This is a genomic window from Streptomyces sp. PL-29 (assembly GCF_058344425.1).
In genome coordinates this window covers 4123321-4178416 of the sequence record NZ_CP136996.1, presented here as the reverse complement: position 1 = coordinate 4178416, position 55096 = coordinate 4123321, and the positions used below count along the sequence as shown (strand labels likewise).

Below are 55096 nucleotides of genomic sequence, written 5' to 3'. Positions count from 1 at the left end.
TGTGCGCGAGAGAACCCTTGGGGCCCTTCACGTTGACCGTCTGGCCATCGATGGTGACGTCCACACCGGCGGGAACCTGGATGGGGAGCTTGCCGATTCGCGACATTGCTTTTCCTCCGTTCCCGACTACCAGACGTAGGCGAGGACTTCCCCACCTACGCCCTTCTTGCCTGCCTGCTGGCCGGTCAGGAGACCGTGGGACGTGGAGATGATCGCCACGCCCAGGCCGCCGAGGACCTTCGGCAGGTTGGTGGACTTCGCGTACACGCGCAGACCGGGCTTCGAGATCCGCTTGATGCCCGCGATGGAGCGCTCACGGTTCGGCCCGAACTTCAGCTCGAGGACGAGGTTCTTGCCGACCTCGGCATCCTCGACCTTCCAGCCGGTGATGAAACCCTCCTGCTTGAGGATCTCCGCGATGTGCGACTTGATCTTGCTGTGCGGCATCACGACGGTGTCGTGGTACGCCGAGTTAGCGTTACGCAGACGCGTGAGCATGTCTGCGATGGGGTCAGTCATGGTCATGAAGTGGCCTTCGGCCTCTCTCGCCGGGGTTTCCTGTATGCGCCATCCCTCTCCCCACTCGGTGGCGGGACGGGTGCGGCACGGGGACCTACGGCGTAGTAAGTCGGTAGGGCGGCGGACGCCCAACCACACAAGCCTAAGGCATGCGCGGCTGGGCACCCACCGTCCAGATGCTTACCGAGAGTGCCTGGTAGTGCCCAAGTCCTTGCGGACGAGGGTGATTACCAGGAGCTCTTGGTCACGCCCGGCAGCTCGCCACGGTGAGCCATCTCACGGAGGCACACGCGGCAGAGGCCGAACTTGCGGTACACGGAGTGGGGGCGACCGCAGCGCTGGCAGCGGGTGTACGCACGCACACCGAACTTGGGCTTACGGGCAGCCTTCGCGATGAGAGCCTTCTTCGCCATCTCGCTTACGCCTCCTTGAAGGGGAAGCCGAGGTGACGAAGGAGCGCGCGGCCCTCAGCGTCGTTGGTCGCCGTGGTGACCACGGTGATGTCCATACCCCGGGTACGGTCGATCTTGTCCTGGTCGATCTCGTGGAACATGACCTGCTCCGTGAGACCGAAGGTGTAGTTGCCACGGCCGTCGAACTGCTTCGGCGACAGACCACGGAAGTCACGGATACGCGGCAGCGCGAGCGACAGCGTACGGTCCAGGAACTCCCACATACGGTCACCACGGAGGGTGACGTGGCAGCCGATCGGCTGACCCTCGCGCAGCTTGAACTGCGCGATGGACTTGCGGGCCTTCGTGACGGCCGGCTTCTGACCGGTGATCGTCGTCAGGTCGCGGATGGCACCGTCGATCAGCTTCGAGTCACGAGCGGCGTCGCCGACACCCATGTTCACGACGATCTTGACGAGGCCGGGGATCTGCATGACGTTCTCGTACGAGAACTCCTCACGCAGCTTGCCCGCGATCTCCTCGCGGTACTTCGTCTTCAGACGCGGAGTGGTAGCCATCAGATGTCCTCACCCGTGCGCTTGGCAACGCGGATCTTGTTGCCCTCGTCGTCGAAGCGGTAACCGACGCGGGTGACGACCTTCTTGCCGTCCTTCTCCACGACCAGCTGGACGTTGGACACGTGGACCGGGGCCTCGGTGATCACGATGCCACCGGCCTGGTTCTGGCCAGCCTTGGTGTGCTTCTTGACCCGGTTGACACCCTCGACCAGGACGCGGTTCTCGGCGGGGAAGGCGACGATGACCTTGCCCTGCTTGCCCTTGTCCTTACCGGTGATGACCTGTACCAGGTCGCCCTTCTTGATCTTCATGCTTACAGCACCTCCGGCGCGAGCGAGATGATCTTCATGAACTTCTTCTCGCGCAGCTCACGGCCGACGGGGCCGAAGATACGGGTGCCGCGAGGGTCGCCGTCGTTCTTCAGAATGACGGCGGCGTTCTCGTCGAAGCGGATGTACGAGCCGTCCTGGCGGCGGCGCTCCTTGACGGTGCGAACGATGACCGCCTTGACGACGTCACCCTTCTTCACGTTGCCACCGGGGATCGCGTCCTTGACGGTGGCGACGATGACGTCACCGATGCCCGCGTAGCGGCGACCGGAGCCACCGAGAACACGGATGCAAAGGATCTCCTTGGCACCAGTGTTGTCGGCGACACGCAGTCGCGACTCCTGCTGGATCACGTCTATCTCCTGTTTGTCTGCCGGTTCCCGGCGGGGGCCTCGCTACGCGAGCGGAGCCCCCGCCGAGCCTGGCGGAACGAACCTAAGGGAAACCCCTCAGGTGCTTACTTGGCCTTCTCGAGGATCTCGACGATGCGCCAGCGCTTGCTCGCCGACAGCGGACGCGTCTCCATGATGAGGACGCGGTCGCCGACGCCGGCAGCGTTCTGCTCGTCGTGCGCCTTGAGCTTGTTCGTACGGCGGATGACCTTGCCGTACAGGGCGTGCTTCACGCGGTCCTCGACGGCGACGACGACGGTCTTGTCCATCTTGTCGCTGACGACCAGGCCCTCACGGGTCTTGCGGAAGCCGCGCTCGGTCTTCTCAGTCACGTTGTTCTCGCTCATCAGGCGTTCTCCACCGTCTCGATACCGAGCTCACGCTCGTGCATCAGGGTGTAGATGCGAGCGATGTCCTTACGGACGGACTTGAGCCGGCCGTTGTTCTCCAGCTGGCCGGTGGCCGCCTGGAAACGGAGCTTGAACAGCTCCTCCTTGGCCTCGCGCAGCTTGGCAACGAGCTCCTCGTTGCCGAGCTCGCGGAGCTCGGACGCCTTGGTTCCCGTCGCCATCACGACTCACCTGCCTCGCGCTTGACGATCCGGCACTTCATCGGCAGCTTGTGGGCCGCACGAGTGAGGGCCTCACGCGCAATCTTTTCGTTCGGGTAGGACAGCTCGAACATGACCCGGCCCGGGTGCACGTTCGCGATCCACCACTCCGGGGAACCCTTACCGGAACCCATGCGGGTCTCGGCAGGCTTCTTCGTCAGCGGGCGGTCCGGGTAGATGTTGATCCAGACCTTGCCGCCACGCTTGATGTGGCGGGTCATCGCGATACGAGCCGCCTCGATCTGGCGGTTCGTCACGTAGGCGGGGGTGAGCGCCTGGATGCCGTACTCGCCGAACGAGACCTCAGTACCGCCCTTGGCCATACCGCGGCGCTTCGGGTGGTGCTGCTTGCGGTGCTTGACCCTACGAGGGATCAGCATGTCGGTCAGGCCTCCGTTCCGGTGCTCTCAGCCGGAGCGGCGGCGGGAGCGTCGGCCTTGGGGGCCTCGGCACCAGCAGCCTGCTGCGGCTTGCGGCCACCACGGCCGCCGCGCTCGCCACCACGGCCACCACGGCCGGCGGGACGGTCGCCAGCGCCGGCACCACGGGCCGGGCGGTTACCCGCACGGGCCGCAGCGTTCTCGGCGCGAACCTCGGCGATGTTCTTGACGTCGCCCTTGTAGATCCAGACCTTCACACCGATACGGCCGAAGGTGGTCTTGGCCTCGAAGAAGCCGTAGTCCACGTTCGCGCGCAGCGTGTGCAGCGGCACACGACCCTCGCGGTAGAACTCGGAGCGGGACATCTCGGCGCCGCCGAGACGGCCGCCACACTGGATCTTGATGCCCTTGGCGCCGGCCTTCATCGTGCCCTGCATGCTCTTGCGCATGGCACGACGGAAGGAGACGCGGGAGGAGAGCTGCTCGGCAACGGCCTGGGCAACCAGCTGAGCGTCGAGCTCGGGGTTCTTGACCTCGAGGATGTTCAGCTGGACCTGCTTGCCCGTGAGCTTCTCGAGGTCGCCGCGGATGCGGTCGGCCTCGGCGCCACGGCGGCCGATGACGATGCCAGGACGGGCGGTGTGGATGTCCACACGCACGCGGTCACGGGTGCGCTCGATCTCAACCTTCGAGATGCCGGCGCGCTCCATGCCGGACGTCATCATCCGACGGATGGCGACGTCTTCCTTGACGTAGTCCTTGTACAGCTTGTCGGCGTACCAGCGGGACTTGAAGTCCGTGGTGATGCCGAGTCGGAACCCGTGCGGGTTTACCTTCTGGCCCATTACCGGGAACCTTCCTTGCTGCTGACGACCACGGTGATGTGGCTGGTCCGCTTGCGGATCCGGTAGGCACGGCCCTGGGCACGCGGACGGAACCGCTTCAGGGTCGGGCCCTCGTCCACGTACGCCTCGCTGATGACCAGCGTGGAGGCGTCCGGGTGGTTGTAGTTGTGCGCGGCGTTGGCGATGGCGCTGTCCAGCACCTTGCCGACCGGCACGCTCGCGGCCTGCGGGGCGAAACGCAGGACCGCCTGAGCCTCCGTGGCATCCATGCCACGGATAAGGTCCACCACGCGGCGGGCCTTCATGGGCGTGACGCGGATGTACCGCGCCTGGGCCCTGGCTTCCATGGTTGTCCCTTCGGTGTAAGTCATAGTCGTAACCACCCCGCCTTTAGCGGCGCTTCGACTTCCGGTCGTCCTTGACGTGGCCGCGGAAGGTGCGAGTCGGCGAGAACTCGCCGAGCTTGTGGCCGACCATCGACTCGGTGACGAACACCGGGACGTGGGTCTTGCCGTTGTGCACCGCGATGGTGTGACCCAGCATGCTGGGGATGATCATCGAGCGACGGGACCAGGTCTTGATGACGTTCTTGGTGCCGGCTTCGTTCTGGGCGTCCACCTTCTTTACGAGGTGGTCGTCGACGAAGGGCCCCTTCTTGAGACTGCGCGGCATCTAAACCCGCTCCTAGCGCTTCTTGTTCGTCTTGCGGCGGCGGACGATGTACTTGTTCGAAGCCTTCTTCGGCGAACGAGTACGACCCTCCTTCTGACCCCACGGGGAGACCGGGTGGCGACCACCACTGGTCTTGCCCTCACCACCACCGTGCGGGTGGTCAACCGGGTTCATCGCGACACCGCGGACGGACGGGCGAACGCCCTTCCAGCGCATACGGCCGGCCTTGCCCCAGTTGATGTTCGACTGCTCGGCGTTGCCGACCTCGCCGACCGTGGCGCGGCAGCGCGCGTCGACGAGACGGATCTCACCGGACGGCATACGAAGGTGGGCCATCACGCCCTCCTTCGCCAGCAGCTGCACGGAGGCACCGGCGGAACGCGCGAACTTGGCGCCGCCACCGGGACGGAGCTCGATCGCGTGGATCGTGGTACCGACCGGGATGTTGCGGAGCGCGAGGTTGTTGCCCGGCTTGATGTCGGCCGTGGGGCCGTTCTCGATCCGGTCACCCTGCTGCAGACCGCGCGGCGCGATGATGTAGCGCTTCTCGCCGTCGGCGTAGTGCAGCAGCGCGATGCGCGCGGTGCGGTTGGGGTCGTACTCGATGTGCGCGACCTTGGCCGGCACGCCGTCCTTGTCGTGACGACGGAAGTCGATCACGCGGTAGGCGCGCTTGTGGCCACCACCCTGGTGGCGAACGGTCACACGACCGGTGTTGTTACGGCCGCCCTTGCTGTGCAGGGGGCGGACCAGCGACTTCTCCGGCGTGGACCGCGTGATCTCGACAAAGTCGGCGACGCTGGAGCCACGACGGCCCGGGGTCGTCGGCTTGTACTTGCGGATACCCATTTCTCAGTCCTCGTCCGATTCCGGACGACTAGACCTCCGTTAGGAGGCCTGGCCGCCGAAGATGTCGATACGGTTGCCCTCGGCAAGGGTCACGATGGCGCGCTTGGTGTTGGCGCGCTTGCCGAAACCGGTCTTGGTGCGCTTGCGCTTACCCTGACGGTTGATCGTGTTGACCCCGGTGACCTTGACCGAGAAGACCGCCTCGACGGCCTGCTTGATCTGGGTCTTGTTGGCGCCGGGCGCGACGATGAACGTGTACTTGTTCTCGTCCAGCAGCGCGTAGCTCTTCTCCGAGACGACCGGCTTGATCAGCAGGTCGCGCGGGTCGGTGAAGGTCTTGCTGGTAACGGTCGCCTCAGACATCAGGCGTCGCTCCCTTCGGTCTCATCGGCCTTGGGGCCAGACACGAAGGACTCGAGCGCGGCCTGGGTGAAGACCACGTCGTCAGAGACGATCACGTCGTACGTGTTCAGCTGGCCCGGCTCCAGGATGTGAACCTGGGGCAGGTTGCGGGCGGACAGCCACGCCAGCTCGTCAGAACGCTCGGCGACCAGGAGCAGGTTCTTGCGCTCCGAGATCTTGCCGAACAGCGTCTTGGCGGCCTTGGTGGAGGCGGCACCCTCGACCACGCCGGTGACGACGTGGATGCGGGAGTGACGCGCGCGGTCCGAGAGGGCACCGCGGAGGGCGGCAGCCTTCATCTTCTTCGGGGTCCGCTGCGAGTAGTCACGCGGCACGGGGCCGTGGACGACGCCACCGCCGGCGAACTGCGGAGCGCGGGTCGAACCCTGACGGGCGCGGCCGGTGCCCTTCTGGCGGTAAGGCTTCTTGCCACCACCACGGACTTCACCGCGGGTCTTGGTCTTGTGCGTGCCCTGACGGGCAGCGGCCAGCTGCGCGACGACGACCTGGTGGATCAGCGGAACGCTGGTCTTCGCGTCGAAGATCTCCGCGGGGAGCTCGACGGTACCGGCCTTGTCGCCTGCCGGCGAAAGGATGTCAATGGTGCTCATTAACCTCAAGCCCCCTTGGCCGCGGTACGGACCAGGACGAGGCCGCCGTTCGGACCGGGGACTGCACCCTTGATGAGGAGCAGGCCCTTCTCCGCGTCTACCGCGTGGATGGTCAGGTTCTGGGTGGTGACGCGCTCGTTACCCATGCGACCGGCCATGCGCATGCCCTTGAAGACACGCCCAGGGGTGGCGCAGCCACCGATCGAACCGGGGGAGCGGTGCTTGCGCTGCACACCGTGACCGGCGCCGAGGCCCCGGAAGTTGTGCCGCTTCATGACACCGGCGAAGCCCTTGCCCTTGCTGTTGCCCGTGACGTCAACCTTGACGCCGGACTCGAACACCTCAGCAGTGATCTCCTGGCCGAGCGTGTACTCGCTGGCGTCGGAGGTGCGGAGCTCCACCAGGTGGCGGCGGGGGGTCACGTCGGCCTTGGCGAAGTGGCCCTTGAGGGGCTTGTTCACCTTGCGCGGGTCGATCTCGCCGAAGGCGATCTGGACCGACTCGTAGCCGTCGATGTCGTTCGTACGGACCTGGGTGACGACGCAGGGTCCGGCCTTGACAACGGTCACCGGGACGACACGGTTGTTCTCGTCCCAGACCTGGGTCATGCCGAGCTTCTCGCCCAGGACGCCCTTGATCTGCTTAGCCATCTTCTCCGCGCCTCTCAGAGCTTGATCTCGATGTCAACGCCGGCCGGAAGGTCCAGGCGCATCAGCGAGTCAACGGTCTTGGGCGTCGGGTCGAGGATGTCGATCAGGCGCTTGTGCGTGCGCATCTCGAAGTGCTCGCGCGAGTCCTTGTACTTGTGCGGCGACTTGATGACGCAGTACACGTTCTTCTCAGTGGGCAGCGGCACCGGGCCCGCGACCGACGCACCAGTGCGGGTCACCGTCTCGACGATCTTCTTCGCCGAGGAGTCGATGACCTCGTGGTCGTAGGCCTTGAGCCGGATGCGGATCTTCTGTCCCGCCATGGCTACTCCGTAGTCCTGTCTCTATGTGGAAACGCTCTGGCTCCCGGTCGGCTGCGGGACGGGATCCCGCCGCCTCTCCTCCGACCCACGCGGTCGGGCGTGTCGCACTCCCTCCACAGAAAATTCCCATACGGAAATTCCCTCGTCCAAGGGGGTGCGGTCCCATGACCGCGCTTCGGGGGAGAAACACCCACCGAGTGCCTGGTGGGCACCGTGCTGACACTTCCCAGAAGATTCCCGTACGTCCGCCCCCATTGCTGCCCCGAGGGGCAGATTAAGGACGACGAGTACTGTGGGACTCGCTTCCGGTCCTCCCGGCGGGAGGCGCGCAGCATCGGCACTCAGCCGAGCAACTTGAGTAGTCTGCCATACGAGACACGTACCTGGCCAATCGGGCCGAAGAGAATACCCCGCCACGCTGAGTGGTCAAACTGCGCCGCGCCCTTCGCGCGGCGGGGCCTCTGTGCCGGCCGTGTCAGGTCCGCGAGGCCGTCCCACAGCCCCCCGGACGCCCCGCGTCGATGCCCTTGCTGCGGTCGTACGGGTCTTGCGGCGGCCCGGAGGGCGTGGCCCCGGTCTCCGGGGTCGCGTCGAAGGCCGGGTGCAGGTAGCCGTCGTACACCTCGCAGGCACTGTTGGCGAGGTCGACGCGGGAGTCGGCGAGGGTGAGCCGACCGGGGGTGGTCCGCCACCTGCGCGGGTCGGCGACCGTGAAGGTGATCTCCCGGCGGACGATGGTCCGCTCGACCCGGTCCGCGCCCGCCGCGGCCTCCACCAACGGGTAGACGAACGAGTAGTCCAGCCGGACGTCGGCCTGGCCCGCCTCCTTGCCGGCCTCCACCCACATCCGGCCGCGCACCTTGACCACGTCGCCCGCGAGCCTCGCCTCCGCCGGGTCGTAGCGGGTGAACAGGTTCACCGGGTCCTGGTCCCTGCCCGGCTCCGCCAGGGACTTCTCCAGGTGCTCCGACGTCTCGGCGGCCTTGGGGTCCAGCAGTGCCAGGGCCGCCTCGGGGCGCGCCCCCTTCAACACCGCCGGGTCGAGGTTGGCCGCTACCAGGAACGCCTTGGCGTGGACGAAGGCCTCCGCGATCCTCTCCCCGGGCACCCCGCCGACGGCGGTGGCCTCCGGGATCTCGATGCCGGCGGCGCCGTCCGCCCACTGCAGGGCCGGGGAGCCGCGGAAGGGGTCCTGCAGGGTCGGGCGGTCCGGGTTCGTCGAGGGCGGCGGAGCGCTCGGGCGGGCGGTCTCCGGGGCGAGCGGGCCCGCCTTCGCCGCGTCCTCGCGGGCCTGCTCCTTGCCGGTGATCCGGTCGATCACCAGCTCGGGCCGCACGGCGATCAGCGCGAGCCCCGCGATGGCGGCGACGGCGAAGGCGGCCCCCAGCCTGCCCGGGCGGCGGCGCTCCCGGGGCGTGGGGCCGGTGCGCCAGCCGGGCGGCTCCTGCCCCTGGGTCGAGCGCAGCCGCTCGGTCACCATGCGCGCCCGCGCCGAAGGCTCCCGCGGTGCGTCCCCCGCCCCCTGGGCGGCCTGCTCCATGAAACGGGCCCACTCCTCGTCGGAGACGCCCGGTCTGTTGTCGTCGTGGCCCATGCCTGGTCCTCCCCCTGCCCGCCCGACACGCGTGAGGGGCTCCGCTACCTTCCGGTGCGGAGCCCCTCACCTGCGCCGAGGCGTGCGCGTGCTAGCTGAAGTACCCCGTGATGTCCGCGATGAGGTCCACGGAACCGGAGTTGTTGTAGAAGCTGACCTTGCCGTCCACCACGGGCACGACCACCAGGTTGGGGATGGTCAGGCCGGGGGTGAAGTTCAGGTTCGAGGCGCTCGTGCGGGTCGTGCCGCTCGGGAACACCGACACGAAGCTGGCCTCGGTCGGGTTGGTCGCGGTCACGTTCAGCACGACGGCCTTCACACCGCTGGCCGGAACGCCGCCGACGCCCGCCACGGGCAGCGTGACCACGCTGCCGCCGGTGACCGGGCCCTTGCGGACGCCGGTGCCGGTGCGGGTGTCCATCAGGCGCTTCGGGCCGAAGTTCGCGTGCGTGGCGCCGGTGGGGCTGTCCGAGAAGTAGCCGGTGATGTCGGCGATCAGGTCGACGGTGCCCTGGTTGTTGTAGAAGCTCACCTTGCCGTCCACGACCGGCACGACCACCAGGTTGGGGATCGTCTGGCCCGGGGTGAAGTTCAGGTTCGAGGCGCTGGAGCGGGCCGTGCCGCTCGGGTACACCGACACGAAGCTCGGCTGCGTCGGGTTCGTCGCCGTCACGTTCAGCACGACGGCCTTCACACCGCTGGCCGGGATGCCGTCGACGCCCGCCACGGGCAGGGTGACCACGCCGCCGCTGCCGACCGGAGCGGCCGGGACGCCGGTGCCGGTACGGGTGTCCATCAGGCGCTTCGGACCGAAGTTGGTCTGCGTGGCGCCGTCGGCGGTCGAGGTGAAGTAACCGGTGATGTCGGCGATCAGGTCGACGGTGCCCTGGTTGTTGTAGAAGCTCACCTTGCCGTCCACGACCGGCACGACCACCAGGTTGGGGATCGTCTGGCCCGGGGTGAAGTTCAGGTTCGAGGCGCTGGAGCGGGCCGTGCCGCTCGGGTACACCGACACGAAGCTCGGCTGCGTCGGGTTCGTCGCCGTCACGTTCAGCACCACCGCGGTGGGCGTGCCGCCGGTGGCGGCGGCCACCGGCAGGGTGACCACTTCGCCGCTGCCGACCGGGCCCTTGCGGACACCGAGGCCCTCGCGGGTGTCCATCAGGCGCTTCGGGCTCAGGGGGACGAACTTGGCGCCCTTGACGTCCGCCTCGACGGTGACCGCGAGGCTCGTGGAGACCTTGCCGTTCGCGGCGGTCGCCCGGACCCGGACCTCGTGCTTGCCGTCGGTGACGACGGTGGTCGCCTTGCGGGCCGCGGCGTCGGTCACCGCGGTGGCCTCGCCGTCCACGAGCAGCTCGAACTTGGCCAGTCGGCCGGTGGCCGTGCTGGTGGTCCAGTCGACCGTCAGGGCGGCGCCGCTCGGGAGGGTGGCACCCGGCGAGGCCGTCGCGCCGTTCACCGAGGCGATCTTCAGCTGGGCCGCGGGGCCCGTCTGGCGGAGCGCTTCGAGCTGCGGGTAGAGCGAGTTGCCCGGGCACTGGGTGTTGAAGCCGTCCCGGTGGCCGGAGAGCGACTTGAACTCGTACTGCTGTCCGGCGGTGTAGCTCTTGCCGAAGTAGTTCGCCTGCGTGGCGCCCGCGGTCAGCACCGCGGTGCCGTTCATGTCGCCGTCGTACTGGCCCAGCTTGTAGGCGGCGACCTTGGAGATGGCGCCCAGCGCGGCGGCGGAGGCCCCGGCGCTGGTGTAGTCACCGAGGACGGAGACGCTCGTCGACTCGGAGTTCCAGCCGTAGGTGTGGGCGCCCTGGACGGGCTGGTCCACACCGCCCTGCCGGCCCTCGAAGATCGTCCCGCACTTGTCGACGAGGAAGTTGTAGCCGAGGTCGCGCCAGCCGTTGCCCTGTACGTGGTAGACGTGCAGGCTGCGGACGATGGCCGCGGACTCGGTGCATTCGTAGGGCGTGGTGGCCGCGGTGTGGTGGACGAAGACGGCCTTGATCTTCCCGCCGGGCAGGTAGATCGGGCCCTCGTCGTTCAGGGACTCGTCGGCGCCCCACTGGACGCGGGAGACCACGTCCGGGCGCGGGGCGGTCGACTCCGGTCCCGGCGTCGTCGGCGCGGGGTCCGCGGCGGGGAGGGCGAAGGCGGCCGGGCCGAGACCCAGGTTGTTGTTCTTCTTGGCCTTCGCGGCGCCGGCACCCGGGTCGACCAGGTTCAGCTCCATGCCCGCGGGCAGGGCGCCGCCCCCGGTCACCCGCACCTCGGCGCCGTCGGACGGGCCGACCCAGACGGGCTCGGTGGCGCCGCGCAGTCCCGGGCGCTTGCCGTCGAGTTCGGCCTCGGCCTGCTCCAGCACGACCCACTTCGACCACTTGCCGCTGTCGGCGTCACGGGTGCGGGCCTCGATCTTGCCCTTCACCTCGGCCTCGGGGTCGTTCCAGGAGACGCCGAGGAGCCCGAACGGCTCGGTGTCCTGCTGGGCGAGGACGGCCTCGCCCCTTCCCTTGGGCTTGAGAGCGATCTTGTGCAGTTCCCCCTCGACCGGGCCCTTCTCACGGGCGCGGGCGCTGTAGGGCGATACGTCGCCCTCGCCGGAACTGCCCGTGCCGTTGGCGAAGCCCTGGATGCCCAGGACCGCCACGACGCCCAGCGCGGCGGCCAGAGCCGTCCCGCGCGCACGACCTATCTTCAAGTTGTCCCCAACCCCTATGCCAATCCCGCCACATGACACTACCGACCGACCGGATCCTACTGTCCGGGGTCACGGCCCATCGGGGCGGGAGGGGGGTTGCACACGTGACGCACGTCGCAGCCGGTTCGTACGGGGGTGCTATTCCACCGACTTGTCCTTGAACGGCGCCTTGCGGCCGCAGATCGCGGGCCAGTCCTTCGCCACGATGTTGGCGCACCAGATCTCGCCGCGGTCCTCGTGCTGCTTCCACAGCTTGACCTGAAGGTCCTCGCAGTTGTTCTTGTCCGGCGCGAAGCGCGGGCACGTGCCGTTCGGCAGCTTGATGGTGTGCGCGCGCCAGGCGTCGAGGCCCATGAGGTCGGTGTCCTCGTGCGTCGGCATGTAGCGGTTGGCCGACCAGGAGGCGCCCATGGTGGCGAACAGCGCGACCGCACACACCATGCCGGCCGAGAGCTGACGGATCGTCCGCCGCGGGATGACCCGGGCCGACGGGGAGGCGGCGGCCGGCCGCAGGGTCCGCTCGGTCCAGCCCGAGCCGCGCTGGACCGCCGTCATCACACCGAGGACGGCCAGGATCATCAGCGAGTACATGATGATCCAGGTGGTCCGCGGGAAGAGCTGGACCGCCTTGTCGTGGGCCATGTGCGAGGCGAACCAGAAGCGGGCGAGCCAGGCACCGGCGAGGACCGCCGCGGCGGTACGGACCATGACACTGCGCAGGCCGAGGCCGACCCCGAGGCCCACACCGAGGATCAGCAGCAGCGCGAACCCGGTCTGGCCCGCCATCTCCCCGGAGACGGGCCACTGGTCGTAGGTGATGTAGCCGGTCCGGTCGGAGATCCAGCCCAGGACGTAGCCGGGGTCGGCGTACACGCCGAGGTAGGCGTACCGGTCCGGGGTCTGCGCGCCCAGCCGTGCCATCTGGTAGAGCAGCGGGGCGCCGATGACCCCGGCCGTGATCAGTACCGACCCGACGAACAGCGCCGCCCGCTTCACCGCGGGGGCGCCGGCCCGCCACGGGAAGAGGAAGAGGAAGAGGACGGCGGCGCCGGGCGCGGCCCAGACGTACCAGCCCGAGTACCAGAGGAAGAGCGCGCCGAAGACCGCGCCGAGGGCCGTGCCCCGCAGGACCAGGGACTTCGGGGTGCGGCCGGCCGACCGGCGCAGCTCGCGGAAGCAGTACCCGAGGAGCGGCAGCAGCACGATCATGACGACGTGGCTGTACGGGCGGATCGGGTCGAGGAAGAGCACGGCCGCCGGGACGGCGATCAGCAGCGCCCAGAAGGGGCGGAGCAGCAGGCGCCAGGACAGGTACGCCATCGGGCCGACCAGGGCGCTGCAGATGATCTGCAGGTCGTGCAGGGCGAAGCCGGCGGTGCCGAGGCCGTCGTAGCGGACCTTGGCCCACAGGGCGATGAGCGCCGGGAACGCGGGCGGGTAGATGCCCGACACGCCCTCGCCCGACAGGAACGAGTTGGCCATCTCCACCAGGACGCTCGGGTCGCCCTCCTGCCCGCCGAGCGGGTACGGGGTGCCGCGCAGCGCCACGACGACACCGCCGGCCACGACGCCGGTGGCCAGCCCGGCCACGGCGCCGCAGACGAGTCGCTTGACGAACTCGTGGCGCAGGACCGGGCCCCGGTAGGCCGTGTACAGCAGCACGCCGAGCAGCGGGAGTCCGAGGACGGCCGCGTACAGCTGGAGCTTGGCCAGACCGCTGACCTGCCCGAGCCGGTTCATCGGGTTGACGCTGATGTGCCGGCTGAGCAGCGTGTACCCGAGGGCCGCGACCACGCTGACGACGACCTCGGCCAGGATCCGCACCCACCGCCGCGACAGCCACTCCCGGCCCCGCGACGCCGGGGGGCGGCTGTCGCCCTGCGCCGGTGCGCCAGGACGCCGGTCCGCGGCGCCGGCTTCGCCGACCGTCTCGGGGGCCAGGTGTGTCATCTCGTTCCGTTTCGTGGTGGGCGGAGTCTGAATCAGTTCTGGCCCGAGGTGAAGGCGTGCTTCGCCAGCGTGCGGGCACCCTCCTTGTTGCCGCTGCGCAGGGCTCCGGGGAGCATGGTCAGCGCGTGCAGCCGGGAGGCGCTGTGGAAGCGCGCCGCGCGGGCCGCCTTCGGCCAGCCGCGGGCGTCCATACGGGCGGCCACCGCGGTGAAGTAGCGCTCGGCCTCGGCGAAGCGGGTGCCGGAGAAGGCCTGGACCGACGACTCGCTGACGGCGTGCCGGCGGTACTGGAAGACGGTCGTGGAGTTGTCGATGACCATCTGCTCCCCGGCTTCGAGCAGGTCGACCACGAGCGCGAGGTCCTGGATGACCGAGTAGTCGTCCCGGAAGTTCACCTTGCGCAGCACCTCGCCGCGCCAGGCGATCGAGGGGAAGTAGAGCCAGTTGCCGCGCAGCACGCTGGCGGCCAGTTCCTCGCCGGCCATCAGGCGGCGGCCCTTCACCTGGGGTGCGTACAGCCGCTTCTTGGTGGTGTCGGCGAGGCCGCCCTGGACCACCCGGCCGGTGCCGTCGATGACCTCGACGCCGGGCTGGACCATGCCGATACCCGGCCGCTCCTCGATGATCGCGCGGACGGTCTCCAGGTAGTGCGGGTGCAGCACGTCGTCGCAGCCCATGATGACCACGTGGTCGGCCTCGGACAGCCGTACGCACTTCTGGAAGTTCTTGGTGATGCCGAGGTTCTGCTCGTTGCGCGTGTAGTGCACGCGGTCGTCGCCGAGCGCGGCGAACCAGCCCGGTACGTCGGGTTCCTTGCCGTCGTCGATCACGACGAGGCGGAAGTCCCGGTCCGTCTGCGCCAGGACGCTGCGGACGGCGTCCTGCATCAGTTGCACGTCCCCGTAGTAGGGGAGCATGAAGTCGAAGGTCACCATGGGCGTTCAGGCCTTCACGGAGTCGGCGTCGGCCGTGGTGTCGCCGGCGGCACCGGGCTCGGGGGCCAGGCGCTCGTCGTTGTGGCGCATGCCCTCGTTGATGGCCACCGTCCGGGCGAGGTCGGTGATCTTCTTCTCCAGCGAGCGGAACCGCAGGAAGGTGTTGAGCGTGAGGAAGCCCATCGCCAGGACCATCACGTAGAGCACGAGGTCGGTGCCGCGGCCGACGCCGAGCTTCTGGGCGAGCCAGGTGACGTCCGTCGGACGGAGCACGGCGTACACGTTGACGATGACGAACAGGGAGAAGGCGATGCGCTTCCAGGCCCGGTTCTTCGCCTGGCTCCACGTCCGGATGAACACCAGGGCCATCGACACGGAGCCGACGATCAGGACGAGCTGGATCCAGAAGTACTTCATCGACGCCCACGCTCCCGCAGCGAAATGTCAAAGATGATGTTCACGCCGTTGATGAGGGACTGGCCCTTGGAGCGCGAGTATTCGGTGTAGAGGATGTCCACCGGAACCTCGGTGACCCGCAGGTCGGAACCCGCCAGGAAACCGACCAGCTCCGAGGCGTGCGCCATGCCGTTCATGGTGATGTTCAGCTGCTCGGCGGCCTTCCGGCTCAGGACGCGCAGACCGTTGTGCGCGTCGGTGAGCTTGAGCTTGCGGGCGGTGGGACTGACCGCGGCGGCCGTGCGCAGGACGACCTGCTTGATCCACGGCACCTGGCCGTTCTGCTCGATGAAGCGCGAGCCGAGCACCACGTCGGCCTCGTCCCGCCGCAGCACGCCGACCATCGTCTCGACGTCCTTGGTCTGGTGCTGACCGTCGGCGTCGAAGGTCGCGAAGTAGCGGGAACCGGGCTGGGCGAGCGCGTACTTCAGACCGGTCTGGAGGGCCGCGCCCTGACCCAGGTTCACCGGGTGGCGGACCAGGTGGGCACCCGTGGTCGCTATGTGCTCGGCCGAGTCGTCCGTGCTGCCGTCGTCGACGACGACGATGTTGGGGAACGTCTTGCGGGCCCCCTCGACCACATCGGCGATCACCTGGCCCTCGTTATAGGCCGGTATGACCAGCCAGACATCGTCGTATTGGGACACGGTAGCTCCAGCGGAATGTGGCACGTACGAGTGCTCGGTGATCGGTGTGACGTCGTGGGCCGGCATGGTCATCTCCCGACCGCGCCCACACCCGCGGCGCCGGTATCGGTGTCGGCCGACTGCCGGGGGGCTTCACCGGCTGCGGCCGCGGCTCCGGGGAAGCTCAGCCTGAGGGCTGCCAGCATAGCGAGCACGGTGGCGGTCGAGCCCACGGCGTAGGCGACGATCACGCGCACGGCCACCTCGCCGGGGATCAGGGTGATGCCCACCAGGACCGCGGTACCGAGGGCCCAGCAGAGCAACTGGAGGTTGTGGCGCTTGAATACCATGAGCGCCTGTCCCAGCACCATCGCGAACATGTACGCCGCGGTGCCCGCGGACAGCAGGAAGAAGTCGAAGCTTCCCAGTACCGGGTCCTGGATGCCGAAGAGCACCTCGATGAGCCAGGGGCCGAGGGCGGTGGCGGGCAGGCCGCCGAGCAGGCCGAGCGCCCCGACCACCATCGCGATCCGGCGCAGCATCGCCCAGAAGGCCACGCGGTCGCCGGCGGTGAAGGCCGCGGTCAGGCCGCTGAGCAGCGAGGCCTGGAGCGAGCCGAAGACGAAGAGCGGAACACGTGCGAGGACCGTCGCGCTCATCAGCGCCGCGATCAGCGCGCTGTCGGACGGCGCCAGCAGCTTGGTGCTCATCACGGCCGCGTTCACGACCAGTTGGGACAGCAGCGTCGCGCAGACCAGCAGGCCGAGGCCGCCGCACAGTTCCCGCCAGGCGATCTGCTCGCCCGGACCGACCGCGCGCAGCAGCGGGGGCAGCGTCACCAGCGTCGCCACCACCGGCGCGACGGCCAGGATGAGACTGAAGGCCAGTGCCGAGTGCAGTCCGAGGAGGGCGCACCCGAAGGCGAGCACGATCCGCAGCCCGCCGTCGACGGCGAGCTGGGTGCCGTAGGCGCCGAAGCGGCCGAGGCCCGCCAGCACGCCGCGGGTGAGGTAGCAGACGGCCATGCCGGTGAAGGCGGCGCCGAGCGCGGCGACCAGGGCGCGGTCCCCGTGGAACAGCAGGTCGGCCAGGGGGCCGGCGCCGAGGCCGAGAACCAGCAGGGTCGCGCCGAGGATTCCGGCGGTGAGCTGTCCGGCACGGCGGAGCACCGGGGCGGCGCCCTGGCCGAGGACCACCCGGGCGGAGACGATCCGGGTGAGCTCCTGCTCCAGGGGGAAGAAGATGCCGATGCCGAGGGACATCACGATCGTCCACAGCACCGAGACGTTGGCATAGCCCGCATCGGACAGGCTGTGACCGGCCACGCCCAGGTGGGCGTACGAGGCGCCGCCGAGCACGACGGTGCCGCCGGCCACCGCGACGGTGCCCGGCGGCAGGGCCGCACTCAGCTTGTTCAGCAGGGTCTTCATCCCGCGCGGCCGTCCCGGGCCGCCTCGGCGAGTGCGGCGAAGCCGGGGGTGGCCAGCGCCAGGGCCAGCTGTTCGCGCCAGTCGGCAAGCGGCTCCAGTCCGGCCTTCTGCTGCCACGCGTCGTGTGCGAGCACGCTGAAGGCGGGGCGGGCGGCGGGGCGGACGAACGCCTCGGAGGTCGTCGGCCGGATCCGCTCGGGATCCAGACCGCTCAGGCGGTAGGCCTCGCGGGCCAGTCCCCTCCAGGTGGTCCGGCCGCTCGCGGTGCCGTGGTAGATCCCGCCGGCGGCCCGGCCCCGGAGGGCGGCCAGTCCGAGGTCGACCAGCCGGCCGGCGAGCGCGTAGGACCAGGTGGGTTGGCCGTGCTGATCGTCGACCACGTCGAGCGAGTCGCGCTGGGCGGCCAGCTTCAGCATGGTGGCGACGAAGTTCGGCCCGTGCTCGCCGTACAGCCAGGCGGTCCGTACGACGTAGCCGTCCTGCGGCAGCAGTTCGGTGACGGCCTGCTCGCCGACCAGCTTGGAGCGTCCGTAGGCGTTGACCGGGCCGGTCACGGCGTCCTCGCGGTACGGCTCCGAGGCATCGCCGGGCAGCACGTAGTCGGTGGAGACGTGGATCAGCCGCACGCCGGCGGCGGCGCACGCCTCGGCGAGGACGCGCACGGCGGTGCCGTTGACGGCCGTCGCGGCCTCCTCGGCGCTCTCGGCACCGTCGACGTCCGTCCAGGCAGCGCAGTTCACGACCACGGCAGCGCCCTCGACCGCGGCCCGGACCGCGGCCGGGTCGGTGATGTCGAGATCGGCGCGGTTGCGGCCCACGGCCTCGATCCCGGCGCGCTTCAGGACGGTCAGGACGTCCCGGCCGAGCATCCCGCCGGCGCCGGTGACGAGCCAGTGCCCGGACGACGAGTTGGCGCTCACTTCTGCAGGGCCGCCTTCGCCTTCAGCGGCTCCCACCAGGCGCGGTTCTCGCGGTACCACGCGATGGTGGCCTTGATGCCGTCCTCGAAGGTGACCTGGGGGGCGTAACCCAGCTCGGCGCCGATCTTGCTGATGTCGATGGAGTAGCGCAGGTCGTGGCCCTTGCGGTCCTCGACGTGCTCGACCATGTCCCAGCCCAGGCCCGCGGCCTCCAGCAGGACGCCGGTGAGCTCCTTGTTGGTGAGCTCGGTGCCGCCACCGATGTTGTAGACCTCGCCGGCCCGGCCCTTACGCATGGCCAGGTCGATGCCCCGGCAGTGGTCGGAGACGTGCAGCCAGTCGCGGACGTTTCCGCCGTTGCCGTACAGCGGGACCTTCTTGCCGTCCATCAGGTTCGAGACGAACAGCGGGATGACCTTCTCCGGGAACTGGTAGTGCCCGTAGTTGTTGGAGCAGCGGGTGACCACCACGTCCATGCCGTGGGTGCGCGCGTACGCCAGCGCCAACAGGTCGGAGGATGCCTTGGAGGCGGAGTAGGGGGAGTTCGGCACCAGCGGCCACTCCTCCGTCCAGGAGCCCTCGCTGATCGATCCGTAGACCTCGTCGGTGGAGATGTGGACGAAGCGGCCGACCCCGTGCTTGCGGGCGGCGTCCAGCAGCACCTGGGTGCCGACGACGTTCGTCATGACGAAGGGGCCCGCACCGGCGATCGACCGGTCCACGTGGGACTCGGCGGCGAAGTGCACGACCACGTCGTGGCCGGCCATCACCTGGTCGACGGCCTCGGCGTCGCAGATGTCGCCCTGGACGAAGCGGTATCCGCTGTGGCCCGCGACCGGAGCGAGGTTCGCCTCGACGCCCGAGTAGGTCAGCTTGTCGAAGACGGTGACCTGCGCCGTGGCGTCTGCACCGAGCTGCTGGCGGACGAATTCTGAACCGATGAAGCCGGCGCCGCCGGTCACGAGGATGCGCATAATACGAAGAGTCTAGCCGCCTGCCGAACGTCACACGCCGGACGGTCGGACCGCCGCGGCCCTCTCGCATAGGGTTCACCCATGCGTGGAATCCTTTTGGCCGGTGGCACCGGATCGCGACTCTGGCCGCTGACTCGGGCCGTCTCGAAGCAGCTGCTGCCCGTCTTCGACAAGCCGATGATCTACTACCCGCTCTCCACCCTGGTCATGGCGGGAATCAGCGAGATCCTGATCATCACCACCCCTGAAGACCGTGACCAGTTCGAGCGGCTGCTCGGCGACGGTTCGCAGTTCGGACTGCGGTTGGAGTACGCCGTCCAGGAGCGCCCGGAGGGCATCGCCCAGGCGTTCGTCCTCGGCGCCGACTTCATCGGCGACGAGTCCGTCGCATTGATCCTCGGCGACAACATCTTCCACGGCAGCGGCCTCGGCACCCGCCTCGCCCAGCACACCGACGCCAAGGGCGGCCGGGTGTTCGCGTACCCGGTGGCGGACCCGACCGCCTACGGCGTCGTGGAGTTCGACGAGAAGGGCCAGGCCATCTCCATCGAGGAGAAGCCGGTCAAGCCCAAGTCCCGCTACGCGGTGCCGGGTCTGTACTTCTACGACAACCAGGTCGTGGAGATAGCCAGGGGGCTCAAGCCCAGCGCCCGCGGCGAGCTGGAGATCACCGCCGTCAACGACGCCTACCTCCAGGCCGGCGAACTGAACGTCACCATCCTGGACCGCGGCACCGCCTGGCTCGACACCGGCACCTTCGTCTCGATGGTCCAGGCCTCCGAGTTCGTCCGCGTGATCGAGGAACGCCAGGGCTTCAAGATCGGCTGCATCGAAGAGGCGGCCTGGCGGGCCGGCCTGATCGACTCCGCCCAACTGCGTTCGCTCGCCGAGCCGTTGACCAAGAGCGGCTACGGCACCTACCTCCTGGCCCTGCTGGACGAGGAGGAGGGCAAGTGAAGTTCCGCGAACTCTCCATCGCCGGCGCCTTCGAGGTGACCCCGCAGCTGCACGGCGACCCGCGCGGCCTGTTCACCGAGTGGTACCGCTTCGACCGCCTGGCGGAGGTCGTCGGCCACCCGCTGAACCTGGCGCAGGCGAACCTCTCCGTCTCCGCCGCGGGCGTGGTTCGCGGCATCCACTTCGCCGACGTGCCGCGCGGCCAGGCCAAGTACGTGACCTGCGTGCGCGGCGCCGTGCTCGACGTCATCGTGGACCTGCGGGTGGGCTCGCCCACCTTCGGCCGCTGGGAGGGCGTCCGCCTCGACGACGCCGACCGCCGCGCCGTCTACATCCCCGAGGGGCTCGGCCACGGCTTCTGCGCCCTGACCGACGACGCGACCCTGTCGTACCTCTGCTCGGAGACGTACAACCCCACCGGCGAGCACTCGGTGCACCCGCTCGACCCGGACCTGGGCATCGAGTGGCCCGCCGAGTTCCCGCAGCTGTCCGCGCGCGACGAGGCCGCCCCGTCGCTGGCCGAAGCCATCTCGACCGGACTGCTGCCCGACCACGCCGCCTGTGTCGAGTTCACCGAGTCGCTGCGCGTGAACTGACGCGCCGCCCGCGTACGCAGAAGGGCCGCACCCCGCAGGACGGGGTGCGGCCCTTCTGGTGTGTCCGGGCCGGTCCGGCCGCGACCGCCGGCCGCAACGCCGAAGGGCCCCGCCCCACCGCCGAGGCGGTGGGCCGGGGCCCTCCAGTGGAACGTGGCGCCCGGTCAACGGGCTACCAGGTCAGAACCCGAATTACTTCGTGATCTTGGTGACCTGGCCGGCGCCCACGGTACGACCACCCTCACGGATGGCGAACTTCAGGCCCTCCTCCATGGCGACCGGCTGGATCAGCGCGACCGACATCTCGGTGTTGTCGCCCGGCATGACCATCTCCGTGCCGGCCGGCAGGGTGACGACACCCGTGACGTCCGTGGTACGGAAGTAGAACTGCGGACGGTAGTTGTTGAAGAACGGGGTGTGACGGCCACCCTCGTCCTTCGACAGGATGTAGGCCTGGGCCTCGAACTCGGTGTGCGGGGTGACCGAACCCGGCTTGATGATGACCTGGCCGCGCTCGACGTCCTCGCGCTTGATGCCACGGAGGAGCAGACCGACGTTCTCACCGGCCTGGCCCTCGTCGAGCAGCTTGCGGAACATCTCGATACCGGTGACCGTGGTGGTGGTCTTCTCTTCCTTGATACCGATGATGTCGACGGTCTCGTTGACCTTCAGGACACCACGCTCGATACGGCCGGTGACGACCGTACCGCGACCGGTGATCGTGAAGACGTCCTCGACGGGCATGAGGAACGGCTTGTCGGTGTCACGCGGCGGGGTCGGGATCGACTCGTCGACGGCGGTCATGAGGCCGAGAAGCTTCTCGCCCCACTCCTTGTCGCCCTCGAGCGCCTTCAGCGCGGAGACGCGGACGACCGGCAGGTCGTCGCCCGGGAACTCGTACTCGGAGAGCAGCTCACGGACCTCGAGCTCGACGAGCTCCAGGATCTCCTCGTCGTCCACCATGTCGGCCTTGTTCAGGGCGACGACGATGTACGGAACGCCGACCTGGCGGGCCAGGAGCACGTGCTCCTTGGTCTGCGGCATCGGGCCGTCGGTGGCGGCGACCACGAGGATGGCGCCGTCCATCTGCGCGGCACCGGTGATCATGTTCTTGATGTAGTCCGCGTGACCCGGGCAGTCGACGTGGGCGTAGTGACGCGCCTCGGTCTGGTACTCGACGTGCGCGATGGAGATGGTGATACCGCGCTGGCGCTCCTCAGGAGCCTTGTCGATCTGGTCGAAGGCCGAGGCCTCGTTCAGGTCCGGGTACGCGTCGTGCAGCACCTTGGTAATGGCGGCCGTGAGGGTCGTCTTACCGTGGTCAATGTGACCGATGGTGCCGATGTTGACGTGCGGCTTAGTCCGCTCGAACTTCGCCTTCGCCACGGGGGTCCTCCTGGAGAGTGGTTCTGTACGCCTTACAGATCGGCGCCAGGTGATCTTTGCTGGAAAGCCGGCCGGTCCCCGGGGCAACGGGAGTGGCTCCTGTTGCCCCAGAGGCTGCCGGTGACAAGCCTAAAGCGTGTACTCCGAAGAGTTACTCGCCCTTGGCCTTCGCGATGATCTCCTCGGCGACGTTCCGGGGAACCTCGGCGTAGGAGTCGAACTGCATCGAGTAGCTGGCGCGACCCGAGGTCTTGCTGCGGAGGTCGCCGACGTAGCCGAACATCTCCGACAGGGGCACGAGGCCCTTGACGATCTTGGCTCCGTGACGGTCCTCCATGGCCTGAATCTGGCCACGGCGGGAGTTGATGTCACCGATGACATCGCCCATGGACTCCTCGGGCGTGGTGACCTCAACGGCCATCATCGGCTCGAGCAGAACGGGCGAAGCCTTGCGCGCGGCCTCCTTGAAGGCCTGCGAACCGGCGATCTTGAAGGCGAGCTCGGAGGAGTCGACCTCGTGGTAGCCGCCGTCGAGAAGCGTGACGCGAACGCCCGTCATCTCGTAGCCGGCCAGGATGCCGAACTGCATGGCCTCCTGCGCACCCGCGTCCACCGAAGGGATGTACTCCTTCGGCACACGACCGCCGGTGACCTTGTTCACGAACTCGTACGCCGGGCCGTCGGCCTCGGTGATGGGCTCGATCGCGATCTGCACCTTGGCGAACTGACCGGTACCACCGGTCTGCTTCTTGTGGGTGTAGTCGTGACGCTCGACGGCCTTGCGGATCGTCTCGCGGTAGGCGACCTGCGGCTTGCCGACGTTGGCCTCGACCTTGAACTCGCGCTTCATGCGGTCGACCAGCACCTCAAGGTGCAGCTCGCCCATTCCGCCGAGGATGGTCTGGCCCGTCTCCTCGTCCGAGTGAACGTGGAAGGAGGGGTCCTCCTCCGCGAGACGCTGGATGGCGACACCCAGCTTCTCCTGGTCACCCTTGGACTTGGGCTCGATGGCGACCTGGATGACCGGAGCCGGGAAGTCCATGGACTCCAGGATCACGGGCTGCTTGTCGTCGCACAGCGTCTCACCGGTGGTGGTCTGCTTCAGGCCCATCACGGCGACGATGTCGCCGGCGCCCACCGAGTCGATCTCCTCACGCTTGTTCGCGTGCATGCGGTAGATCTTGCCGATGCGCTCCTTCTTGCCCTTGACGGAGTTCAGCACCGCGGTGCCGGCCTCCAGGCGGCCCGAGTAAACCCGGACGAAGGTGAGCTTACCGAGGTGCGGGTCGCTCATGATCTTGAACGCGAGCGCGGCGAGGGGCTCCTCGTCGGACGGCTTGCGCTTCACGACCGTCTCGGCGTCGCGGACGTCGTGGCCCTCGATGGCCTCGATGTCCAGCGGCGACGGCAGGTAACGGACGACAGCGTCGAGCAGGGGCTGGACACCCTTGTTCTTGAACGCCGTGCCACAGAACACCGCGGTGATCGTGGGCTCGCCCTTGCCCTTGCCGGAGCCGAGGATGATACGACGGACGGCGGCGTGCAGCTGGTCCTCGGTGGGCTCGATGCCCTCGAGGAAGAGCTCCATCATCTCTTCGTCGTTCTCGGCGACGGTCTCGACCAGCTTGCCGCGCCACTCCTCAGCGGCCTCGGTGTGGCTGGCCGGGATGTCGACGATGTCGTACATCTCGCCCTTGGTCGCCTCGGCGGACCAGACGAGCGCCTTCATGCGGACGAGGTCGACGACACCCTGGAAGTCGGCCTCGGCACCGATGGGGAGCTGCATGACGATCGGAACCGCACCGAGGCGGTCCGTGATCATGTCGACGCAGCGGTGGAACTCGGCGCCGGTGCGGTCGAGCTTGTTGACGAAGCAGATACGCGGAACGCCGTAGCGGTCCGCCTGACGCCAGACGGTCTCGGACTGCGGCTCGACGCCGGCCACACCGTCGAAGACGGTGACGGCGCCGTCGAGGACGCGGAGCGAACGCTCCACCTCGACGGTGAAGTCGACGTGACCCGGGGTGTCGATGATGTTGATGGTGTGGTCAACATCTTCGAGCGGCCAGTGGCAGGTGGTGGCGGCAGACGTGATGGTGATACCACGCTCCTGCTCCTGCTCCATCCAGTCCATCGTGGCGGCGCCGTCGTGGACCTCACCGATCTTGTACGACACACCGGTGTAGAACAGGATGCGCTCGGTGGTGGTCGTCTTGCCCGCGTCGATGTGGGCCATGATCCCGATGTTGCGGACCTTGGCCAGGTCAAGCGAAGTGGTAGCCATAAGGCTTCGGTCTTCTCTCGGTCTCGATGTGGGGTGGGACTACCAGCGGTAGTGCGCGAAGGCCTTGTTGGACTCGGCCATCTTGTGCGTGTCCTCGCGCTTCTTGACGGCAGCGCCAAGACCGTTGGAGGCGTCGAGCAGCTCGTTCATGAGGCGCTCGGTCATGGTCTTCTCACGACGGGCGCGGGAGTAACCCACGAGCCAGCGCAGCGCCAGGGTCGACTGGCGACCCGGCTTGACCTCGACGGGAACCTGGTAGGTCGCGCCACCGACACGGCGGGACTTGACCTCGAGGGACGGCTTGACGTTCTCCAGCGCGCGCTTCAGCGTGATGACCGGGTCGTTGCCGGTCTTCTCGCGGAGGCCTTCCATGGCGCCGTAAACGATGCGCTCGGCGGTGGAGCGCTTGCCGTTCAGGAGGATCTTGTTGATGAGCGAGGTCACCAGAGGAGATGCGTAGACCGGGTCGATGATGACCGGGCGCTTCGGGGCGGGGCCCTTACGAGGCATTCTTACTTCTCCTTCTTGGCGCCGTAGCGGCTGCGGGCCTGCTTGCGGTTCTTGACAGCCTGGGTGTCAAGCGCACCGCGGATGATCTTGTAACGAACACCCGGCAGGTCCTTCACACGGCCACCACGCACGAGCACGATCGAGTGCTCCTGCAGGTTGTGTCCCTCACCCGGAATGTAAGCGGTGACCTCGATGCCGGAGGTCAGACGCACACGCGCGACCTTACGGAGCGCCGAGTTCGGCTTCTTCGGGGTGGTCGTGAACACACGCGTGCAGACGCCGCGACGCTGGGGCGAGGCCTCAAGCGCGGGAGTCTTTGTCTTCTCGACCTTGTCCTGCCGGCCCTTACGGACCAGCTGCTGGATCGTAGGCACTACTTCTCCGGTTTCTGTGTGCCGTGTAGTGAAGCTAACCTGGAACGTTGCCGACCCACGCGGTCGGGTGTGTCGGATCCTGCACACTTCCACCGAGGTGAGAGGGGCACGGATCGCGGTGTGGTCTTCTCGGCTCACCGCGGGTCTATGCGCGCGCGGGAGCCCAGGGCACACCCCAGGCACAAGGTCAGAGCGTACCTACCTCACAGAGGTAGGTCAAAACAAATGCCCAGCACGAAAATCCGCCGCGCGCAAGCGGTACGGGGGCCGTTCGGCCCGACGGGCCGCCCCGCCGCCCTAAACTGACAGCTTGCCCGGGCGCTGGGCGCCCGGGAGCCGATCAGCAGGGAGCAGCACATTGGGGACCGTGGCACCCGAGCCGACCACCGTCGACGCCCGGCCCACCGCAGCGGACCGCCCCCCGGCCCTCCGCGGACCCGTCCGCCTCTCCGCCCGCCTGCGCGGTCCCCTGTTGGCCTTCCTGCTCGCCGCGTCCGCCGCCGTCGCGGCCTGGGTCGCGCGCGGGACGTTCCCCTTCGGCAACACCGGGCGAGCCATCAACGACCAGGCCAACCAGTACGTGCCCTTCCACCGGGCGCTGTGGGACCTGGTCCACGGGCAGGCCGCCGGGGACCTGTTCTTCACCTGGCGCGGCGGATTCGGACAGCAGTTCCTGTCCGACTACCACACCTACCTCGGCAACCCGTTCTCCTGGCTGGCCGTCCTCGTCCCGCGCGACCACGTCGACCTGGCCGTCTTCGCGGTCACCCCGGTCACGATGGGCACCGCCGCCGCCGTGATGACCGTGTACCTCGGCAAGCTGCACGCCGGCCCCTGGTGGCAGCGGGGCGTGCTCGGGGCGACGTACGGCCTGTGCGGCTGGGCGCTCAGCGACGCCTCGTACATCCCGATGTGGCTCTGGGGCCTGGTCGCCCTCCCGATGCTCGGCATCGCCGTCGAGTGGTGCCTGGAGGGGCGCCGCTGGCCGGGGGCGGCCCTGCTGGTCGCACTCGCCTGGTTCGGGAACTTCTACACCGCGATGATGGCCACGATGGCCGCCTGCGTGCTGCTGGCCATCCGCCTGGCCACCCGCGACACGACGGCCCGGGAGCGGCTGCTGGCCCTGTGGCGGGCCGCGACGGCCGCCGCGACCGGAATCCTGCTCACGCTCCCGCTGCTGCTGCCGTCGTTCCTGTCCAGCGGTGCCGCCCAGCCCACCAGGGCCGCCGCCTTCGACCCCGTACGGATCGAGGTCTTCTTCGCGGGGATGCTCCCGGCCACCCACCTGTGGGGCGGCCGTCCCCGGCTCTACGTGGCCTCGCTCGGCCTGATCCTCGCCGGCTCCTTCCTTCTCAATACCCGGGTCGCGCGCCGCACCCGCCTGGTGTGGGCGGTCGCCACCGCTCTGGTGCTGGCCTCCTTCCAGTTCCCGCCCACGCAGTACGTGTGGCACGGACTGGCGGTGCCGAACGGCAACCCGTACCGCGAGGCCTTCGTGTTCAGCGGGATGGTGGTGGTCCTGGCCTGGCTGGCGCTGGCCAACCGGCCGCGCCCGCTGCACCTGGCCCTGAGCGCCGCCCTGCTGGTCGCCGCTGCCTTCGCCCTGCGCCACACGGACGACTTCGGCGGCTGGACCTGGCCGGCGGTGCTCGGCGGCGGGGGTGTCTCGCTGCTGGCGCTGGTCCTGCTGCGGCTCGGCGAGAAGCGCCGCTTCCTGGTCCCGGTGGCCGCCGTGCTGATGGCCGGTGTCGTCCTCGCGGAGTCCACCGCGGCCGCGGCCGGCGCCGACGCCCGCCGGGCCCGCGAGCGTTGGGCCAAGCCGATCGCCACGTCGAACCGGTCGATCGCACAGCATTTCGACGCCGTGCGCGGGGTCGAGGACTGGCCCGCCCACCGGACCGACTCGGGCGCGCCGCAGACCGCGTACAACGACGCCCTGGCGCTCCGGGCGGAGGGGCCGCAGTCCTACAGCAGCTACCTCCCCGAGGCGACCTACCGGGCCCTGCAGCCCCTGGGGTACGGCTTCAAGAACGACGGCCGGACCTTCTTCGGCGCCGACAACCCGGTGCTCGACGCGATCTTCTCCATCGGCGCGCGGGTCCGTCCGGGGGCGGCGCCGGGCAGCTGGACGGCCGACCGGTTCCCGGCGCCGCCGCTGGCCACCGTCCGCACCGGACCGTACGCCTCCCCGAATCCGGCGGACAGTGTCTACGCCCGCCAGGAGACCGTCCTCGGCGCCACCGTCTACGAGGTCCCGCAGGTCACCCGCGGCGGCAACCCGGAGGTCAGGACGTTCACGGCCCGCTGCCGCCCCGGCTCCGAGGCCTACTGGTACTCCCCCGCCCTCCACGGCTCCCTCCGCGCCGGCGCCACCGAGAAGCCGCTGGCGGGCGCGGTGACGGGGGTGACCCCGCTCGGCCCCGTCCCGGCGTCCGGCGAGGTCGAGGTCAGCGTGCGCACGCGTACGAAGGGGGCCGGCGCCGGAGCCCACCCGCTGGGCTGCCTCGACCGGGCGGCCCTCGCGGCGGCCGTCGACGGCCTCAAGGCCACCGGCGCCACCACCGTCGACGTCGGCGGCCACTCCATCGCGGCCTCCTTCCCCGCGGGCACCCGGGGCACGGCCGTCGTCGCCACCACCGCCGTCCCCGGGTGGAGCTGCTCGGCCCCGGTCAGGCCCTTCCACGGCCTGCTGGCCGTGGACCTCCCCCCGAGTACCACCGAGATCTCCTGCACCTTCACCCCGAAGGGCTTCACCGCAGGCCTGGCCGGCGGAGCCCTGGCCCTCCTGGCCCTCGCCGCGGTCCCGGCCTGGACGCGCCTGCGGCGCCGGCGGTGACGCTCCGCCGGCGCCCTCGCAGACCCGCGGCGGGCTCCCCCGCGGAAACGAAAAAGGCCCCCGCCACTCCTTGCGGAGCAGCGGGGGGCTTCTTCTTACGAGCTCTTAGCCGTTGTACGGGCCGTAGTCGTAGTCCTCCAGCGGGACGGCCTGGCCGGAGCCGGTGCCGAAGGGCGAGTAGTCGATGTCGTCATAACCGACGGCCGAGTACATCGCGGCCTTCGCCTCCTCGGTGGGCTCCACCCGGATGTTGCGGTAGCGGGCGAGGCCCGTACCGGCCGGGATGAGCTTACCGATGATGACGTTCTCCTTGAGGCCGATCAGGGAGTCGGACTTGGCGTTGATCGCCGCGTCCGTCAGGACCCTGGTCGTCTCCTGGAAGGACGCCGCCGACAGCCAGGACTCGGTCGCGAGCGAGGCCTTGGTGATACCCATCAGCTGCGGACGGCCGGAGGCGGGGTGACCGCCCTCGGTGACCACACGACGGTTCTCGGTCTCGAACTTCGACCGCTCCACCAGCTCGCCCGGCAGGAGCTCCGCGTCGCCGGACTCGATGATCGTCACGCGGCGCAGCATCTGCCGGATGATGATCTCGATGTGCTTGTCGTGGATCGACACGCCCTGCGAGTTGTAGACCTTCTGGACCTCGCCGACCAGGTGGACCTGGACGGCACGCTGGCCGAGGATGCGCAGCACGTCGTGCGGGTTGGTGGCACCCATGGTGAGCTTCTGGCCCACCTCGACGTGGTCGCCCTCGTGCACGATGACCTTGGCGCGCTTCGAGATCGGGAACGCCGTCTCGTCGCTGCCGTCGTCGGGCGTGATGACGATCTTCTTCGTCTTCTCGGTCTCCTCGATCCGCACGCGGCCGGCGGCCTCGGAGATCGGGGCGACACCCTTCGGGGTACGGGCCTCGAAGAGCTCGACGACACGCGGCAGACCCTGCGTGATGTCGTCACCGGCCACACCACCGGTGTGGAAGGTACGCATCGTCAGCTGGGTACCGGGCTCACCGATGGACTGGGCGGCGATGATGCCGACGGCCTCACCGATGTCGACCAGCTTGCCGGTGGCCAGCGAGCGGCCGTAGCAGAAGGCACAGGTGCCGACCGCGGACTCACAGGTCAGGACCGAGCGGGTCTTGACCTCCTCCACGCCGTTGGCGACCAGGGCGTCGATGAGCACGTCACCGAGGTCGACGTTGGCCGGCGCGATGACCTTGCCGTCGATGACGACGTCCTCGGCCAGCATGCGGGCGTAGATCGAGGTCTCGACGTCGTCGGCCTTGCGCAGCACGCCGTCCTCGCCGCGAACGGCGATCTTCAGCTTCAGGCCGCGCTCGGTGCCGCAGTCCTCCTCGCGGATGATCACGTCCTGCGAGACGTCCACCAGACGACGGGTCAGGTAACCCGAGTCGGCGGTACGCAGGGCGGTGTCCGCCAGACCCTTACGGGCACCGTGCGTGGAGATGAAGTACTCCAGAACGGTGAGGCCCTCGCGGAAGGACGCCTTGATCGGACGCGGGATGGTCTCGTTCTTCGCGTTCGACACCAGACCACGCATACCGGCGATCTGTCGCATCTGCATCATGTTTCCTCGGGCACCCGAGTCAACCATCATGAAGATGGGGTTCGTCTTGGGGAAGTTCGCGTTCATCGCCTCGGCGACCTCGTTGGTCGCCTTGGTCCAGATCGCGATGAGCTCCTGCGTGCGCTCGTCCTTGGTGATCAGACCGCGCTCGTACTGCTTCTGAACCTTCTCGTCCTGCGCCTCGTAGCCCGCGACGATGGCCTTCTTGGCCTCGGGCACGACGACGTCGGAGATGGCCACGGTGACACCGGAACGGGTCGCCCAGTGGAAGCCGGCCGCCTTCAGGTTGTCGAGCGTCGCCGCCACGATGACCTTGGGGTAGCGCTCCGCCAGGTCGTTGACGATCTCGGAGAGCTGCTTCTTGCCCACCGAGTAGTCGACGAACGGGTAGTCCTCGGGCAGCAGCTCGTTGAAGAGCGCGCGGCCCAGGGTGGTGCGCAGGCGGAAGCTGTCGCCCGGCTGGAACTCGCGCTCGGCGACGCCGTCGTCCCCGCCCTCGGCGACCGGCGGCACCCAGCCGCGCGGCGGGATGGTGCCCACCGGGAAGCGGATGTCGACGGACGACTGCAGCGCGAGCTCGCCGGCGTCGAACGCCATGGTCGCCTCGGCCGTGGAGCCGAAGGCGCGGCCCTCGCCCTTGGTGTCGCGCAGGTCACCGTCGGTGGTCAGGAAGAACAGACCCAGGACCATGTCCTGCGTCGGCATCGTGACCGGACGGCCGTCGGCCGGCTTGAGGATGTTGTTCGAGGACAGCATCAGGATGCGGGCCTCGGCCTGCGCCTCCGCGGAGAGCGGCAGGTGCACGGCCATCTGGTCACCGTCGAAGTCCGCGTTGAACGCGGTGCAGACGAGCGGGTGGATCTGGATGGCCTTGCCCTCGACCAGCTGCGGCTCGAAGGCCTGGATGCCGAGGCGGTGCAGCGTGGGCGCACGGTTCAGCAGAACCGGGTGCTCCGCGATGACCTCTTCCAGGACGTCATACACGACCGTGCGGCCGCGCTCGACCATCCGCTTGGCGCTCTTGATGTTCTGCGCGTGGTTCAGGTCCACCAGGCGCTTCATCACGAACGGCTTGAAGAGCTCCAGCGCCATGGCCTTCGGCAGACCGCACTGGTGCAGCTTCAGCTGCGGGCCGACGACGATCACGGAACGCGCGGAGTAGTCCACGCGCTTGCCGAGCAGGTTCTGACGGAAGCGACCCTGCTTGCCCTTCAGCATGTCGCTGAGGGACTTCAGCGGGCGGTTGCCGGGGCCCGTCACCGGGCGGCCGCGGCGACCGTTGTCGAAGAGCGCGTCCACGGCCTCCTGGAGCATGCGCTTCTCGTTGTTCACGATGATCTCGGGTGCACCGAGGTCGAGAAGGCGCTTCAGGCGGTTGTTGCGGTTGATCACGCGGCGGTACAGGTCGTTCAGGTCGGAGGTCGCGAAGCGGCCACCGTCCAGCTGCACCATCGGACGCAGGTCCGGCGGGATGACCGGGACGCAGTCCAGGACCATGCCCTTGGGCTTGTTGCTGGTCTGCAGGAACGCGGAGACGACCTTGAGGCGCTTGAGCGCACGGGTCTTCTTCTGGCCCTTGCCGGTACGGATGATCTCGCGGAGGCGCTCGGCCTCCTCCTCCAGGTCGAAGGACTCCAGGCGCTTCTGCAGCGCGGCGGCGCCCATGCAGCCGTCGAAGTACGTGCCGAAGCGGTCACGCAGCTCGCGGTAGAGCAGCTCGTCGCCCTCAAGGTCCTGGACCTTGAGGTTCTTGAAGCGGGCCCACACCTCGTCGAGGCGGTCGATCTCGCGCTGGGCGCGGTCGCGGAGCTGCTTCATCTCGCGCTCGGCACCCTCGCGCACCTTGCGGCGCACGTCGGCCTTCGCACCCTCGGCCTCAAGCTCGGCCAAGTCGGACTCGAGCTTCTTGGCACGGCCTTCGAGGTCGGCGTCGCGACGGTTCTCGATCTGCTGGCGCTCGACGGAGACGTGGGCCTCCAGCGACGGCAGGTCGCGCTGGCGGCGCTCGTCGTCGACGAACGTGATCATGTACGCGGCGAAGTAGATGACCTTCTCAAGGTCCTTCGGCGCGAGGTCCAGCAGGTAGCCCAGGCGCGACGGGACGCCCTTGAAGTACCAGATGTGGGTGACGGGGGCGGCGAGCTCGATGTGGCCCATCCGCTCACGGCGCACCTTGGCGCGCGTGACCTCGACGCCACAGCGCTCACAGATGATGCCCTTGAAGCGGACACGCTTGTACTTGCCGCAGTAGCACTCCCAGTCCCGGGTCGGACCGAAGATCTTCTCGCAGAAGAGTCCGTCCTTCTCGGGCTTCAGGGTGCGGTAGTTGATGGTCTCCGGCTTCTTGACCTCGCCGTGCGACCAGGTTCGGATGTCGTCCGCGGTGGCAAGGCCGATCCGCAGCTCGTCGAAGAAGTTGACGTCGAGCACTGTGCGTCAATCCCTCTTTCGGGGTCGTGTCTCTTGATCAGTGGTCTGAACGGTCCCGGGGATGACGGGGGGCTCAGGGTGTGAGCCCCCCGTCAGGCCCGTCAGACCTCTTCGACGCTGCTCGGCTCGCGCCGGGACAGGTCGATACCGAGCTCCTCCGCCGCGCGGAAGACGTCCTCGTCGGTGTCGCGCATCTCGATGGACATGCCGTCCGAGGACAGCACCTCCACGTTGAGGCAGAGCGACTGCATTTCCTTGATGAGCACCTTGAAGGACTCGGGAATGCCCGGCTCGGGGATGTTCTCGCCCTTGACGATGGCCTCGTAGACCTTCACTCGGCCGGTGACGTCGTCGGACTTGATGGTCAGCAGCTCCTGGAGGGCGTAGGCGGCGCCGTACGCCTCGAGCGCCCACACCTCCATCTCACCGAATCGCTGGCCACCGAACTGTGCCTTACCACCCAGCGGCTGCTGCGTGATCATCGAGTACGGACCGGTCGAACGGGCGTGGAGCTTGTCGTCGACCAGGTGGTGGAGCTTGAGGATGTACATGTACCCGACCGAGATCGGGTCCGGGAACGGCTCGCCGGAGCGGCCGTCGAACAGGCGCGCCTTGCCGGACGGGAGGACCAGGCGGTCACCGTCTCGGTTCGGGATGGTGTGCTCGAAGAGGCCGGCGAGTTCGTCCTCGCGGGCGCCGTCGAACACGGGGGTGGCGACGTTGGTGCCGGGCTCGACGCGGTCGGCGCCGATGGACTTCAGCCGCTCGGCCCACTCCTCGCCCAGACCGGAGACGTCCCAGCCTCGGCTGGCGAGCCAGCCGAGGTGGATCTCCAGGACCTGTCCCGGGTTCATTCGGGACGGGACACCCAGCGGGTTCAGGATGATGTCGACCGGGGTGCCGTCCTCCAGGAACGGCATGTCCTCGATCGGGAGGATCTTGGAGATGACGCCCTTGTTGCCGTGACGGCCGGCGAGCTTGTCACCGTCGGTGATCTTGCGCTTCTGGGCGACGTAGACGCGGACCAGCTGGTTCACGCCCGGAGGAAGCTCGTCGCCCTCCTCGCGGTCGAAGACGCGGACGCCGATGACCTTGCCGATCTCACCGTGGGGGACCTTGAGCGAGGTGTCACGCACCTCGCGGGCCTTCTCACCGAAGATCGCGCGGAGCAGGCGCTCCTCCGGGGTCAGCTCGGTCTCACCCTTGGGCGTGACCTTGCCGACCAGGATGTCACCGGCGACGACGTCCGCACCGATGCGGATGATGCCGCGCTCGTCGAGGTCAGCCAGGACCTCCTCGGAGACGTTCGGGATGTCCCGGGTGATCTCCTCGGGGCCGAGCTTGGTGTCACGGGCGTCGACCTCGTGCTCCTCGATGTGGATCGAGGAGAGGACGTCGTCCTGCACGAGGCGCTGCGACAGGATGATCGCGTCCTCGTAGTTGTGGCCCTCCCACGGCATGAACGCCACGAGCAGGTTCTTACCGAGGGCCATCTCGCCCTCTTCGGTCGCCGGTCCGTCCGCGAGGACCTGGGACTCGACGATCCGGTCACCCTCGTTGACGATGACCTTCTGGTTGACCGAGGTGCCCTGGTTCGAGCGGGAGAACTTGGCGACGCGGTACGTGGTGTACGTGCCGTCGTCGTTGGCGACGGTGATGTAGTCGGCCGAGACCTCCTGGACCACACCGTCCTTCTCCGCACGGATCGAGTCGCCGGCGTCGACCGCACAGCGGTACTCCATGCCGGTGCCGACGAGCGGGGCCTCCGCCTTGATGAGCGGAACGGCCTGGCGCATCATGTTCGCGCCCATGAGGGCACGGTTGGCGTCGTCGTGCTCGAGGAAGGGGATCATCGCGGTCGCGACGGACACCATCTGGCGCGGGGAGACGTCCATGTAGTCGACGTCGCCGCCGGCGATGTAGTCGATCTCGCCGCCACGACGGCGGACCAGGACGCGGTTCTCGGTGAAGCGCATGTCCTCGGACAGGGCCGCGTTGGCCTGCGCGATGACGAAGCGGTCTTCCTCGTCGGCCGTCAGGTAGTCGACCTCGTCGGTGACGACACCGTCGATGACCTTGCGGTACGGGGTCTCGACGAAACCGAACGCGTTGACGCGACCGTAGGAGGCGAGCGAGCCGATCAGACCGATGTTCGGGCCTTCGGGGGTCTCGATCGGGCACATGCGGCCGTAGTGCGACGGGTGGACGTCACGGACCTCGAAGCCGGCCCGCTCACGGGACAGACCACCGGGGCCCAGCGCCGACAGGCGGCGCTTGTGGGTCAGGCCCGAGAGCGGGTTGTTCTGGTCCATGAACTGGGACAGCTGGCTGGTGCCGAAGAACTCCTTGATGGAGGCGACGACCGGCCGGATGTTGATCAGGGTCTGCGGCGTGATCGCCTCGACGTCCTGGGTGGTCATGCGCTCGCGCACGACGCGCTCCATACGAGCCAGACCCGTGCGGACCTGGTTCTGGATGAGCTCGCCGACGTTGCGCAGACGACGGTTGCCGAAGTGGTCGATGTCGTCGGTCTCGACCACGATCGAACGGCCGGACTCGCCGATCGTCTCGGTCTCGCCGGCGTGCAGCTTGACCAGGTACTTGATCGTGGCGATGACGTCGTCGGTGGTGAGCACACCGGCGTCGAGCGGCTCGTCGGCGCCGAGCTTCTTGTTCACCTTGTAGCGGCCGACCTTCGCGAGGTCGTAGCGCTTGGGGTTGAAGTAGAGGTTCTCCAGCAGCGTCTGGGCGGCCTCACGGGTCGGCGGCTCGCCCGGGCGCAGCTTGCGGTAGATGTCGAGCAGCGCGTCGTCCTGGCCCTGGGTGTGGTCCTTCTCCAGGGTGGCGCGCATGGACTCGTACTCGCCGAACTCCTCGAGGATCTGCTCGGTGGTCCAGCCGAGCGCCTTCAGGAGGACGGTGACGGACTGCTTGCGCTTGCGGTCGATGCGGACGCCGACCATGTCGCGCTTGTCGATCTCCATCTCCAGCCAGGCACCCCGGGAGGGGATGATCTTGGCGGAGAAGATGTCCTTGTCGGACGTCTTGTCGATGGAGGAGTCGAAGTAGACACCGGGGGAACGGACGAGCTGCGACACCACGACACGCTCGGTGCCGTTGATGACGAAGGTGCCCTTGTTGGTCATGAGCGGGAAGTCGCCCATGAAGACCGTCTGAGACTTGATCTCTCCGGTCTCGTTGTTCGTGAACTCGGCCGTGACGAACAGCGGAGCCGCGTAGGTGAAGTCGCGCTCCTTGCACTCGTCGACGGAGTTCTTCGCCGGCTCGAAGCGGTGGTCGCGGAAGGTCAGCGACATCGACCCGGAGAAGTCCTCGATCGGCGAGATCTCCTCGAAGATCTCTTCCAGACCGGACTTGGTGGGGACGTCCTGTCCACTCTCAAGCGCCGACTCGACGCGAGACTTCCAGGCGGCGTTGCCGAGCAGCCAGTCAAAGCTCTCGGTCTGCAGCGCCAGGAGGTTCGGAACCTCGAGCGGCTCCTTGATCTTTGCAAAGGAGATGCGCAGCGGGGCGGTGCTGGCACCGTTGTTCGTATTGGTCGAGGCGTTGCGCGAGGCGGCCAAGAGGGGGTCCTTCCGAGGGCTCGGACTCACTACGCGCGTACCGGTCCCAGCAGACACAGAAGACGGGGCCCCCCGATTCCGGCCAAAACACCAGGTCAGGGTGGATCAATCAAGTGTGCTCAAGCGTGGGCATGTCCCTGGCGACGGGCAGGGGACAGCTAACAGGCAGCGCAAAGGGTCAGTGTAGCCACTTGGCTCACTGATGTCCAGACCAGGTTTCCGGAAACCGGCAACAGGCCTTCCCCATGTCGTTCAACCCTGCGTCCAACGCTGCGGCTCTCGTGCACAGAGCGCGTATCAGTACTGCCCTCTTCGTAGTCGATCCATGCCTCGGATCCCGGATCCGGGCGACCGACCTCTCGACGGGTCTGAGAATTGCGCGCCGCGACCCGTTCGTCAAGGCCCCCTGCTCCGAGCGGATCATCTCCGGACCCTGCGTCGGGGCAACGATGATCACCCTACTCCCCAACGAGACCAGGGCAAGTCAGGCACTGCGGGTACGCCAAAGGGCGACCACCCTTACGGGTGATCGCCCCTTGGAGAGGCCGTCAGGCGGCCTCGGAGGTGTTACTTGACCTCGACGGAGGCACCGGCACCCTTGAGGGCCTCGGCGGCCTTGTCAGCGGCCTCCTTGTTGACCTTCTCGAGGACGGGCTTCGGCGCACCGTCGACGAGGTCCTTGGCCTCCTTCAGACCCAGGGAGGTCAGCTCGCGCACGACCTTGATGACCTGGATCTTCTTGTCGCCGGCGCCGGCGAGGATGACGTCGAACTCGTCCTTCTCCTCGGCAACCTCGGCGGCCGGGCCACCCTGGGCCGGACCGGCAACGGCGACGGCCGCGGCGGCGGTGACGTCGAACTTCTCCTCGAAGGCCTTCACGAACTCGGAGAGCTCGATGAGGGTCATCTCCTCGAACTGGGCGAGGAGGTCGTCCTGAGAGAGCTTCGCCATGATGGGCGATCCTTCCACTAATTCGGCAGGTGCCGATGTGTCTATAGAGGCGGGCGTAACGGCCCGCTACGACCCGCGCACTAGGCGGCGCGGATCAATGCGCGAGCCGAATTACTCGGCACCGCCCTGCTCGGCGAGCTTGACGCGAAGCGCTTCCGCGGTGCGGACGAACTTCGACGGCAGCGCCTGGAAGAGCGAGGCAGCCTGGGACTGCTTGCCCTTGAACGCGCCGGCCAGCTTGCTGAGCAGAACCTCGCGGGACTCGAGGTCCGCAAGCTTCTTGATGTCGTCGGCGGAGAGAGCCTTACCGTCAAGGACACCGGCCTTGATGATGAGGTTCGGGTTCTCCTTGGCGAAGTCACGCAGAGCCTTCGCCGACTCCACCGGGTCACCGGTGATGAAGGCGACCGCGGTCGGACCAGCGAAGTGCTCGTCCAGCGCGGTGATCCCGGCCTGGTTGGCCGCGATCTTGGTCAGCGTGTTCTTCACCACGGCGTACTGGGCGTTCTCACCGAGGGAGCGACGCAGCGTCTTGAGCTGCGCGACGGTGAGACCCCGGTACTCGGTCAGCACGGCGGCGTTGGAGCTCTGGAACGCGTCCGTGAGCTCGGCCACCGATGCAGCCTTGTTGGGCGTCGGCATGGTGCGTTCGCCTCCTTCCGGGTGATGAGGACCGCTCAGAAGGGGCTGACATACAAAACGCCCCGGCGCAGGCGCCAGGGCGTAGCTCGACCGGAACGAGTCCGGGAGCATTCCACAGTCACCTGCGCGGGTCGTCCGCAGTAAGCGGATCCTTCGGCCACCGCGCCCTGTCGGGCACAGCAACGACCAGCGGTCTTTGGCTTCCGGGGAAGACTACGTGACGGGTTCCGGTCGAGGCAAATCGGTCAGCGGCGCAGCCCGGGCAACCCGGCGTCCCGCAGCGTCTTGTCGGCTTCCTCCAGGTCCTTGTCGGCCTGTTCGAGGCTCTTGTCGACCTGTTCCAGGTCGGCGTCGACGCCCTTCATCACGGCGTCGAAGGTGATCACATCGTCGGCCGGCGGGGGCTGCACGGCGGGGCCCTTGCCGAAGTCGGAGAACTTCGCCGTGGTCTTCGACGTGCCCTTGGCGTCCGTGCTGGAGCTGTCGACGCGGATCGGGAAGCCGTCCTTGCCGATCCACAGGTCGACCTCGAAGGAGGTGATGTGCCGTACGGACTCGTGGAGGTACCGGCGGTTCTCCTCCTCCATGGCCTTGGTGGAGTCGTCCGCCTGGATCAGGTCCGCGTTGGTGAGGCTGCCCCGGTAGTGCTGGGCCTCGACGCCGTCGGTCTGCTCGGTCCCGACGTGGGTGAGCTTCTCCTGGCCGAGCAGCAGGGCGAGGTACTCGGCCGGGTCCTCGTTCAGCCGGACGCCCGACTTGCCGCCCTTGGCCAGATCCATCTGCATCCAGTTCTTGCCCTTGACGGGCTTGTCCATCCGGGTGTAGACGGTGTCGCCCATCATGATCGAACGGTTGTCGGCCTCGTCGCCCCCGCCCTTGAGGACCACGTCGTGGCTGGACGGGTACCAACCCTTCCTGCCGGACTGGGCACTGGTCTTGCCGTCCCGGTCGACGGTGGACAGCTCCGCCCAGGCGACCTTGGCGGCCACCGTCTTCAGATAGGACGCCTTCACGGCCGCCACGGGGTCGTGCGCCTCGGCGCCGGCCCCCTCCCCGCCACAGGCCGTGAGGCCGCTCACGAGCAGCGCGGCAGCCGCGATTCCCACGCCGGCCCGGGTCCGGACAGCGCTGTTCATCTGGTTCTCCCCCATGAATGGTCGATGCGCGCCGCGCCGCCGCGGTGGAGCGGCGGCGCGGCGGTACTGCGGTGGTGCGGCGGCGATCAGGCGGAGCCCGCGGGGTCGCCCTTCATCATCTCGGCCAGGTCCACGACCTGCTCGGCCGGCGGCGCGGTGACCTCGACGGGCATGTTGACGTCCAGGAACTTCATGGTGACGTCCATCGGGCCGGAGGTGCCGGCACCCCGGGTGCGGACCTGCTTCATCTGATCGTTCTCGTCGATCCAGAGGTCCATGGTCAGGGTCTTGATGCCCTGGGCCTCCAGTGCCGCGAGGTTCTTCTCCTGGCGCTCCTTCGCCTCCGGCGCGGAGGTGGCGCTGTGGGCCCGCAGCTCGTCGACGGAGACGGTCCCGCTCAGGTGCGTCGTCTTCTGGCCGTCGATGGTCTCGTCGCCGACCTTCTTGAGGTCCTTGGCGGCGCTCAGGCTGTCGGCCGAGTCGGCCGGGTTCTGGCCCTGCTGGGCGGAACCGAGCGAGTCCAGCTGCTTGGCCTGGTCGGGAGCGAGGGTCTTGAGGTCGAACTTCAGCCACTTGCCCTCGGTGCCCATGTACATGGCGCCGTCGAGGAGCCGGATCTGCACCTTCTCCCCCGGCTTCGTGGGCGAGTCCATCGTCATCGACATGGCGACGGTCGGCTTGATGCGCATGGCACCCTCGCCGGCGATCTTCTGGCCCGCCGCCTCGCCCGACATGGAGTACCGAAGCGAAGTGATCTCCTCGGACTTCTTCTTCGCCTTCTCCAGGTAGGCGGCCGGCGTCACCTCCGCCGGCTGCTCCGAGGGCTTGGCCGGTGCCGATGCCCCCGTGTCCTTCTTCGCGTCGTCCCCGTTCTCGCAGGCCGTCGCACCTCCCGCGAGCAGGAGGGCGGCCAGGAGGGCCGCGGCGGTCTTCGTGCGGTACGCGTTCATCAGTTCCCCACCCCGTGGTGATCGTGCGGCGCGTGGTCTCCGGCGTTTCGCCTGCGGCGCCGCTCGTACGACTGTACGACCCGGCAGCGGCAGCCCGCGCACAGGGCTCGCACAGCCCTGGCACAGGATGCGAACCGGGAAACGGAAAACGGGCCCCTCGCCGCCCGTGAAGGGGGCGAGGGGCCCGTTCAGCCGCTCGGTGAGCCGTGGGGCTCAGCGCGATCAGACCGCGGCCGGGTCTTCCTCGACGAGGAGGTTCCGGGTGCGGTTCGGGTCCAGCTGGATGCCGGGGCCCATGGTGGTGCTCAGGGCGGCCTTCTTCAGGTAGCGGCCCTTGGCGGCGGACGGCTTCAGACGAAGGATCTCGTCCAGGGCCGCGCCGTAGTTCTCGACGAGCTGCTCGTCGGAGAAGGAGACCTTGCCGATGATGAAGTGCAGGTTCGAGTGCTTGTCGACGCGGAACTCGATCTTGCCACCCTTGATCTCGGTGACAGCCTTCGCGACGTCCATCGTGACGGTGCCGGTCTTCGGGTTCGGCATGAGGCCACGGGGACCGAGCACGCGGCCGAGGCGGCCGACCTTGCCCATGAGGTCCGGGGTGGACACGACGGCGTCGAACTCGTTCAGGCGGTTGCCCTTGGCGATCTCGTTGATCAGCTCGTCGTCGCCGACGATGTCGGCGCCGGCGGCTTCCGCGGCCGCTGCACGGTCACCGGTCGCGAAGACCAGGACCCGGGCGGTCTTACCGGTGCCGTGCGGGAGGTTCACGGTGCCGCGGACCATCTGGTCGGCCTTGCGCGGGTCGACACCCAGGCGGAAGGCGACCTCGACGGTGCTGTCGAACTTGGTCGAGGAGATCTCCTTGGCGAGACGGACGGCCTCGAGCGGGGCGTACTGCTTCTCCCGGTCGATCTTGGCGTCCGCAGCGCGGAGAGTCTTGCTGCGCTTCACTTCTGCTCCTGTATTTCGGATTCAGGCATGGAGTCGTGGTGCGGACCAGCGCTTGGTCCTACCACTGGTGGTGCTGGGGGGTGGCTGGATCAGCCCTCGACCGTGACGCCCATCGAGCGCGCGGTGCCGGAAATGATCTTCACGGCGGCGTCGATGTCGTTGGCGTTCAGGTCGGGCATCTTCAGCTCGGCGATCTCGCGGACCTGGGCGGCCGTGAGCTTGGCGACCTTGGTCTTGTGGGGCTCGCCGGAGCCCTTCTCGATGCCCGCGTGCTTCAGGATGAGGCGCGCCGCCGGCGGAGTCTTGGTGATGAAGGTGAAGGTGCGGTCCTCGTAGACCGTGATCTCCACCGGCACGACCATGCCACGCTGCGACTCGGTCGCGGCGTTGTAGGCCTTGCAGAACTCCATGATGTTGACGCCGTGCTGACCGAGCGCGGGGCCGACCGGCGGAGCCGGGTTGGCCGCACCGGCCTTGATCTGGAGCTTGATAAGCCCCGTGACCTTCTTCTTCTTGGGAGGCATTGCTCTCTCCGGGTCCTAGTGAGAGTTTTCAGCCGCCGATCCGGTCATCCGGATGGAGGCATACCGCACCACGATAACGGGTATCGGTGCGGGGCTAAAAACCGAGCAGGTCAGACCGCCCTCTGGGGGCGGTCTGACCTGTCCGGAAGCTGTGGCTCAGAAGCCGTGGTCCACGCGGGGTGGATCAGTTCTTCTGGATCTGGTCGAAGCTGAGCTCGACCGGGGTCTCGCGGCCGAAGATCTCGACGAGGCCCTTGACCTTCTTCGAGTCGGGGTTGATCTCGTTGATGGTCGCCTGCAGCGTGGCGAACGGACCGTCGGTGACGGTGACCGAGTCGCCGACCTCGAAGTCCAGGACCTCGATGGTGCGCTTGACGGCGGGCGCGGGCAGGCCGGCCTCTTCCGCGGCGGCCTTGGCGGCCTTCTCCTGCGCCTCCGGGGCGAGCATCTTGACGATCTCGTCCAGGGTCAGCGGGTACGGGTCGTAGGCGTTGCCGACGAAGCCGGTGACACCAGGCGTGTTGCGGACGACGCCCCAGGACTCGTTCGTCAGATCCATGCGGACGAGGACGTAGCCGGGCAGCTTGTTCTGCCGGACGTTCTTGCGCTCGCCGTTCTTGATCTGGACGATCTCTTCCTCGGGCACCTCGGCCTGGTAGATGAACTCCTCGACGTTCAGCGAGACGGCGCGCTGCTCCAGGTTGGCCTTCACGCGCTTCTCGTAGCCGGCGTAGGTGTGGATCACGTACCACTCACCGGGCAGGACGCGCAGCTCGTCGCGCAGGGCCTGGATCGGGTCGACCGGCTCGGCGGGCTCGGCCTCGACGGCCTCCTCCGCGGTCTCGGCGTCACCGGCGGCCTCTTCGGCCTCGGTGTCGGCCTCGGCCTCGTCCGCCTCGTCGCCGGAGACGTGCAGCGCGGCCTCCTCGGCGGCGTCACCCGCCTCGACGTCGGCGAGCTCGGCCTCGTCGGGGTCCACAGCGTCTGCCGCCTCGACGATGTCGAGCTCGTCCTCGACGGACTCGACGGAGTCGTGGCTCGCGTTCAGGTTCGGGTCAGACACGGTGGCTGCTTCTTCCTGGAAAAAAGGTGGTGGAACATGCGAAAAGGGGCGGCACCCATCAAGGCGCCGCCCTCCGCGGGGATCAGCCGAAGACGAACTTGATGGCTTCCTGGAACCCATAGTCAATCACGGTCACCAGACCGATCATGATGACCACGAAGACAATCACCACGGTGGTGTACGTCGTGAGCTGGTTGCGAGTGGGCCAGACAACCTTGCGGAGTTCCGCGACAATCTGGCGGTAGAAAAGCGCGAGACGGCCCAGAGGACCCTTCTTGCCGCGCTTGCCGCCCTTGCGGGCCTTCTTCTCGCGCGCCTCGTCCTCGGCGTCAGGCATGTCGATGGAGCCCAGGGCGTCCGTCACGTCTCTCACCTGAATCCGGGTCGTGGCCGTACCGCGCCCGGTTGCGCCGCACGGCGTTGCATCTAAGTACGTACCTGCGCACACACGTCCGAGAGGAGTGTGGAGCAGGGCCGGAGGGACTCGAACCCCCAACCGCTGGTTTTGGAGACCAGTGCTCTACCAATTGAGCTACGACCCTTTGCGTCCCCCAACCTACCGCATCCGGGCGAGTGCACGGAGTGCTCACGCTTTGCAGCGGCTGGCGAGGTCCAACGACAGGTGAGTGTACGTGAACCGGGCCGTGACGTCGAACAGCACCCGGCCTGACATGCTCCGGGCCGCCTCCCGTCCGTTCACTGAAACGGTGTGCGGCGCTTCTGCGCGGTCTGGGACGATTGCCGGTATGACCTCTGCAACGCCTTCCTCCGAGCGCCGGGTGTCCGCCCGTATCGGCGCCATTTCCGAGTCCGCCACCCTCGCCGTGGACGCCAAGGCCAAGGCCCTCAAGGCCGCCGGACGCCCGGTGATCGGCTTCGGCGCGGGCGAGCCCGACTTCCCGACCCCGGACTACATCGTCGAGGCCGCGGTCGAGGCCTGCCGCAACCCCAAGTACCACCGCTACACGCCGGCCGGCGGTCTGCCCGAGCTGAAGGCCGCCATCGCCGCCAAGACGCTGCGCGACTCCGGCTACGAGGTCGAGGCGTCGCAGGTCCTGGTGACCAACGGCGGCAAGCAGGCGATCTACGAGGCCTTCGCGGCCGTCCTGGACCCGGGTGACGAGGTCATCGTCCCGGCTCCCTACTGGACCACCTACCCGGAGTCGATCCGTCTCGCCGGCGGTGTCCCGGTCGAGGTCGTCGCCGACGAGACCACCGGCTACCGGGTCTCCGTCGAGCAGCTGGAGGCCGCGCGCACCGAGCGCACCAAGGTCGTCCTGTTCGTCTCCCCGTCGAACCCGACCGGTTCGGTGTACAGCGAGGCCGACGCGAAGGCGATCGGCGAATGGGCCGCCGAGCACGGCCTGTGGGTGCTGACGGACGAGATCTACGAGCACCTGGTCTACGGCGACGCGAAGTTCACCTCGCTGCCCGTCCTGGTCCCGGCCCTGCGCGACAAGTGCATCGTCGTCAACGGTGTCGCCAAGACCTACGCGATGACCGGCTGGCGCGTGGGCTGGGTCATCGCCCCGCAGGACGTCATCAAGGCGGCGACGAACCTGCAGTCGCACGCCACCTCCAACGTCTCCAACGTGGCCCAGGTCGCCGCGCTGGCCGCCGTCTCGGGCAACCTGGACGCGGTCGCCGAGATGCGCAAGGCCTTCGACCGCCGCCGCCAGACGATGGTCAGGATGCTCAACGAGATCGACGGCGTCTTCTGCCCGACCCCGGAGGGCGCGTTCTACGCGTACCCGTCGGTCAAGGAGCTCCTCGGCAAGGAGATCCGCGGCAAGCGCCCGCAGACCTCCGTCGAGCTGGCCGCCCTGATCCTGGACGAGGCCGAGGTCGCGGTCGTTCCCGGTGAGGCCTTCGGCACCCCGGGCTACCTGCGCCTCTCGTACGCCCTGGGCGACGAGGACCTGGTCGAGGGCGTGTCCCGCATCCAGAAGCTCCTGGCCGAGGCCAAGGCCTAGGCCCGGGCCTGCCCCGTCCCGCAACCCGCCCGGGCGGCGGCACCCCTCGGGGTGCCGCCGCCCGGGCGTTCCCCGCTCCGTCACACCGCATCCGGCGCCAGCGGCATTCGAGGCGCCGGGCCCCGGCAGCGGTGCCGCACCTCGCCGCTCCTGCGTTCGGGCAAGCCCCCGAAAGGGAAAACCCCCTCCCGCGGAGCGCGGCGGTACGGCAGGATCACCAGATGGAGCACGCACGCGATCTCACGCTTCTACCGAAGGCCCACCTCCACCTGCATTTCACCGGGTCGATGCGACCATCGACCCTGCTGGAACTCGCCGACAAGTACGGGGTGCGCCTTCCGGACGCCCTGACCGGCGGGGAGCCGCCCAGGCTCCGCGCCACCGATGAGCGCGGCTGGTTCCGCTTCCAGCGGCTGTACGACGCCGCCCGCTCCTGCCTGCGCGAGCCCGACGACATCCGGCGGCTGGTCCGCGAGGCCGCCGAGGAGGATGTGCGGGACGGCAGCGGCTGGCTGGAGATCCAGGTGGATCCCACCTCCTACGCCCCGATGCTCGGCGGGATGATCCCGGCCGTCGAGATCATCCTCGACGCCGTCGACGCGGCCTCCCGCGAGACCGGGCTGGGGATGCGGGTGCTCATCGCCGCGAACCGCATGAAGCACCCCCTCGACGCGCGCACCCTGGCCCGGCTCGCCGTGCGCTACGCCGACCGCGGCGTCGTGGGGTTCGGCCTGTCCAACGACGAGCGCCGCGGCATGGCCCGGGACTTCGACCGCGCCTTCGCCATCGCCCGCGACGGCGGGCTCCTCGCGGCCCCGCACGGCGGCGAGCTCACCGGCCCGTCCTCGGTCCGCGACTGCCTCGACGACCTGTACGCCGCCCGCATCGGGCACGGCGTGCGGGCCGCGGAGGACCCCCGGCTGCTGCAGCGGCTCGCCGACCGGCAGATCACCTGCGAGGTCTGTCCGGCTTCCAATGTGGCCCTGGGCGTGTACGAGCGGCCCGAGGACGTCCCGCTGCGCACGCTGTTCGAGGCCGGTGTACCGATGGCGCTGGGCGCGGACGACCCACTGCTGTTCGGGTCCCGGCTCGCGGCGCAGTACGAGATCGCCCGCCGCCACCACGGCTTCACGGACGCGGAGCTCGCCGAGCTGGCCCGTCAGTCGGTGCGCGGGAGCGCCGCGCCGGACGACGTGCAGGCGAAGCTGCTGGCGGGGATCGACCACTGGCTCACCGGGTGAGCCGCAGGTCCCCCTCGTGGCAGTCGGCACGCACCCGGCGGCCGTCGGGGAAGCCGATCTCCAGGTGGGTGCGGCCCTGCTCGGGCAGCGCGAACTCGGCGACCGAGGAGACGATCTCGCCCAGGTGCCGCAGGAAGGGGTGGTCGCCGAGGTCCTCTCCGACCTCGATGCGGCCCCATTCGCCCATGTCGTACGGCGCGTGGGGCGAGCCGGACTCGACGATGAGGCACTGGTCGGAGCCGGTGGTGATCCGGATGGAGTCGCCGACGCTGTCGATCAGCCAGACGTCGAGCGGGGACTCGGAGCGTTCGCCGTCGCTGACGTGCCAGGACGCGACGACCCTGCTGAGCGTGCGACCCACGAGCCGAGTGGGGTCCGTACCGGCCCCGTGACGGGGACAGAGCATGGGCGGCCGGGACTCCTCAGATGCTGACGCCGACCGTCACCGGCTCGTTGACGAGGGTGACGCCGAAGGCCGCTTGGACGCCCGCGACGACCTCGCGGGCCAGGGTGAGGAGGTCCTCGGTGGTGGCCTCGCCGCGGTTGGTGAGGGCGAGGGTGTGCTTGGTGGAGATGCGTGCCGGGCCGGTGCCGTAGCCCTTGGTGAAGCCGGCCCTGTCGATCAGCCAGGCCGCGCTGGTCTTCGTACGGCCCTCGCCGGCGGGGTAGGCGGGCGGTGCGGTGTCGGGGCCGAGGCGGTCCTGGACGCGGGCCAGGAAGGCGGCGTAGGCCTCGTCGGTCAGGATCGGGTTGTGGAAGAAGGAGCCGGCCGACCACGTGTCGTGGTCGGCGGGGTCGAGGACCATGCCCTTGCCCGCGCGCAGCCGCAGCACGGTCTCGCGGGCGGTGGCGGCGGGGACCCGGTCGCCGGCCCCGACGCCGAGGGCGCGGGCGGTCTCGGGGTACTTGATCGGCGCCGAGAGCCCGCCGGCGTCCTCCAGGGCGAAGCGCACGCGCAGGACGACGTAGCGGTCGGGCTGGTCCTTGAAGGTGCTGTTGCGGTACCGGAAGGCGCACTCGGCGGCGGTCAGGGTGACCGTTTCGCCGGTGGTGCGGTCGTAGGCGACGACCTCGGTGATGGTGTCGCAGACCTCCTGGCCGTACGCCCCGACGTTCTGGATCGGAGTGGCACCGGCCGAGCCGGGGATGCCGGCGAGGCACTCGATGCCGGCGAGGCCGGCTTCGACGGTGCGGGCGACGGCGTCGCTCCAGTTCTCGCCGGCGGCGAGCTCCAGGTGGGTGCCGTCCAGGTGGAATCCGGTGGTCGCGATGCGCAGGGCGGTGCCGTCGAAGCCCCGGTCGCCGATGACGAGGTTGCTGCCGCCACCGATGACCAGAAGGGGGGTGCCGCTCTCGTCCGCCGCACGGACGGTGGCGATCACCTCGGCGTCGGTGGTTGCGGTGACCAGGCGGGCGGCGGGACCACCGAGACGGAAGGTGGTCAGCGGGGCGAGGGGGGCGTCGTGGAGTTCCTGCACGGGGACAAGAGTACGGTCCGTGCCCCTCGCATCCTTGCGGGGCCACGGACCGCACTCGCTCCTCTCCCCTACCGCCCGGGTCAGCGGCCCGCCGTCCGCTCTGCGAGGCTCCGCTCGGCCTCGGGCCAGCCCAGGGGCAGCTCGGTGGCGGGGACGGTCCAGTGGGTGAAGACGGATTCCCGCATGTACGCGCTGGCTGCGCGGGCACTGGAGCGGTGGGGCTCGCTGCGGGCGAACCGGTACAGCGCGTCGCGGTCCTCCCACGCGGAGAGGGTGAGGAAGGTGCGGCGCAGGACGCGCGCCCGCAGGGCGGCGCCGTGGGCGCCGGGGGCCCTGCGCATCTGGCGGATGATGCCGGGGGACTTCAGGAGGAACCTGACGGCCCCGAGGAGGGTGGTGGTCTCGAAGCGGGAGGCCATGACGTGGACCTCGGCGCCGGGGGCGGCGGGCGTGGGTGTGGACCAGGGGATGTCGGGCATGGGGTGCTCTCCTTCCGTGGTGCGGCTGTGTGGGAGCCGCGAGGGCCTGATCGGGCGGGCGGGTGCCGTGGCCGCGCGGATCACCCGGCGGCGGGGACCTGGTCCGCGGCTCCGGCCGGGGCGGCCGCGGGTACGGCGCCGGGCAGGGGGGCGGGCGCGTTCTCGGCCCTGCGGGGCACCAGGAGGGCCAGCGCGGCGGCGAGCGCGACGGCCGCGGCGCCGATCCACAGGGCGGGGACGGTGCCGTCGGTGAACGCCTGCGGGGACGCGTAGCCGCCCCGGGCGGAGAAGACCGAGGCCAGGACGGCCACGCCGAGGGCTCCGCCGACCTCGCGCAGGGCGTTGTTGGTGCCGGAGGCCTTGCCCTGGTCGGCGGGGCGCACGGTGGACATCAGGACGTTGGCCGCGGGGGCGAAGTAGAGGGCCATGCCGATCCCGCTGAGGATCAGCGGCGGCAGCTGCGCGGCGTACGAGACGTCCGTGCTCAGGACCGCGGCGAACCAGCCGAGGCCGAGTGCCTGGAAGGCCAGGCCGGCGGCGACCACGGGGCGGCCGCCGATGCGGTCGGAGAGGATCCCGGCCAGCGGGGCCACGATCATCGGCATCCCGGTCCAGGGGAGCATGCGCAGGCCGGCTTCGGTGGGCGAGTACCCCGCGACGCCCTGAAGGAACTGGCTGAGCAGGAAGATCGAGCCGAACATGCCGAGGAACATCAGCAGGCTGGCCAGGTTGATCCCCAGGAAGCCGCGGTCGCGGAAGAGCCGCATGGGGAGGACCGGGTCGGCGTTGGTGAAGCCGTGGCGGACGAAGGCGGCGACGAGTGCGGCTCCGACGATCAGGCCGGCGAGCACGGGGGTGCTGGTCCAGCCCTCGGAGTTGGCGTTGACCAGGCCGTAGACGATGCCGAAGAGGCCGCCGCTGACGAGCAGGGTGCCGGGGACGTCGAGGCGGGCTCCCGGGACGGTGGACTCGGCGAGGCGCAGGCGGGCGAGCGGGATCAGGGCCAGGCCTATGGGCACGTTGAGCCAGAAGATCCACTGCCAGGAGATGTGCTCGGTGAGACTGCCGCCGATGAGGGGGCCGCTGGCGACGGCGAGGCCGGTGACGGCGCCGTAGATGCCGAGGGCCATGCCGCGCCGGGCCGCCGGGACGGCGGCGGTCAGCAGGGTGAGGGTGAGCGGCATCATGACGGCGGCTCCCACGCCCTGCACGGCGCGGGCGGCGATGAGCGCGTCGATCCCGGGCGAGAGGGCGGCCGCCGCGGAGGCGCCGGTGAAGACGGCGAGGCCGGCGATGAACAGCCGCCGGCGGCCGAAGCGATCGCCGAGGGCGGCGCCGAACATGAGGAGGACGGCGAAGGTGAGCGTGTAGGCGTTCACCGTCCACTCCAGGTCCTCCAGCCGGCCGCCGAGGTCCGCACGGATGGCGGGCAGGGCGGTGGTCACCACCAGGTTGTCGAGTGCGGCCATGAAGCTGGCCACGCCGGTGAGGACGAGGGCCCAGACGGCGGGCCCGCGCAGTCTGGTGTCGGTGTCCTTGTCGGTGCCGGGTGCGTGCATGATTCCCCCTACAAGTTGTTAGTTATCACTGACTAACTTTCTGGCCCATGCGGATGCGCGCACGGATCGCGCACTTCCTTCACCCCTCCGGACGGCCGGCGACCCGGGTCTCGGGATAGAACCCCTGCCAGACCCTGTGCTCGGGCGGGAACCCCATGGCGGCCAAGGTGTTGATCAGCATTCCGTAGGCCATGAAGGTCGTCGTCTCCCCCGCGTCCGCACCCAGCGACAGATGGACGGTGTCCCAGAGCTCCGTCCAGCCGGCACGGACCAGCTCGCCGAGCTCGCGGTCCCCGGCCGCCTCGGCGGCGGCGACGGCCACGTACATCTGCAGCTGCATCTGCAGCTTGTCGGGATCCTCGACGATCAACCGGGTGTATGCGTTCGCCATGGCCTGCTGGGCCTCTTCGCCGTGCAGCCCTTCGACGGCTGCGGCGAAGACGTCGCACGTCTCCCTCAGGCAGCGCTGGGACGCGGCCAGGAAGATCGCCTGCTTACTGGGGAAGAGTCGGAAGAGGTACGGCTGCGAGACGCCCACCCGCTTGGCGATCGCCTCGGTGGAGGTCCCGTGGTACCCACCCCGGGCGAACTCGTGCATCGCCGCACGGATGACGCTCTCACGCCGCTCGTCTGCACTCATCCTTGCCATGCCATGAAGTTAGTGCTCAATCACTAACTTCGTCAAGGGGCGCCGCGGGCCGCTCGGGCAGAAGGGTGCCGGGACGGAGCGGGGCGCCGAGGAGGCGGCCCCGCCCCCTCGGACACCCGGGCACCGAGCCCCTCAGGCCCTCAGGCCCTCAGGCCCTCAGGCCCTCAGGCCCTCAGGCGAGTGCAACCACCGCGCGGGACATGCCGAGGACCTTCTGGCCGGCGCTCATGGCCGTCAGGTCGACTCGTACGCGGTTGTCGTCCAGCTTCGCCGCGACCTTGGCGGTGACCTCGATCAGGCCGCCCTGCTCGTCGTTGGGGACCACGACGGGCTTGGTGAAGCGCACGCCGTACTCCACCACCGCGCCCGGGTCACCCGCCCAGTCGGTGACCACGCGGATGGCCTCGGCCATGGTGAACATGCCGTGCGCGATCACGTCCGGCAGTCCGACCTCCTTGGCGAACTTCTCGTTCCAGTGGATCGGGTTGAAGTCGCCCGAGGCGCCGGCGTACTGCACGAGCGTGGCACGCGTCACGGGGAAGGACGCGGCGGGCAGCTCGGTGCCGACCTCGACGTCGGCGTACTTGATCTGCGCTGCCATGTCAGGCCTCCTCGGGGGCGCGGGAGACGAGCTTCGTCCACGCCGTCACCACGTGCTCGCCGGTCTCGTCGTGGACCTCGCCGCGGATGTCGATGATGTCGTTGCCCGCGAGCGACTTCACGGCCTCGATGGTGGAAGTCACCGACAGCCGGTCACCGGCACGCACAGGGCGGGAGTAGGCGAACTTCTGGTCGCCGTGCACGACGCGGCTGTAGTCCAGCCCCAGCTGCGGGTCCTCGACGACCTGGCCGGCCGCCTTGAACGTGATGGCGAACACGAAAGTGGGCGGCGCGATCACATCGGAGTGGCCGTAGGCCTTGGCCGCTTCGGGGTCGGTGTAGACGGGATTGGCATCGCCCACCGCGACCGCGAATTCGCGGATCTTCTCCCGGCCGACCTCGTACGGATCGGTGGGCGGGTAGCTCCGCCCCACGAAGGACTGGTCGAGAGCCATGACTCACTACCTCCTGTTGAAGGGACACGAAACACACAGGGACAAAGACAGGAACGGGCACGGAAACGACAGGAGGCCGCCCCCAATGAAGGGGACGACCTCATGACGGTGCCTGTATTCGAGACTTCGCCTGGGTCAGCGGGTCTCGCGGTGCGCGGTGTGCGAGTTGCAGCGCGGGCAGTGCTTCTTCATCTCCATGCGGTCCGGGTTGTTACGCCGGTTCTTCTTGGTGATGTAGTTCCGCTCCTTGCACTCCACGCAGGCCAGCGTGATCTTCGGGCGGACGTCGGTGGCAGCCACGTGAGTGCTCCTTGACGGACTATGGGACGGATGAACGCATAAAAGAGTAGCCGATCGGGAGACCGACCCCGCAATCGGCTACTGTGGGTAGCGGCGACCGGACTTGAACCGGTGACACAGCGATTATGAGCCGCTTGCTCTACCGACTGAGCTACGCCGCTTTGATGTGATCAGCTCCCCACCCGAGGGTGGGGAACCTCTCTCACCAGAGCCCCAATGCGGAATCGAACCGCAGACCTTCTCCTTACCATGGAGACGCTCTACCGACTGAGCTATTGGGGCGAGCGATGAAGACATTACACGGTTGCCCGCCGATCGCCCAAATCCTTTGCGGGAACTGGGCCCCGAGGGGGTTCTGAAGCCTCTCCCGGTCAACTCGCCGGCCACTCCCGCCCCACTTCCCCCGCAGTTTGTGCGCGGGCTCACACCGGGCGCTCACTCTTCGCGGCCGGCGCGGGTGCGCGGGCGCCCTGGCGCGGAGGAGCGCAAGCGCGCCGGCGCGGAGGCACCACACCGGTACGACTATTGCGCTCCTGCGCGAAGCGGAGCATGCCGCGCCCTAGGCTCGGAGCACGCTGCGTGATCTTGGGCCGAGGGCCGCGGCCACGGCCCCAGGGACCGCCCGAGCCACCGCAGGAGCGCGATGTCCGACAGCCAGCCGCAGCAGCCGTCCCCCTCCCCCCGCGGCGGCAACGGCAACGGCAGCGCGGCTGCCGCCGAGGCCACCACCCTGCTCCTCGCCGGGGCCCGCCTCACGGACGGCCGCACCGTCGACGTCCGCCTCGGCGGCGGCCGGATCCAGGCCGTCGGGACCACCGGCAGCCTGTCCTCCCCCGCGCTGTCCCGGGTGGACCTCAGCGGATACCTGCTGCTCCCCGCCCCCGCCGAGCCGCACGCCCACGGCGACACGGCGCTGACCGCCGACGGAGACGGCCCCGTCTCGTACGCCCCCGACGAGGTGCAGCGCCGCGCCACCGAAGCGGCGCTGCTCCAGCTCGGCCACGGCGCGACCGCCCTGCGCTCGCACGTGCGGATCGGCGGCGTGCACGGTCTCGGCCCCCTGGAAGCCGTGCTCCAGGCCCGGCGCTCACTGCGCGGGCTCGCCGACCTGACCGCGGTCGCCGTACCCCGGCTGCTGACCGGGGCGGCCGGAGCCGACGGGCTCGCCATGCTGCGGGACGCGGTCAAGATGGGCGCCGCGGTGATCGGCGGCTGCCCGGACCTGGACCCGGACCCCACGGGCTTCCTCGAAGCCGTGCTGGGGCTCGCCGACGAGCACGGCTGCCCCGTGGACCTGCACACGGACGGTGACGACCCGGCCCGCCTCTCCCGCCTCGCGGCGATGGCGGGCGGGCTGCGCCCCGGGGTGACCATCGGCCCCCTGGGCGGCCTCTCCCGGCTCCCGCTGGACACGGCGGCCCGCGCCGCGGACCAGCTCGCGGCGGCCGGCGTACGGGTGACCTGCCTGCCCCAGGGCGACTGCGCGGCGCTGGAGCGCCGCGGCCTGCGCACCGCCCCCGTACGACTGCTGCGGGCCGCCGGAGTGCCCGTCGCCGCCGGCAGCGGGGCGCTGCGGGACAGCGGCAACCCGGTCGGCCGCGGCGACCCGCTGGAGGCCGCTTACCTCCTTGCCTCCCAGGGCGGGCTCCGCCCCGGCGAGGCCTACGAATCCGTCAGCGCCCGCGCCCGCGAGGCCATGGGCCTGCCGGAGGTGCGGGTGGAGGCCGGCTTCCCGGCGGAGCTGCTCGCCGTACGGGGCGACCGGATCTCGGGCGTGCTGTCCCTCGCGTACAGCCGGATCGTGATCCACCGCGGGCGGGTGGTGGCCCGGACGAGCGCGGTAAGGGAGTACTGCGACTCCGCCGTCGCGGTGGCCCTGGACCTGCCCCGGCAGGGCCGCACGGAGGCCGGGCCCTGAGGGGTGTCTTCCCGGGCGGGGGCGCCCGGCTCGTCGTACCGTCGGGACATGCGCATCGTCATCGCGGGTGGACACGGTCGGATCGCGCTGCGGCTGGAGCGCCTGCTCGCCGCGCGCGGGTACGAGGTCGCGGGCATCATCCGCGACCTCGAACAGGGTGACGACCTCAGGGAAGCGGGCGCCGAACCGGTGCTCTGCGATCTGGAGTCGGCCACGGTGGAGCACGTGGCGGGGATCCTGCAGGGTGCGGACGTGGCGGTGTTCGCGGCGGGCGCCGGCCCCGGCAGCGGCGCCGGGCGCAAGGACACCGTGGACCGGGGTGCGGCGGTGCTGTTCGCCGATGCGGCCGAACGGGCCCGCGTCCGCCGGTTCCTGATGGTCTCTTCGATGGGCGCGGACGCCCACCACGAGGGCGACGAGGTCTTCGACGTCTACTTGCGGGCGAAGGGCGAGGCCGACGACCACGTACGGACCCGGCTGGGCCTGGAGTGGACGGTCCTGCGCCCCGGATCACTGCTCGACGACGCCGGACAGGGGCAGGTGCGCCTGGAGGCGCGGACGGGCCGGGGGACGGTGCCGCGCGACGACGTGGCGGCGGTCCTGGCCGAGCTGGTGGAGACGCCCGCGACGGCGGGCCTGACCCTGGAGCTGATCTCCGGCTCGACCCCGGTCCAGGTCGCCGTGAAGGGCGTGGCGGGCAACTGACGACCCGGCGGAAGGGCGGGCACCCGGCGCCGGCCCTCCCGCCCGCGGCTCAGAACTGCGCTTGCAGCGTGTCGTCGGAGCGCCCGACGGAGTCCTGCTGGTAGCGGCGCTCGTACGTGTCACGGATCCGCTCGATGCGCACGCTGCGCTCGTCGGCCTCCTTCTCCGGGTACAGCAGGACCACTTCGTAGGAGGTCTCCCGGACGATCCTGTCGTCCCCGCCGCGCCACTGGCCGTACCCGTCGTGGAGGGTCAGCCCCTCGGGAAAGGCGGGGGTGATCTCCCGGTCCAGGAACCGCATGAACTCCCGCTCCGCAACCGGGTCCCGGCCGTCGGCCCGTGCCGTGCCGAAGTACAGCCGGGTCTCCCGGTAGGGCTCCCCCACGTCCGTGTGCAGGGCGGCTCCCACCAGAGCCGGAATCCCCGCGCCGAGCAGGGCCACGAGTACCCCGCCGCCCACCTTCCCCCGCGTGTCAGATGTCCATTTCACCCCCGGTGAACGACCGGGAGCCGCCGACGATGCGGCCGGGCGCCCCCACGGCGCTGCCAGGAATGCGAAAGAACCCCCGTCCACTGCGTTTTCGCAGATGAACGAGGGTTCCACTCGCGTGGCGGCGCCAGGATTCGAACCTGGGTAGGCTAAGCCGACGGATTTACAGTCCGCTCCCATTGGCCACTCGGGCACACCGCCATGGGATGTCGCCTTCAAGACCGCTTTCCGCGGTTCTCCCTGGCAACGACGTAAACGATACCTGATGACCGGGGGTGCTTCGCCACCGGATTGATCAGCACCGCGGGCGGGCGCGGTGGCTAGGCTTTGCCGAGCGGTCCGGGGATGTCCGGCCGCGCCCTCCGGGGCGATCGCAATCGACTTCAAGGAGCCACAGCACATGGCCGACTCCAGTTTCGACATCGTCTCGAAGGTCGAGCGGCAGGAGGTCGACAACGCCCTCAACCAGGCCGCCAAGGAGCTCTCGCAGCGCTACGACTTCAAGGGCACCGGCGCCACCATCGCCTGGTCCGGCGAGAAGATCCTGATGGAGGCGAACTCCGAGGAGCGCGTCAAGGCCGTCCTCGACGTCTTCGAGACCAAGCTGGTCAAGCGCGGCATCTCGCTCAAGGCGCTCGACGCCGGTGAGCCGCAGCTGTCCGGCAAGGAATACAAGATCTTCGCCACGATCGAGGAGGGCATCTCCCAGGAGAACGCCAAGAAGGTCGCGAAGATCATCCGTGACGAGGGTCCGAAGGGCGTCAAGGCCCAGGTCCAGGGCGACGAGCTGCGCGTCAGCTCCAAGAGCCGTGACGACCTCCAGGCCGTCCAGGCCCTCCTCAAGGGCAAGGACCTGGACTTCGCGATCCAGTTCGTGAACTACCGCTGACCCGAGGTCCGCGACCTGTCACCACGCCGGCCCGGCGGTCCTCACCGACCGCCGGGCCGCGGTGATTGCGGGGTGCGTGGGGTGCGTGTGCCGGGCGCGTGCGGCGCGCGCGCTGCCGCGGGCTTCCGTGGGCACTTGGGCGGCGGGGAGTGCGCCCAGCACCGTGGGTGGTATCACATCACCGCGTGGCAGGGGGTTCTCGCATGCCTGGGGCCGGCACGTTTCGCGAAGACTTCGGGGCGTCCGTCGTCGTCGCACTGGTCGCCATCCCCCTGTGCGTCGGGGTGGCGGTCGCCTCCGGGGTGCAGGCCGAGCTGGGGATCGTCACCGGCGTCGTCGGAGGGTTGGTCACCGGCTGGTTCCGCGGGAGCTCCCTGCAGGTGAGCGGGCCAGCGGCCGGGCTCACCGTACTCGTCTACGAGGCGCTGCAAACGTACGGCACGGCCGCCCTCGGGGTGCTGGTG

Annotated in this window: 58 protein-coding genes and 4 tRNA genes (2 of these 62 running past the window's edge); 9 read left to right on the top strand and 53 right to left on the bottom strand. The window is 69.0% G+C overall.

The genetic code is table 11. The annotated features are described in order from the left end of the window. The 26 genes from rplF to rfbB all read right to left on the bottom strand — a co-directional run. Window positions 1-106 carry the 5' portion of a 50S ribosomal protein L6 gene (gene rplF / locus R4Z63_RS19250; protein WP_030653648.1) on the bottom strand. Its footprint begins 434 nt before the window's first position, so only the first 106 of its 540 coding nucleotides appear in the window; its start codon is at window positions 104-106; its stop codon lies beyond the left edge, outside the window. Window positions 107-126: 20 nt separating this feature from the next. Further along, entirely contained in the window at window positions 127-525 is a 399-nt protein-coding gene (rpsH, locus tag R4Z63_RS19245; protein ID WP_007265911.1) for a 30S ribosomal protein S8, read from the bottom strand. 221 nt (window positions 526-746) lie between these two features. Next, window positions 747-932 (bottom strand): type Z 30S ribosomal protein S14, encoded by a 186-nt coding sequence (locus R4Z63_RS19240; protein ID WP_003956452.1) that lies wholly within the window; start codon window positions 930-932, stop codon window positions 747-749. Between the two features lie 5 nt (window positions 933-937). Beyond that, entirely contained in the window at window positions 938-1489 is a 552-nt protein-coding gene (rplE, locus tag R4Z63_RS19235; RefSeq protein ID WP_030026331.1) for a 50S ribosomal protein L5, read from the bottom strand. Then, the gene (rplX, locus tag R4Z63_RS19230) at window positions 1489-1800 is read right to left on the bottom strand and encodes a 50S ribosomal protein L24 (protein ID WP_030026329.1); all 312 of its coding nucleotides are present in this window, start codon (window positions 1798-1800) and stop codon (window positions 1489-1491) included. The genes rplE and rplX overlap by 1 nt, the downstream gene beginning before the upstream one ends. Before the next feature lie 2 nt (window positions 1801-1802). After that, window positions 1803-2171 carry a 50S ribosomal protein L14 gene (rplN, locus tag R4Z63_RS19225; protein ID WP_003956455.1) on the bottom strand — a complete coding sequence of 123 codons (369 nt, stop codon included), beginning with the start codon at window positions 2169-2171 and terminating at the stop codon, window positions 1803-1805. 104 nt (window positions 2172-2275) lie between these two features. Beyond that, entirely contained in the window at window positions 2276-2557 is a 282-nt protein-coding gene (gene rpsQ / locus R4Z63_RS19220; RefSeq protein ID WP_030008467.1) for a 30S ribosomal protein S17, read from the bottom strand. Continuing rightward, a complete protein-coding gene (gene rpmC / locus R4Z63_RS19215; RefSeq protein WP_007265907.1) occupies window positions 2557-2781 on the bottom strand; it encodes a 50S ribosomal protein L29 in 225 nt (74 codons plus the stop codon). Before rpmC ends, rpsQ begins: the two co-directional genes overlap by 1 nt. After that, the gene (rplP, locus tag R4Z63_RS19210) at window positions 2781-3200 is read right to left on the bottom strand and encodes a 50S ribosomal protein L16 (RefSeq protein ID WP_030653642.1); all 420 of its coding nucleotides are present in this window, start codon (window positions 3198-3200) and stop codon (window positions 2781-2783) included. The genes rpmC and rplP overlap by 1 nt, the downstream gene beginning before the upstream one ends. A 5-nt stretch (window positions 3201-3205) precedes the next feature. Next, window positions 3206-4045, bottom strand: a complete 840-nt coding sequence (rpsC, locus tag R4Z63_RS19205) for a 30S ribosomal protein S3 (RefSeq protein ID WP_007265905.1) — start codon at window positions 4043-4045, stop codon at window positions 3206-3208. Then, a complete protein-coding gene (gene rplV / locus R4Z63_RS19200; RefSeq protein WP_007265904.1) occupies window positions 4045-4392 on the bottom strand; it encodes a 50S ribosomal protein L22 in 348 nt (115 codons plus the stop codon). The genes rpsC and rplV overlap by 1 nt, the downstream gene beginning before the upstream one ends. 43 nt (window positions 4393-4435) lie before the next feature. Then, entirely contained in the window at window positions 4436-4717 is a 282-nt protein-coding gene (rpsS, locus tag R4Z63_RS19195) for a 30S ribosomal protein S19 (RefSeq protein ID WP_007265903.1), read from the bottom strand. Between the two features lie 12 nt (window positions 4718-4729). After that, window positions 4730-5566, bottom strand: coding sequence for a 50S ribosomal protein L2 (rplB, locus tag R4Z63_RS19190; RefSeq protein WP_030026325.1), 837 nt, complete (start codon window positions 5564-5566; stop codon window positions 4730-4732). 39 nt (window positions 5567-5605) lie between these two features. Continuing rightward, a complete protein-coding gene (gene rplW / locus R4Z63_RS19185) occupies window positions 5606-5929 on the bottom strand; it encodes a 50S ribosomal protein L23 (protein ID WP_007265901.1) in 324 nt (107 codons plus the stop codon). Continuing rightward, complete coding sequence (gene rplD, locus R4Z63_RS19180) at window positions 5929-6579, bottom strand: 50S ribosomal protein L4 (RefSeq protein WP_037918933.1); 651 nt, start codon at window positions 6577-6579, stop codon at window positions 5929-5931. Before rplD ends, rplW begins: the two co-directional genes overlap by 1 nt. Window positions 6580-6584: 5 nt before the next feature. Continuing rightward, window positions 6585-7229: a 50S ribosomal protein L3 gene (rplC, locus tag R4Z63_RS19175; RefSeq protein ID WP_007265899.1), complete on the bottom strand. Its 645-nt coding sequence runs from the start codon at window positions 7227-7229 to the stop codon at window positions 6585-6587. A 14-nt stretch (window positions 7230-7243) separates the two neighbouring features. Beyond that, window positions 7244-7552, bottom strand: a complete 309-nt coding sequence (gene rpsJ / locus R4Z63_RS19170) for a 30S ribosomal protein S10 (protein ID WP_003948644.1) — start codon at window positions 7550-7552, stop codon at window positions 7244-7246. A gap of 475 nt (window positions 7553-8027) precedes the next feature. Continuing rightward, the gene (locus R4Z63_RS19165) at window positions 8028-9146 is read right to left on the bottom strand and encodes a hypothetical protein (RefSeq protein WP_037918932.1); all 1119 of its coding nucleotides are present in this window, start codon (window positions 9144-9146) and stop codon (window positions 8028-8030) included. A 91-nt stretch (window positions 9147-9237) separates the two neighbouring features. Next, on the bottom strand, window positions 9238-11841 hold the full coding sequence (locus R4Z63_RS19160; protein ID WP_384447033.1) for an N-acetylmuramoyl-L-alanine amidase: 2604 nt from the start codon (window positions 11839-11841) through the stop codon (window positions 9238-9240). 138 nt (window positions 11842-11979) lie between these two features. After that, a complete protein-coding gene (locus tag R4Z63_RS19155; protein ID WP_384447031.1) occupies window positions 11980-13791 on the bottom strand; it encodes a chromate transporter in 1812 nt (603 codons plus the stop codon). A gap of 32 nt (window positions 13792-13823) precedes the next feature. After that, a complete protein-coding gene (locus R4Z63_RS19150; protein WP_037918924.1) occupies window positions 13824-14726 on the bottom strand; it encodes a glycosyltransferase family 2 protein in 903 nt (300 codons plus the stop codon). Between the two features lie 6 nt (window positions 14727-14732). Beyond that, window positions 14733-15143 (bottom strand): DUF2304 domain-containing protein, encoded by a 411-nt coding sequence (locus R4Z63_RS19145; RefSeq protein ID WP_052030271.1) that lies wholly within the window; start codon window positions 15141-15143, stop codon window positions 14733-14735. After that, a complete protein-coding gene (locus tag R4Z63_RS19140) occupies window positions 15140-15829 on the bottom strand; it encodes a glycosyltransferase family 2 protein (RefSeq protein WP_037919885.1) in 690 nt (229 codons plus the stop codon). Before R4Z63_RS19140 ends, R4Z63_RS19145 begins: the two co-directional genes overlap by 4 nt. Window positions 15830-15897: 68 nt before the next feature. After that, window positions 15898-17238, bottom strand: a complete 1341-nt coding sequence (locus tag R4Z63_RS19135; protein ID WP_384447027.1) for a lipopolysaccharide biosynthesis protein — start codon at window positions 17236-17238, stop codon at window positions 15898-15900. Beyond that, on the bottom strand, window positions 17235-18107 hold the full coding sequence (gene rfbD / locus R4Z63_RS19130) for a dTDP-4-dehydrorhamnose reductase (RefSeq protein ID WP_384447141.1): 873 nt from the start codon (window positions 18105-18107) through the stop codon (window positions 17235-17237). The genes R4Z63_RS19135 and rfbD overlap by 4 nt, the downstream gene beginning before the upstream one ends. A 47-nt stretch (window positions 18108-18154) precedes the next feature. After that, window positions 18155-19132: a dTDP-glucose 4,6-dehydratase gene (gene rfbB / locus R4Z63_RS19125; RefSeq protein WP_037918922.1), complete on the bottom strand. Its 978-nt coding sequence runs from the start codon at window positions 19130-19132 to the stop codon at window positions 18155-18157. A gap of 81 nt (window positions 19133-19213) precedes the next feature. Between rfbB and rfbA the strand changes: the two genes are divergently transcribed. Both rfbA and rfbC read left to right on the top strand, forming a co-directional pair. After that, the gene (gene rfbA / locus R4Z63_RS19120; RefSeq protein WP_384447025.1) at window positions 19214-20089 is read left to right on the top strand and encodes a glucose-1-phosphate thymidylyltransferase RfbA; all 876 of its coding nucleotides are present in this window, start codon (window positions 19214-19216) and stop codon (window positions 20087-20089) included. After that, window positions 20086-20685: a dTDP-4-dehydrorhamnose 3,5-epimerase gene (gene rfbC, locus R4Z63_RS19115; RefSeq protein WP_037918918.1), complete on the top strand. Its 600-nt coding sequence runs from the start codon at window positions 20086-20088 to the stop codon at window positions 20683-20685. Before rfbA ends, rfbC begins: the two co-directional genes overlap by 4 nt. 192 nt (window positions 20686-20877) lie before the next feature. Here the strand turns inward: rfbC and tuf are convergent, their stop codons facing one another. The 4 genes from tuf to rpsL form a co-directional block, all read right to left on the bottom strand. Further along, window positions 20878-22071: an elongation factor Tu gene (gene tuf / locus R4Z63_RS19110; RefSeq protein ID WP_037918916.1), complete on the bottom strand. Its 1194-nt coding sequence runs from the start codon at window positions 22069-22071 to the stop codon at window positions 20878-20880. A 151-nt stretch (window positions 22072-22222) separates the two neighbouring features. Next, window positions 22223-24355: an elongation factor G gene (gene fusA / locus R4Z63_RS19105; protein ID WP_037918914.1), complete on the bottom strand. Its 2133-nt coding sequence runs from the start codon at window positions 24353-24355 to the stop codon at window positions 22223-22225. A 39-nt stretch (window positions 24356-24394) separates the two neighbouring features. Beyond that, window positions 24395-24865, bottom strand: a complete 471-nt coding sequence (gene rpsG, locus R4Z63_RS19100; protein ID WP_007265894.1) for a 30S ribosomal protein S7 — start codon at window positions 24863-24865, stop codon at window positions 24395-24397. Between the two features lie 2 nt (window positions 24866-24867). Next, on the bottom strand, window positions 24868-25239 hold the full coding sequence (gene rpsL, locus R4Z63_RS19095) for a 30S ribosomal protein S12 (RefSeq protein ID WP_007265893.1): 372 nt from the start codon (window positions 25237-25239) through the stop codon (window positions 24868-24870). A 367-nt stretch (window positions 25240-25606) separates the two neighbouring features. Between rpsL and R4Z63_RS19090 the strand changes: the two genes are divergently transcribed. After that, a complete protein-coding gene (locus tag R4Z63_RS19090; protein ID WP_491522564.1) occupies window positions 25607-28075 on the top strand; it encodes a YfhO family protein in 2469 nt (822 codons plus the stop codon). Between the two features lie 105 nt (window positions 28076-28180). Here the strand turns inward: R4Z63_RS19090 and R4Z63_RS19085 are convergent, their stop codons facing one another. From R4Z63_RS19085 to R4Z63_RS19035, 11 genes are all read right to left on the bottom strand, one after another. After that, window positions 28181-32095, bottom strand: coding sequence for a DNA-directed RNA polymerase subunit beta' (locus tag R4Z63_RS19085; RefSeq protein WP_037918912.1), 3915 nt, complete (start codon window positions 32093-32095; stop codon window positions 28181-28183). Between the two features lie 101 nt (window positions 32096-32196). Continuing rightward, the gene (gene rpoB / locus R4Z63_RS19080) at window positions 32197-35679 is read right to left on the bottom strand and encodes a DNA-directed RNA polymerase subunit beta (protein WP_037918910.1); all 3483 of its coding nucleotides are present in this window, start codon (window positions 35677-35679) and stop codon (window positions 32197-32199) included. A 567-nt stretch (window positions 35680-36246) separates the two neighbouring features. Next, window positions 36247-36630, bottom strand: a complete 384-nt coding sequence (gene rplL, locus R4Z63_RS19075) for a 50S ribosomal protein L7/L12 (protein ID WP_384451560.1) — start codon at window positions 36628-36630, stop codon at window positions 36247-36249. Between the two features lie 111 nt (window positions 36631-36741). Then, window positions 36742-37272: a 50S ribosomal protein L10 gene (gene rplJ, locus R4Z63_RS19070; RefSeq protein WP_030026650.1), complete on the bottom strand. Its 531-nt coding sequence runs from the start codon at window positions 37270-37272 to the stop codon at window positions 36742-36744. A gap of 245 nt (window positions 37273-37517) precedes the next feature. Next, window positions 37518-38408 carry an SCO4651 family lipoprotein gene (locus R4Z63_RS19065; protein ID WP_384451563.1) on the bottom strand — a complete coding sequence of 297 codons (891 nt, stop codon included), beginning with the start codon at window positions 38406-38408 and terminating at the stop codon, window positions 37518-37520. Window positions 38409-38494: 86 nt separating this feature from the next. Continuing rightward, a complete protein-coding gene (locus R4Z63_RS19060; protein WP_384451566.1) occupies window positions 38495-39358 on the bottom strand; it encodes an SCO4651 family lipoprotein in 864 nt (287 codons plus the stop codon). Between the two features lie 222 nt (window positions 39359-39580). Continuing rightward, a complete protein-coding gene (gene rplA / locus R4Z63_RS19055) occupies window positions 39581-40309 on the bottom strand; it encodes a 50S ribosomal protein L1 (protein ID WP_030773774.1) in 729 nt (242 codons plus the stop codon). An 89-nt stretch (window positions 40310-40398) separates the two neighbouring features. After that, window positions 40399-40833 (bottom strand): 50S ribosomal protein L11, encoded by a 435-nt coding sequence (rplK, locus tag R4Z63_RS19050; RefSeq protein WP_030773771.1) that lies wholly within the window; start codon window positions 40831-40833, stop codon window positions 40399-40401. Between the two features lie 184 nt (window positions 40834-41017). After that, the gene (gene nusG, locus R4Z63_RS19045; RefSeq protein WP_384451571.1) at window positions 41018-41896 is read right to left on the bottom strand and encodes a transcription termination/antitermination protein NusG; all 879 of its coding nucleotides are present in this window, start codon (window positions 41894-41896) and stop codon (window positions 41018-41020) included. An 82-nt stretch (window positions 41897-41978) separates the two neighbouring features. Next, the gene (secE, locus tag R4Z63_RS19040; RefSeq protein WP_037918901.1) at window positions 41979-42260 is read right to left on the bottom strand and encodes a preprotein translocase subunit SecE; all 282 of its coding nucleotides are present in this window, start codon (window positions 42258-42260) and stop codon (window positions 41979-41981) included. Between the two features lie 105 nt (window positions 42261-42365). Next, window positions 42366-42438, bottom strand: a tRNA-Trp gene (locus tag R4Z63_RS19035). A 204-nt stretch (window positions 42439-42642) separates the two neighbouring features. Between R4Z63_RS19035 and R4Z63_RS19030 the strand changes: the two genes are divergently transcribed. Together R4Z63_RS19030 and R4Z63_RS19025 are read left to right on the top strand one after the other, a co-directional pair. Next, complete coding sequence (locus tag R4Z63_RS19030; RefSeq protein WP_037918900.1) at window positions 42643-43869, top strand: pyridoxal phosphate-dependent aminotransferase; 1227 nt, start codon at window positions 42643-42645, stop codon at window positions 43867-43869. A gap of 221 nt (window positions 43870-44090) precedes the next feature. Beyond that, complete coding sequence (locus R4Z63_RS19025; protein WP_037918899.1) at window positions 44091-45110, top strand: adenosine deaminase; 1020 nt, start codon at window positions 44091-44093, stop codon at window positions 45108-45110. Here R4Z63_RS19025 and R4Z63_RS19020 read toward each other — a convergent pair. The 10 genes from R4Z63_RS19020 to R4Z63_RS18975 form a co-directional block, all read right to left on the bottom strand. Next, window positions 45100-45471 carry a hypothetical protein gene (locus R4Z63_RS19020; protein ID WP_236647542.1) on the bottom strand — a complete coding sequence of 124 codons (372 nt, stop codon included), beginning with the start codon at window positions 45469-45471 and terminating at the stop codon, window positions 45100-45102. The genes R4Z63_RS19025 and R4Z63_RS19020 overlap by 11 nt on opposite strands. A gap of 61 nt (window positions 45472-45532) precedes the next feature. Next, the gene (locus tag R4Z63_RS19015) at window positions 45533-46672 is read right to left on the bottom strand and encodes a UDP-N-acetylmuramate dehydrogenase (protein ID WP_384451622.1); all 1140 of its coding nucleotides are present in this window, start codon (window positions 46670-46672) and stop codon (window positions 45533-45535) included. Continuing rightward, a complete protein-coding gene (locus R4Z63_RS19010; protein WP_384451576.1) occupies window positions 46669-47067 on the bottom strand; it encodes a DUF3291 domain-containing protein in 399 nt (132 codons plus the stop codon). Before R4Z63_RS19010 ends, R4Z63_RS19015 begins: the two co-directional genes overlap by 4 nt. A gap of 80 nt (window positions 47068-47147) precedes the next feature. Beyond that, window positions 47148-48626 carry a DHA2 family efflux MFS transporter permease subunit gene (locus R4Z63_RS19005; RefSeq protein ID WP_384451579.1) on the bottom strand — a complete coding sequence of 493 codons (1479 nt, stop codon included), beginning with the start codon at window positions 48624-48626 and terminating at the stop codon, window positions 47148-47150. A 79-nt stretch (window positions 48627-48705) separates the two neighbouring features. Next, window positions 48706-49275 (bottom strand): TetR/AcrR family transcriptional regulator, encoded by a 570-nt coding sequence (locus R4Z63_RS19000; protein ID WP_106967542.1) that lies wholly within the window; start codon window positions 49273-49275, stop codon window positions 48706-48708. Window positions 49276-49447: 172 nt separating this feature from the next. Beyond that, window positions 49448-49876, bottom strand: coding sequence for a MaoC family dehydratase (locus tag R4Z63_RS18995; protein ID WP_037918894.1), 429 nt, complete (start codon window positions 49874-49876; stop codon window positions 49448-49450). 1 nt (window position 49877) lies between these two features. Beyond that, a complete protein-coding gene (locus R4Z63_RS18990; RefSeq protein WP_037918893.1) occupies window positions 49878-50330 on the bottom strand; it encodes a MaoC family dehydratase N-terminal domain-containing protein in 453 nt (150 codons plus the stop codon). A gap of 135 nt (window positions 50331-50465) precedes the next feature. Further along, the gene (rpmG, locus tag R4Z63_RS18985; protein ID WP_007265873.1) at window positions 50466-50630 is read right to left on the bottom strand and encodes a 50S ribosomal protein L33; all 165 of its coding nucleotides are present in this window, start codon (window positions 50628-50630) and stop codon (window positions 50466-50468) included. A gap of 88 nt (window positions 50631-50718) precedes the next feature. Beyond that, window positions 50719-50791: transfer RNA gene (locus R4Z63_RS18980), tRNA-Met, on the bottom strand. 48 nt (window positions 50792-50839) lie between these two features. Then, window positions 50840-50912 (bottom strand) — tRNA-Thr (locus R4Z63_RS18975). A gap of 361 nt (window positions 50913-51273) precedes the next feature. On the opposite strand from R4Z63_RS18975, the gene R4Z63_RS18970 reads away from it, so the two are divergent. After that, the gene (locus R4Z63_RS18970; protein WP_384451584.1) at window positions 51274-52548 is read left to right on the top strand and encodes an amidohydrolase family protein; all 1275 of its coding nucleotides are present in this window, start codon (window positions 51274-51276) and stop codon (window positions 52546-52548) included. A 48-nt stretch (window positions 52549-52596) separates the two neighbouring features. Next, entirely contained in the window at window positions 52597-53253 is a 657-nt protein-coding gene (locus R4Z63_RS18965; RefSeq protein ID WP_037918891.1) for an SDR family oxidoreductase, read from the top strand. A 49-nt stretch (window positions 53254-53302) separates the two neighbouring features. On the opposite strand, the gene R4Z63_RS18960 is transcribed toward R4Z63_RS18965, so the two are convergent. Both R4Z63_RS18960 and R4Z63_RS18955 read right to left on the bottom strand, forming a co-directional pair. Further along, a complete protein-coding gene (locus R4Z63_RS18960; protein ID WP_052030267.1) occupies window positions 53303-53713 on the bottom strand; it encodes a DUF3574 domain-containing protein in 411 nt (136 codons plus the stop codon). Window positions 53714-53862: 149 nt separating this feature from the next. After that, window positions 53863-53944, bottom strand: a tRNA-Tyr gene (locus tag R4Z63_RS18955). Window positions 53945-54143: 199 nt separating this feature from the next. Here R4Z63_RS18955 and R4Z63_RS18950 point away from each other — a divergent pair. Both R4Z63_RS18950 and R4Z63_RS18945 read left to right on the top strand, forming a co-directional pair. Further along, the gene (locus R4Z63_RS18950) at window positions 54144-54632 is read left to right on the top strand and encodes a YajQ family cyclic di-GMP-binding protein (RefSeq protein WP_030030284.1); all 489 of its coding nucleotides are present in this window, start codon (window positions 54144-54146) and stop codon (window positions 54630-54632) included. A gap of 203 nt (window positions 54633-54835) precedes the next feature. Beyond that, a protein-coding gene (locus R4Z63_RS18945; protein WP_384451589.1) for a SulP family inorganic anion transporter crosses the window boundary here: on the top strand, window positions 54836-55096 show its start. It continues 1167 nt past the right edge of the window; the window shows 261 of its 1428 coding nt (coding positions 1-261); the start codon lies at window positions 54836-54838; the stop codon falls past the right edge of the window.

Coding starts and splice junctions, on each gene's coding strand:
- R4Z63_RS18970 (WP_384451584.1), top strand. CDS start 51,274: ATGTCCGACAGCCAGCCGCAGCAGCCGTCCCCCTCCCCCCGCGGCGGC.
- R4Z63_RS19010 (WP_384451576.1), bottom strand. CDS start 47,067: ATGCCCGACATCCCCTGGTCCACACCCACGCCCGCCGCCCCCGGCGCC.
- R4Z63_RS18990 (WP_037918893.1), bottom strand. CDS start 50,330: ATGGCTCTCGACCAGTCCTTCGTGGGGCGGAGCTACCCGCCCACCGAT.
- rfbA (WP_384447025.1), top strand. CDS start 19,214: ATGCGTGGAATCCTTTTGGCCGGTGGCACCGGATCGCGACTCTGGCCG.
- rplP (WP_030653642.1), bottom strand. CDS start 3,200: ATGCTGATCCCTCGTAGGGTCAAGCACCGCAAGCAGCACCACCCGAAG.
- R4Z63_RS19060 (WP_384451566.1), bottom strand. CDS start 39,358: ATGAACGCGTACCGCACGAAGACCGCCGCGGCCCTCCTGGCCGCCCTC.
- rpsJ (WP_003948644.1), bottom strand. CDS start 7,552: ATGGCGGGACAGAAGATCCGCATCCGGCTCAAGGCCTACGACCACGAG.
- rplW (WP_007265901.1), bottom strand. CDS start 5,929: ATGTCTGAGGCGACCGTTACCAGCAAGACCTTCACCGACCCGCGCGAC.
- R4Z63_RS18995 (WP_037918894.1), bottom strand. CDS start 49,876: ATGGCAGCGCAGATCAAGTACGCCGACGTCGAGGTCGGCACCGAGCTG.
- R4Z63_RS19135 (WP_384447027.1), bottom strand. CDS start 17,238: ATGAAGACCCTGCTGAACAAGCTGAGTGCGGCCCTGCCGCCGGGCACC.
- rplV (WP_007265904.1), bottom strand. CDS start 4,392: ATGGAAGCCAGGGCCCAGGCGCGGTACATCCGCGTCACGCCCATGAAG.
- rplK (WP_030773771.1), bottom strand. CDS start 40,833: ATGCCTCCCAAGAAGAAGAAGGTCACGGGGCTTATCAAGCTCCAGATC.
- R4Z63_RS18950 (WP_030030284.1), top strand. CDS start 54,144: ATGGCCGACTCCAGTTTCGACATCGTCTCGAAGGTCGAGCGGCAGGAG.
- rplX (WP_030026329.1), bottom strand. CDS start 1,800: ATGAAGATCAAGAAGGGCGACCTGGTACAGGTCATCACCGGTAAGGAC.
- rfbB (WP_037918922.1), bottom strand. CDS start 19,132: ATGCGCATCCTCGTGACCGGCGGCGCCGGCTTCATCGGTTCAGAATTC.
- rplC (WP_007265899.1), bottom strand. CDS start 7,229: ATGGCTAAGCAGATCAAGGGCGTCCTGGGCGAGAAGCTCGGCATGACC.
- R4Z63_RS19005 (WP_384451579.1), bottom strand. CDS start 48,626: ATGCACGCACCCGGCACCGACAAGGACACCGACACCAGACTGCGCGGG.
- rplL (WP_384451560.1), bottom strand. CDS start 36,630: ATGGCGAAGCTCTCTCAGGACGACCTCCTCGCCCAGTTCGAGGAGATG.
- rpsG (WP_007265894.1), bottom strand. CDS start 24,865: ATGCCTCGTAAGGGCCCCGCCCCGAAGCGCCCGGTCATCATCGACCCG.
- rpsQ (WP_030008467.1), bottom strand. CDS start 2,557: ATGAGCGAGAACAACGTGACTGAGAAGACCGAGCGCGGCTTCCGCAAG.
- R4Z63_RS18965 (WP_037918891.1), top strand. CDS start 52,597: ATGCGCATCGTCATCGCGGGTGGACACGGTCGGATCGCGCTGCGGCTG.
- R4Z63_RS19030 (WP_037918900.1), top strand. CDS start 42,643: ATGACCTCTGCAACGCCTTCCTCCGAGCGCCGGGTGTCCGCCCGTATC.
- R4Z63_RS19025 (WP_037918899.1), top strand. CDS start 44,091: ATGGAGCACGCACGCGATCTCACGCTTCTACCGAAGGCCCACCTCCAC.
- R4Z63_RS19145 (WP_052030271.1), bottom strand. CDS start 15,143: ATGAAGTACTTCTGGATCCAGCTCGTCCTGATCGTCGGCTCCGTGTCG.
- rpsC (WP_007265905.1), bottom strand. CDS start 4,045: ATGGGCCAGAAGGTAAACCCGCACGGGTTCCGACTCGGCATCACCACG.
- rplB (WP_030026325.1), bottom strand. CDS start 5,566: ATGGGTATCCGCAAGTACAAGCCGACGACCCCGGGCCGTCGTGGCTCC.
- rpsH (WP_007265911.1), bottom strand. CDS start 525: ATGACCATGACTGACCCCATCGCAGACATGCTCACGCGTCTGCGTAAC.
- R4Z63_RS19065 (WP_384451563.1), bottom strand. CDS start 38,408: ATGAACAGCGCTGTCCGGACCCGGGCCGGCGTGGGAATCGCGGCTGCC.
- rpsS (WP_007265903.1), bottom strand. CDS start 4,717: ATGCCGCGCAGTCTCAAGAAGGGGCCCTTCGTCGACGACCACCTCGTA.
- rplE (WP_030026331.1), bottom strand. CDS start 1,489: ATGGCTACCACTCCGCGTCTGAAGACGAAGTACCGCGAGGAGATCGCG.
- rplD (WP_037918933.1), bottom strand. CDS start 6,579: ATGAGCACCATTGACATCCTTTCGCCGGCAGGCGACAAGGCCGGTACC.
- R4Z63_RS19240 (WP_003956452.1), bottom strand. CDS start 932: ATGGCGAAGAAGGCTCTCATCGCGAAGGCTGCCCGTAAGCCCAAGTTC.
- R4Z63_RS19165 (WP_037918932.1), bottom strand. CDS start 9,146: ATGGGCCACGACGACAACAGACCGGGCGTCTCCGACGAGGAGTGGGCC.
- rpmC (WP_007265907.1), bottom strand. CDS start 2,781: ATGGCGACGGGAACCAAGGCGTCCGAGCTCCGCGAGCTCGGCAACGAG.
- R4Z63_RS19150 (WP_037918924.1), bottom strand. CDS start 14,726: ATGGTGACCTTCGACTTCATGCTCCCCTACTACGGGGACGTGCAACTG.
- rplJ (WP_030026650.1), bottom strand. CDS start 37,272: ATGCCGACGCCCAACAAGGCTGCATCGGTGGCCGAGCTCACGGACGCG.
- fusA (WP_037918914.1), bottom strand. CDS start 24,355: ATGGCTACCACTTCGCTTGACCTGGCCAAGGTCCGCAACATCGGGATC.
- R4Z63_RS19155 (WP_384447031.1), bottom strand. CDS start 13,791: ATGACACACCTGGCCCCCGAGACGGTCGGCGAAGCCGGCGCCGCGGAC.
- rfbD (WP_384447141.1), bottom strand. CDS start 18,107: ATGCTCGGCCGGGACGTCCTGACCGTCCTGAAGCGCGCCGGGATCGAG.
- R4Z63_RS19000 (WP_106967542.1), bottom strand. CDS start 49,275: ATGGCAAGGATGAGTGCAGACGAGCGGCGTGAGAGCGTCATCCGTGCG.